This is a genomic window from Nitrosomonas sp. Nm84, assembly GCF_003201565.1.
GTDB lineage: Bacteria > Pseudomonadota > Gammaproteobacteria > Burkholderiales > Nitrosomonadaceae > Nitrosomonas.
Map to the genome: position 1 here is coordinate 1 of NZ_QJJP01000027.1, position 51,213 is coordinate 51,213.

Here is a 51,213-nt window from a genome sequence, read left to right on the forward strand (position 1 = left end):
GCACCATTGCACTGGGGCTTTGTGATTCTGGGCTGGGCAGGGTTATTCTCAGGTGGTATTGCAGCACAGATCATCACCCGTTACTCGAACCTGACCGACGTTATCTGGAATAACTCAAGCAAAGAAATTCTCAATAACCGGATTGTTCCTTAGTCTCATTAGATATTGATGCAATATTTCCCATGACCTGCCATGCGCACTTACAGGTTATGGGCTAACAGGCCGTTGAAAAGGAATAAAACAACTCAGTAAACTATTAATCAATAAGTGTAGGAGGTTCATATAATGAGGCAAAAAATAAAAATATGGGTTTCAGTCGCTATACTTTCCGCAGTATTTCATTCCGGCCTAGTCGCCGCTCATGGCAAAGTATCCTTGGAATCAGATGTTTGTGTGCGCAATGTATCAGGGAGCATGGTACATTTGAGTACCTATCAACCACAAAACGATCCGGAAGCTGAATACTGCACAGAAATCCCTAAAGAAGGTGAAACCCTGTGGGTTCTTGATTTGGTTGATCAAGCATTACGCGACATGCCTATAGTCATAAAAATAGTAAGAGGCAGTGGCAAGGCCTTAAGTGACACAGTGACGTCTTTGTATTCAACGAATCACTCAGATGGCGTCATTAAAGGGGAATTCAATCTCGATGAAGGTCAATATACGCTGCTCGTTACAGGAGAAGGCGTACCTCCTCTGCACTACGAGTATCCACTGCGGATACAAATGACTAATTATCAGGAAGCTTTTTTTACTGCTGCACCCTACATCATTACACTACTGTTACTTGCTTTGTTTACCGATAGGTTACTGAAACGCAGACGGATGCAACAATAATCATGCTCTTCTACTATTCACTATCCTGGTGTCTTCATTTTGAGGTCCGCTGAAAAACTATCTGCGTTCCCGTTACGGCGTCAAAAACAGGCTCAGAATGCTCATTTATTATACATAAACTGCACTTCTTCGCCTGTTTCCACCTGAGTTTCAATTGTCTCGAGAACGCTCTTCAACGGTCTGTTAGCGCTCAGATCAAATTCGGTGGATTGTTATATTTTGATAGCAGGTCACTGAATAGATTATCTTGGCGGTGGTGGCGGATTGCCAGGTGGCGGTGGTGGAGGAATAAAGCTTGCGGGTGGCGCTGAAATTCTTCTCGCTGCACCTCTATTATTCGATGAGCCGTTAGTAATCCTGCCATCGACCGGAACACGATTCCCCTTGGCATACATACACTGAATATAGCTAAAATCGTAGCGTTGCTGACTGACATACCCTGACGTTGATGCAGTGCTTGATCCAGCCAGCCCCCCCATTAACAGGCCTGTCCCAGCGCCAATAGCCGCCCCATGCCCGCCTCCAATAGCCGCACCTGCAGCAGCACCAAGCCCTGCTCCGATAACCGCACTTTCTACACCGCTCACCCGTGATGCTTGCCGAGGTGTATTACCCCCTATTTGTTCATTAGCATACTGCCGGCATTCATATTCGTCAGAACGAAATTGATCAAAATTTTTGCCAGAACCAGGCAAGGTCATAACACTTGGGCCTGATGGAATATGCACACATGCAGTCAACAGAACAGCAATCAGTAAAATCAAGAAATTTCTTATGGTTAACATGCTTTACCTCATTGAGTTATTGTGCAGGCGGTTGAGGAGCAACTTGTAACCAACCGCCCGGGCAGCTTTTAACATATGGGTAATAGCCCTCAGGATTCTGACAATAATGCCAATAATTGACTTGCGGTTGGGCCGGTCTAGGTTGCTCTTGTTGAATGTAAACTGGCGGCGTTACAGGCACGACAACTGTTTGTGGGTAACTATAATACGGTCTGTAAAAGAATGGATCATAGCCATAAGAACGGTAACCGTAAGAACCAGGGCCGTAGAAGCCAGAACCATAAAAACCAGGATAATAACCACCCACACTAATACCTAAGTTTATATGACTATGTCTGTGACCATGCCCACCGCGCGCCCAAGCAGCATTACTCAAGGCCAGTACAGATATAATAATCATTAGACACACACACTTAAGATTTATCATATCAACTCCATTTAGTGTTAGCCACATAATACAAGCGTAATGAGAATTGGAATTAGTGAGCCTCAATACACTCAATTAACATGATTTAAACTTCACCGACTTTAAGATTGTATTGTTTGAAAGCTGAATAAAAGCTGAACGCTAGACATTCTCGCTGCTACTTGCAATGTAGCTATGCCACCAATAATGACAAGAAGGAGTTTAGTAAGTACCATAGAAAGTAACATCACATTTTCTCAAGTCGAAAGTAGTAATAACCGTAAAATTATAATTTTTATCAATAAATTTCCATCACATATTGAATGAAATGATATTTGAACAACACTAAACCATTAGTACGACTATCTGAGAAAATAAATGGATACACAGGATAAGGATTACAGTGATGCAAGCAGCAGTAATGATAAGGCGACTCACAAAGAACAAAAGCCAGCCGTAGACAACTCATCTGCAGAGCTGTGGAAGACTTTAATCAAAAACATGCTTTCGTGGATTAGCCTGATTTTAATCTTTCTGGTGATCTTTAGTCATTACAAGCCCCTGCAACGTCCTCATGCTCAACTGACAAACAATGCACTGATTCCAATAGCCAAAACCAACAATTGCGGATCATTACCGCCCCACGGATCAGCTTATATGATTGACCCATCAGTAATGAGGCGTACTGATGTGCTTTACTCCGGATTGGAAATTCAAAATAACTACAGCTACCCGATGGTGATAATATTATCGGACCCTGCAAAAACCAGACGATTCCTGGCGGCATCCATCTCTTCTAGTAACACAACCCAGATCAGCATACCGGTAGGTCAATATGGCATGCAAGTTTTAGTGGGATCAGACTGGTGTAACCTGGAAACAGGATTTTCTGATGGCGCAAATATTTCAGTATCAGGCGGAATCTCAATCAACCCCGGTTCCACGACCCTGATGCAATTTAGCGGTTCAGGACTTGATCCCGTTCAATTAGCCCTTGCTTATAGCATCGTGCGGGCCGGTTCTGAAGAAATTAAGCAGTTATCTGAAGTCATAAGCTCTGGCAAACTTGAATTGCAACAAACACGCGACGGACATTACTTCAGCGCTGGAACTGTCAACGGCTCCCCCGTCGTGTTCATGATCGACACTGGAGCAACCATCGTATCAATCTCATCAGAAATTGCATCACAAGCAGGCATACAAAAATGTTCTCCTCGTCTTGTATCGACTGCAAATGGCAAAGTAAGTGCCTGTGCTGCAACTGTTGCAGAAATCACCTTTGGTTCATTCAAGCTCACCAACGTTGACGTGAATGTCATGCCCGATATGCCAGGAAGTGCTTTGCTGGGAATGAATGTGTTACGCAATTTCCATATTGAGCAAATTAACAAGGTCATGCGAATTTCTTCGCACTGATTTATATCATCGCTCTTTTATATTTCCCAATCTACTCTATTACTGGTTGCACCAATCACTTGCGGAATACAAATTCAGATCAATTGCGCAACCAGAATTTCTTCTCTTAATTCTCAGTGATACTGTATCAGTACATCTGGTTCGATCCAGAAACAAAAGTAGCCAAGACGAGAGTATGGCAACTCCATCAAATCCTGATGCTTAATGGCCTTTTTTGTTTTTCTGATTTTTTTCGTCTTCCAAATCTTCCAATACTGGATCAGTATCTTCGTCTTCGACATCAACTAATTCACCGTCTTTATCGACCGTTACCCAGATTTTCTTGCCATCAGTATTTTGGATTCTGGCTAAGTAAATAATAGTTTTTTTCTTCATCCCTTTATCTTTCATTAAGATTATATGCTCTTTCTTAATCTTTAAGATTTCCCCACCCTGTATGTGCTCAGTGATTATCTGTTGAGCTTTGTGTGGTACCTGAGGCCATTCAACTATTCCTTCTTCTTTAGATTTAGAACCAGCGTAACTTGCCGTTGAAAATGCCAACGCTACCAGTAAAAAAAATGCGAGTACTCTAATATTCATTATCATTCTCCTATTAATTTTTGTATCAAAATATTAAATTAACACTAATTTATCCAGTTGACCAGCAAACAATTTACGATCATTCTGACTCAATGTAGACAATCCGCCGGTATCTACTCCACTGGCACGTAGACTCTCCATAAAATCTCTCATACTCAGCCTCGCGCCAATATTTTCCTTGGTATATAACTCACCACGAGGACTCAGCACGCAACCTTGCTTTTTTATGACTTCTGCTGCCAGAGGAATGTCACTGGTGATGACAAGATCACCCTCATCCATCCTTCTGACAATTTCATTATCAACCACATCAAACCCGGATTCCACTTGATACATCCGGATAAACTGCGATGGCGGTATATAAATCGGATGATTGGCAATCAGTATCAAATGCCGCTTAGTTCTTTCGGCAACCCTGAACAGAATTTCCTTAATCACCACTGGACACGCATCCGCATCAACCCAGATTTTCATGATTTATCGCTTGCATTAAATATGTAATCATCAGGAACCCTTATTAGTTTCGTTCTTCAGCACTTGCGGCATGGCGGCTTTCAAATAATAGAACATAGACCAGAGCGTCAACACAGCAGCAATATAAATGAGCCATGTTCCGATTTCTTGTGTATTAAAATTCTCGCCGACATTTTCGTGATACAGCAATAAAGGGATTGCAATCATTTGTGAAGTGGTTTTGATTTTGCCCAGGAATGATACTGCGACACTTTTTGACTGACCGATTTGTGCCATCCATTCGCGCAATGCTGATACGGTAATCTCGCGCCCGATGATGATTAAAGCAATCGGTGCATCCAACCGTCCGAGATATACCAAAACGATCAATGCAGCAGAAACCATCAGTTTATCAGCTACCGGATCAAGAAATGCGCCAAATGCAGATGCTTGATTTAAAACCCGCGCCAGATAACCATCCAGCCAGTCTGTAACGGCTGCACCGGCAAAAATCAGGGTAGCAATTAAATTCTGATTGACGGGAGATAACCAGGAATGCGGAAAATAAAAAATACCGACAAATAATGGTATGGCAAGTATTCGCAACCATGTTAACAAATTAGGTAAATTGTAAGGCATATAATCGTAGCTAGAACTGAATGATTAAAAGGGTATCCATTTAGATGTATTTAGGATTCGAAAAAATACAGAATTGTATAATCGACAATACAATAATCGATATTTAATGTAATTCTTTATATATTTTCTCGGCTAGCTTCCGGCTTATTCCCTCTGTTTGTTGTAATTCTTCGATACTTGCGGTCAGAACTCCTTTCAATCCGCCAAACCGACCCAGCAGACGTTGCCTGCGTTTACTGCCGACACCGCTGATATCTTCCAGACTGGAACTGGTTCTGGCTTTACCTCGCCGGCTGCGATGCCCCTGAATGGCAAAACGATGTGCTTCATCACGGATCTGCTGTATCAGATGTAACGCAGCATGCTCACTCGGTAATTGTAACGGCTTTTCCAATGCGGGAGAAATCAATTGCTCCAGTCCGGGCTTACGTTCTTCGCCTTTGGCCACACCTAATAAATTGGCATCGGAAATACCAAGTTCCTGCAAGGCCTCCTGCGCTGCAGCAACTTGTCCTTTGCCGCCGTCGATCAGAATCAAATCCGGCAATTGCCCTTCGCCACTCATAATCTTTTGATAACGCCGGGAAAGCGCCGCTCGCATAGCGGCATAATCATCACCGGGTGTAATTCCTTCAATGTTATAGCGGCGGTATTCATTATTGCGCATGGAAAAATTATCATACACAACGCAAGATGCAACTGTCGCTTCACCCATGGTATGACTGATGTCGAAGCATTCGATGCGATTCAAACCAGGCATCTGTAATTCCTGCTGCAATGCCAGCAGTCGCTTTTCCTGACTGGCTTGCCGATTTATCATTTGCTTGAGCGCCAGTCGCGCATTCTCAGTCGCCATATCGAGCCATGCACGTTTCTCACCCACAGGGTGTAATTGGATAGTAATTTTATGGTCGCATTGCTCGGTTAATAATTGCTGCAGCGTTTCACCTTCGATTTTTTCGCCCAGAATAATCAACGGCGGCACACTTCGATTCAAATAATGTTGTGCTAAAAATGCTTCAACAATATTGGCTGGGGTGTAATCATCCGCATTTTGCGGAAAGAAACTCTTGTCCCCCAAATGCCGCCCTCCCCTAATCATTGCCAGATTAACACACACTTTTCCAGAACCATCCGGCATAAATGCACACGCAACGACATCGGCATCCAGCGCTTTCCCGCTATCGACAAATTGCTTCTCGCGAATTCTGCGCAACGCTTGCGTTTGATCCCGCAATACCGCAGCCTGCTCATATTTCATCTGCGCCGAAGCCTGCTGCATCTTAGTGGCAATAACTTCCATGACCTCGGTTTGTTTACCTTGCAAAAACAACTCAGCGTTTTTGACATCCGTCTGGTACGCCTGTTGGTTAATCTGATTAACGCAGGGACCACTACAGCGTTTGATCTGGAACAACAAGCACGGGCGGGTACGATTACTGAAAACGCTATCCTCGCAGGTACGCAGGCGGAATATTTTTTGTAGTAGCTGTATGCTCTCGCGCACAATGCCGGCATTCGGATAAGGGCCAAAGTACTGATGCGTTTTATCCAGCACGCCACGATAAAACCCTAAACGAGGAAAATCATGCCCACTCAGAATCACGTAAGGATAGGATTTATCGTCCCTGAAAATGATGTTGTAACGCGGCTTTAAACTCTTGATTAAATTATTCTCAAGTAACAGCGCTTCGGCTTCAGAGCGGGTAACCGTCGTTTCAATACCGGTTACTTGCGAAATCATCAGCTGTATTCTGGGACCCAAATTGCTTTTCTGAAAATAGGAAGAAACGCGTTTTTTGAGATTGATCGCCTTGCCGACATAGATCACTTCGCCTTTGGCGTTCATCATGCGATAAACGCCCGGCTGAAGCGGCAGATTGATACAAAATTCCTTAGCGTTAAAGCCGGCGCTCAACAAATTGCTTAATCCTCCTTGCCGAGTAATTTTCCCGCAATCGCCCAATTCTCGTCGGGAATCTCATCAAAACTGATATAGGTGTATGACCTCGGTTTTTTAGCAACGCGCTCCAACGTGTCGCACAATTCTGTCGCAATTTGTTGTTTTTGTTCGCGTGTTAACGTTCCAGCCACACGGATATTGACATAAGGCATATAAATTTTCTCCTTTATTTTTTAGTTACTGACTTGTCATTTGATAGCAGCGACAATGTTATCAAACACCTTCTCAAACATTTCCGCTGTGAGACGTTTGGTTTGTGTATTGTAGCGACTGCAATGGTAGCTGTCATAGAGTTTCAGCCCATTTCCCAGCGGCAAATGATGCATCGCACCGTGACCGAACGGATAATCTTTCAATTTAAGCTGTAAACTCATCAATGTCGCCTGATGCGCAACCGTTCCCAATGCGAGTATTGCCATGCCATCATGCTGTACAAACTCGTTTATCTCTGCTGTCAGATACTGATTACACTGCTTGATTTCTTGCGGCATGGGCTTATTTTCCGGTGGCAAACACTTGACCGCATTGGTAATGCGACATCCTAACAACTGCAATCCGTCATTCGCTGCAACAGACTCCGGTCGCGTGGCAAAACCAAATTGATGCAATGTCCGGTACAGTAGAATTCCTGCATAATCACCGGTAAATGGTCGACCTGTCCTATTAGCGCCGTGCATACCGGGTGCCAGACCGATAATCAGCAGCTTGGGATTGATATCGCCAAAAGCGCTGACTGGCCGGGCGTGATAATTTGGATGCTTGGTTTTCACCGATTGCAAAAAACCGGACAAGCGAGGACATTGTGTACAATCAAATGTACTCAAATTGTTGCATTGCTGCGTTAAAGCATTATGGAGCATTCGTAAAACTCGAGGTCATGGGTTAATATCGTAAGGTTATGCCAAGCATCTCATCAAAAATTGATTATTCTGATTCTGTTATTCGCTGCTGTTCAGTCATCCTGCTATTTATCGCCACCCTACCGGGCATCGCGCTAGCGCAAGAATCATCCAGTACCACAAACAATTCAACTATTATTGTATTGTCTGCGCCTGATGATATTAAAAAATTGTTGATCAAGCATTTTAAATTACCAACGGAGCCGTTTACAGATAGTACCGCTGAAAAAGCTTTTTTGTATCGCGCGCAAAATGAAATTCGCGATTTATTGGCAGTCGAGGGTTATTTCGCGCCATCCATTTCATTGTCACATCAGATTCAGGGAAAAGTTACAACACCTGAAATCAAAGTAGATCCCGGCGTACTGACACGCATTGGTGAAATTTCCATTACATTTCATGGCGACATCGCACAAGAAAATGAGCAATATAAAAAACGCATAGCGCAAATCCGGGCTGCATGGCCTTTGCAAACAAACTCACCGTTCCGCTCCGCTGAATGGGAACAAGCAAAAACATCGCTATTATCCAGCGTCTCACAAGAAGAATTCGCCGCAGCCAGTATCGTTACCAGTCAGGCAAGGATTGATCCGGATCATGCACGCGCCGATCTTTCCATCACCATTGATTCCGGACCCATTTTCCATTTTGGTGAAATACAAATCACCGGACTAAAACGTTATGACCAGACACTGATTACTAACCTCGCACCATTTAAAACAGGCGACGTTTATCGACGTGACTTGTTGCATCTTTATCAGATTGAACTGCAAAAAAAACCGCAATTTAACACGGTTTCGGTCAATATTTCGCCGGATACCACACAACACAAATCCATACCTGTTCAAATTGCTCTGACAGAAGCTCAGTCGCAGCAATTTGCATTTGGCGCAGGCTACAGCTCGAATAATGGTGCGCGCGGTGAAATCAATTATCGCAATCATAATTTGCTGGATCGCGCCTGGAATCTAACCAGTATGCTGCGCTTAGAGCAAAAGCGTCAAACCTTTTTTACCGGCGTTGATACCCAGCCAGACCAAAACAATATCAATTATTCACTGGGTGCCAGCCTGCAAACGACGGATATTGAGAATTTGAAAACAGTGGAGCAAAAAATCGGTGTTAGCCGCAATTATCAAACGCCGAAAACTCAAATGCAGCTTGGGTTGAATTGGCAAAGGGAACACAAAAAGCCCGAAGGTGCGATCAACCAAATCAATGAAGCACTAATGCTGGATTGGCGCTGGCGACGGCAAGTTGTCGATAATCCGCTGCATATCCGGCGTGGCGATGTAACAGAAATTCGTATCGGGGGCGGTAGCCAGCTGTTCTTTTCAGACCAGGATTTTATTCGCACTTATGTGCGACAACAAAGCTGGTGGCCAGTGGGCTCTCAAGATGTTATCTATTTGCGTGCAGAAGTAGGTTATACATTGGCTTCATCACGGTTTGGGATTCCTCAGGAATACCTGTTCCGTGCAGGCGGCATTCAATCGATTCGCGGCTATGACTTCAAGAGCATAGGCGTACACGAAGGCAACGCGATTGTGGGTGGCCGTACTATGGCCACAGCCACCGCCGAATATACCCGTTGGTTCACCCAACAATGGGGTGCGGCGGCTTTTGCAGACATTGGTAGCGCGGCCGACAATTGGCAAAGAATGCATGCTTTTCTAGGCTATGGCATCGGCGTTCGCTGGGGCAGCCCGGCGGGACCGATTGCGCTTGACTTAGCGCGGTCCAATGAAACCGGTACACTACGCTTTTATTTCTCCTTGGCGGTTGCATTCTGAGTTTTGATCATGACAAACCCATCGCATAGCAATCACAGTTCCCAAAATAGCCATAAACCATACAACCGGTTGGTGAGCTTACTACTTGTACTGATTTTGCTTGCTTCAAGTGCAGGATATTGGTTATTCAGCACCTCCTCCGGATTGCAATGGACTTTCTCTACCATCAACCGCTTAAGCGCCGGCGCAGTGCAATTTGAGGAAATACAAGGAACACTGCAAAACATGCGCATTGCAAATATTCGTATGGTCAGCGATGAATATCAGGTCTCGCTACAAAACGTCCATGTCTCCTGGCGCCCAGGCCAATTGCTCAGAAAATGGATCGAGATTGACCAAATAACGATTGAAGCGGTGGATATTCAACAACTGCTTGCCACCACCGCAACCCCACCGCCCACTTTACCCGAACACTTAACCATCCCACTCGCTGTGTCGATTCACTTGCTCAAAGTCAACACAATACAAGTAATCTCAGCAGAAAATCAACATTCCGCATTGACGCTTTCTAATCTTGCGCTGTCACTCGCCAGCAATGGCTATGATCATCGACTCAACCATCTGGATTTTCATACACACTGGGGCGCTGTCAGTGCTTTGGCGGCACTCAATGGAAATGCTCCATTTGAGCTATCTGGGCGGATTGATCTGGCGGATGCTGACCCATGGGGCGACACCGAGGCCGTGATTACCGGCAATCTGGAACAACTGAATATTCAAATCAACGCCAAGCAAAGCAATATCAAAAGAGATTTAAAACTACATCTGCAACCTTTTGCAGCCAATCCGGTAACACAGTTTCATGCTAACTTGGAAAGACTCAATCCGGCAGGTTTCCTTTCCGATGCACCGACTGCCGATCTTTCAGTATCCGCACATTTGACGCAAAATGAATCAGGACAGCTGGCAGGTGAAGTTCAGATTGAAAATCTTACAGCAACCCCACTGAATCACAGCGGCCTTCCGTTTACTAAAATTAGTACGCAAGTACTGATGACGGAGAATGTTATTCAGTTACAGAATATCCGTACTCGAATTGCCGCAAATGAAGTCATCAGGGGCAGCCTGATCTGGCATCGACAAGAAGCATCCGCATCAGCCGATTTTCTGGTTAACCAATTAAATCCACAACATATTGATAGTCGCATACAGATAACGCAAGTTTCCGGTCAGATCAATTTACAAGGCAATGCTCAGAAACAATCCGCCCGCATCAATCTCAAGGATAATTCAGCTGTTCTGAATGCCGCCATAACGCGGACAGACAACCACATTACGCTTGAGCAATTCAATCTTCAGCGCAACAAATCGCGATTAAGCGGACAAGGAAAACTCGATCTCAGCAACGAGCAATCGTTCGAGCTATCGAGCAATTTGGTTAATTTTAATATTGCCAATTTTGTCCAAGCGCCTGATTCCAATTTAAATGCGACTATAAAGCTAGCCGGCAAATTATCTCCGCACATTTCCGGTGTATTGGAATACGCGATCCAAAAAAGCCATCTGGCAAAATCCCCAATAACCGGAAGTGGTCAAGTTGCATTCAGCGGACGGGAGCAATTTAAGGGTAAAGCGGAATTAACTGTTGGATCCAATCATTTTCTGGCACAAGGCGATATGCGCGAATCCGATAATACGTTGCAATTAGAAATTAATGCGCCATCGTTACAACAACTTGGACTTGGCTTAACGGGTGATTTACAAGCCCGCCTCAAATTCAATGGAAACCTAAACTCTCCTGATTTTCAAGTAAACATACATAGCAAGCGGCTACATATGCCGGAAGAACAACATCTTTCGGGATTATCCGTCAATGGCCGTTTACACAATGACACAATCTCATTCAACGCAACCGTTGCAAACTATGCCACCAATCAAAAAACTGTGCTGCAGCACCTAGCCGTCGATACCCATGGAAAGGTTTCCGACCATACCGTATCGGTTAATGCGCAGATCAATGATGATATTCAAATTCGGATGAAAGCAACAGGAGCAATGGAAGGAAAAACTCCACTGCAATCCCTGCGTTGGAATGGGCAATTGGCAGAATTATCCTCGGTCGGAGAAATACCCATTCGCTTAAAGACACCCGCGACACTCTCAATCAATCCTGACTCGATTACGCTCGGCCACGCTACATTCTCAATTTCCGACGGTTTTTTAAGCATCGATCAACTGCAGTGGACTCCCAAGGAATGGAAAACTAGCGGCCATTTTTCCGGCGTTGCCGTATACCCCGGCAAACAACACACTGTACGCGAATCCGCTTTACATGTGGGCGGCCAGTGGGATTTTGCTTCCAGCGTTCAGCTCAAAGGTAATCTGCAAATCCGCCGGGAACATGGCGATTGGTATTTACCCGGCGACATATCTCAACCAATAGGTTTAGAAACCCTACAACTACAGGTAACCGCACACGATGAAACAATAACTGGCAAATTTGAATTGGTGAGCCAACAGTTAGGCAACGCCAAAGCGCATTTGACCGTACCGATCAAGCAATCAACCAACCGTTGGTCGATTGCTGGCGAAGCGCCTTTGCATGGCGAAGTAACTGCGCATATCAGCAATTTAAAGTGGGTTGATGCAATACTGGATAACAGCATAAGCATGAATGGGCAACTTCAAATTCAAGCGCATATCAAAGGGACACTGAATCAGCCGGATTTTACCGGCGCGGCTACCGGCAAAGCATTAAGCATACTGTTATTGGAGCATGGCATCGATTTACAGCAGGGCGATCTGGTCGCCAGTTTCCATCACTCAAACTTAAATATTGATCGACTTGACTTTATCACGCCGCATCGACCACCGCCGGATAATCGCCTACTAAAAGATCTCAAATTGGATGACACATCGGGTACGCTGAAGATCACTGGCAACATCGGGCTTGTCGGCAACGAAAGCCATCTAAATTTCAAAATGAGTCAATTACCGCTAGCGCACAAAACCGATTACTGGATTATTACATCCGGCTCCGGCCAAGCTAAGTTTCACAACAACAATCTGAGTGTGAAAGGCGATATATTGGCAGATGCTGGGATATTGCTACAACCACCTGACAACCGGCCTGAGTTATCTGAAGATATTGTTTTTGTGAACAGTCGGCCCAGTACTACCCAGCAAAATTTATCACTGCTTTTGGATATGAATCTCAATTTGGGAGAAAAATTCTTTATTCACGTATCCGGTTTAGAAGGTCGCCTGGCCGGACAACTGCAAATTCAAAGTGATCAAAAAAATGCATTAAAAGTCAGTGGCTCGATTTCGGCACAAGATACAACTTTCAAAGCATATGGTCAGGATCTCACGGTTAAACGCGGCATCGTCAGTTTTCAAGGCCCACTAGATGATCCCGGATTAAGTGTGTTAGCGATACGAGAAGGCTTGCAGGTTGAAGCCGGCGTTGAAATTCTGGGTTCAGTGCGACATCCCCAGGTTAAATTGGTGTCGACTCCGAATGTTCCCGATACCGAAAAGCTGTCATGGATTGTGTTAGGCAGAAAACCTGACGCAAGTGGACTGGATACTTCCGCGTTGCTGCTTGCAGCCGGATCGATATTAGGTGGGCAATCCGGTACCGGCATCACCGATCAAATTACTCGCACGTTGGGTGTTGATGAAATCACGGTGAAGCAGGCGGGTATTGGCAGTTCGTTAACCGGACAGGTCGGCGTAATCGGAAAGCGTATTTCGTCGCGCGTTTATTTAAGTTATGAACGCAGCCTAGCAACAACGACCATGGGAATCACCAAACTGACTTACAATCTGACGCCTAGAGTTACAGTTGTTACGCAGGCTGGTGAAGATAATGCAGCAAGCTTGTTCTATACCATCCAGTTTGATTAGCCTCATTTTTATTGCTGGTACAGTGAACAAATATGCTTTATCAAACGCCGCGCCTGTTCTATTTTTGGTGCTTTGGAAAGAACGTGCTTACCGCCATCGTCCAACAAAATCAATTCACAGTCATTGGAACCGATAGCAGTCTGGGCCAAATTAGCAACCAGCAAAGGCAAATTCTTCTTACGCCGTTTCATTTCTGCATTCCTTTCAAGATTTTCTGTCTCCGCCGCAAAACCAACACAGAAAGGTGGTTTGGGCAGACTAGATATCGTCTTCAGAATATCTGGATTAGGAATCAGCGCTATCGACAACTTGCTCTCAGATTTCTTTAATTTTTGCTGACTGACTTTTTCCACGCGATAATCAGCAACAGCAGCGACACTGATAAAAATGTCGATCTGCGCTATTTCTGCCTGCACAACATGCAACATATCATGCGCACTCACTACTCGAATGAGTTTTTCTACTGCTGGCGGTGTCAAACATGTGGGACCGGAAACAAGCGTCACCTTTGCACCCGCTTCCATCGCAGCCTGAGCAACAGCGTATCCCATTTTCCCGGAACTGTTGTTGGTTATACCGCGTACAGCGTCAATCGCTTCAAACGTAGGTCCAGCTGTCACCAGAACATTTTTACCTTGCAGTAAGTTGTCAGTTTGAAAAGCTGCGCTCACCGCTTGCAACAGCTCACACGCCTCCAGCATACGCCCCATCCCTATTTCGCCGCAAGCCTGCTCACCACTGGCGGGACCGATTATCTTTACGCCATCATGTTGCAACACCGACAAATTACGTTGTGTCGCTGGATTCTCCCACATTTGCCGATTCATGGCAGGGGCCACCATGAGCGGACAATCACGCGCCAAACATAATGTCGTAAGCAAATCATTCGCCATACCGCCCGCAAGCCTCGCAATAAAATCAGCACTCGCCGGTGCTACCAGAATCATATCGACATTGCGAGATAGGCTGATATGCGCCATGTTATGAGTAGCATTGGTCTCCCACAAATCCGTATAAACAGGATTACCCGTCAGTGCCTGGAAAGTTGCTGATCCGACAAATTGACAAGCCGCTTGAGTCATTACCGTGTGTACCTCAATCCCGTCCTGAGTTAGCAAGCGCGCCAATTCCGCAGCTTTGTAGGCAGCCACACCACCGGTTATACCCAACAGTAAGCGTTTTTTAGCTATAGGAAATGTACATGTCGTCATAACAAAATATTTTTATGAATAAACCTAGTCAATCAATGAATTGGGATTAGTATAGATACCTATTTGCTCATTTTACTCAATATGATCGCATCGCATGTCGCTATCAGTAAAATCTTCTGTCTTACTCAGCAATAGATCGTAATACACCTGTAACAAACCGTTTCATTTTACATGATCAAGCTATCTATATTATTTTATGGCGATTACAAATTGGCCAGTATCTGAACGACCACGCGAAAAACTCCTACAGAAAGGCGTTACTGCACTTTCGGATACCGAACTGTTGGCCATATTTCTACGTACGGGCATAACGGGAAAAAGTGCTGTGGATCTCGCAAGAGAATTACTTTCACATTTCGGTAGCTTAACCAAGGTCTTTGCAGCCAGTCAGGCTAGTTTCTGTCAAATACCGGGAATGGGTATCGCAAAGTACACGCAACTACAAGCCGTATTAGAAATGGCCCGGCGCGCACTAAGCGAGGAGCTCAAAAATGAAAATGCAATGAACTCGCCCGAACTGGTTCGAAATTTTCTACGTTTAACGCTAGCAAGCAAACAGCATGAAGTATTTATCGGTATTTTTCTCGATGCTAAAAATCATACAATTGCAACTGAAGAGTTATTCAGCGGCACACTGACACAAACCAGCGTATATCCACGGGAAGTCATCAAGCGCGTTTTGCATCACAATGCCGCTGCGATAATCTTTGCACACAATCATCCTTCCGGCGTAGCGGAACCCAGCCATGCCGATAAAATACTTACTCAATCTCTAAAGCAAGCATTAGCAATGATCGACGTTAAAGTACTCGATCATTTTATTGTTGGCAATGGTACCGCCATGTCCTTTGCTGAGCATGATTTAATTTGAATCGTCACATTTGAATAAGTGCTACAAATCAGGGTATAATAGCGGCTTTAAGAATTCTGGAGTGCACGAGTATGGCACGAGTATGTCAAGTAACTGGCAAAAAACCGATGGCAGGTAATAATGTTTCTCACGCAAATAATAAAACCAAAAGACGCTTCCTGCCCAACTTGCAGCATCGTAAGTTTTGGGTCGAAAGTGAAAATCGTTGGATTAGCTTACGTTTATCGAATGCTGCCTTACGCACGATAGATAAGAATGGTATTGATGCAGTATTAGCTAAAATGCGCTTACAAGGCAAAAGCATCTCTTAATATATTGAAAAAGCTAAGTTACTACGTTAGGGAGTCATCGCAATGCGTGAAAAGATAAAGCTCGAATCATCAGCAGGAACAGGTCATTTTTATACAACGACTAAAAACAAACGTGCAAAGCCAGAAAAATTGGAGTTAATGAAATTTGATCCTGTTGTGCGCAAGCACGTAATGTATAAAGAAACGAAATTGAAATAAAAGAAGCAGAATAAATAAAAAACCCGCTAAAAAGCGGGTTTTTTATTTCTAGCTTTATCTATCTATTCCTTATGCATAACAGCGCAATCTCTGCGAGAAGGCCCTTAACACCTCAATACCGCTCTCTTCCGCACGTCGACACCAATCCTCCAGTTGCTTAACCAGCTCTTCGGTTGATGCGGTAGAGCGTTGCCAAATTTCGGCCAATTCCTCACGCATGGTATAAACTTTATCAAGCGTTTTAGCATTACTTAGTACTTGACTTAACTTTTCACGCTCATGCTCTTGTAAAGTTTTTGAATCCGCCAAAATCCAACGTTTCAAGGTGGTTTTATCTACACCATATTGTACTGTTGCTTCTTTTAAATGAACCATTTCTTTTGCAAAAGTAACCTGTAGTGATTTAGTATACTTAGCAAGTACTTCATAACGATGTGAAATTACGGCCTGTAATGTATCCAGATCACATTGAGTCTTTTCTCTATCTATCCGTAACTTGGGTGCAATCTTCTTAACTTTTGCAAGCCCTAGCATCTCCAAAATACGAATATACATCCAGCCGATATCAAATTCATACCATTTATTGGATAAACGTGCTGATGTTGCATAAGCATGATGATTATTATGCAACTCTTCTCCACCGATTAAGATACCCCATGGCAGGATATTTCTACTTGCATCTTCTGCTTGGAAATTACGATACCCCCAAAAATGCCCGACACCATTAATAATACCTGCTGCAAAAATAGGCGCCCACATCATTTGAATAGCCCATATCGTAATACCAATCGGGCCGAACAAAATGACATTAATAATTAACATCAGAGCAACACCTTTTGCACTATGCTTACTATAAATATTGCGCTCCACCCAGTCATCGGGAGTGCCGTATCCATATCTTTCCAAAGTTTCCGGATTTTTTGCCTCCAGCCGATACAGCTCGGAGCCTTCGTATAAAACCTTCTTGATACCAACGACTACTGGACTATGCGGATCATCTTTGGTTTCGCATTTTGCATGATGCTTGCGATGAACTGCCGTCCATTGTTTTGTTACCATTCCAGTGGTCAACCATAGCCACAAGCGAAAGAAGTGGCTAGGTATCGCATGCAACTCCAGTGCTCTGTGCGCTGAATGCCGGTGAAGATAAATTGTAATCGCCGCAATTGTAATATGCGTAAATACTAAAGTAACGACAACGTACCCCCACCATGGCATATCGATTACGCCGGAGATTAAATTTAGAAAATCAGAAATCATATAGTCACTATCCTTTTAGAAACCCACCATCACATAGACTTACTTAAATAAGTAGACCAGCCGCTCGTTTTTAAATTCAACTAATTCAATATCATTTTTTAAAACTATTATTTGCTTACCCTACTGTACACACTATGCACTCAATTTCTACCATTCACTTTTACACCATCATATGATAACACTTTACAAAATGAAAAATATAATCTGCATCAAATCGTCACTAAAAGCCATCTGTGCGCTTATACACTGAATCTTAAAGCGTTATAGAGATATCACTCAATTATTGAAAGAAAATTATTCACTGTACTATACGCCATTCCCCAGGTGCAATTCCTTGTACAGTATACTGGCCGATTGCATACCGAATTAATCGCAAAGTAGGAAATAACACCGCCGCTGTCATCCGTCTTACCTGGCGATTCTTACCCTCATTGAGGACTAAGGACATCCAAGTAGTGGCAATATTCTTACGAAAACGAATGGGAGGTGTTCGCGGCCAAAGACAACTGGGCTCATCCATTAGGGATGCCTGCGCAGGTTGTGTTTTAAAATCATTAAGCACCACACCTTGACGTAGCTTAGCTAATGTAGGTTCATCAGGTTCACCTTCAACTTGGACCCAATAAGTTTTAGGTAGCTTAAACTTCGGATGACTGATTTTATTTTGTAATTTTCCATCATTCGTTAATAAAACTAAACCTTCACTATCCGCATCCAATCTGCCTGCCGGGTAGAAACTCGGAAATGGAATAAAATCTTTCAATGATTGATGACCGCTTTCGGGTGTAAATTGGCAAATTACACCATAGGGTTTATTGAATAGAATTAGCCGAGACATATCAATCAAAAATGTTGAAAAACAAATTCAATTCAAATTCAGTCCATTCATAACATCTCAGGGTAGATAACGGCATGAAGTACTGATTCAGTTGCATCTTCTCTCTGCTGACATCGAATCCACCACACGGAGCCTTTCTTGACACTTAATCCTGGAGGAATGACTGGAACTAAGTAACTAGCAACCTCACTCAGCGTCGGCTGATGACCGACAATTACCACAGCACCCTGTAAATTGGGCCAATTTACAGCAGCAAGAATATTTTTTACGCCAGCGCCGGGTCCTATTTCAGCATTAGTGACAAAATCGGATTCCAGCGCCGCCGCAGTTTGTTGAGCACGCTGTGCAGGACTAACGATCACCAATGTATTCTCCGGCAACCTTGATTTAAGCCATCCAGACATGCGCTTTGCCTGATCTAATCCTTTTTCAGTGAGTTTACGATCCATATCCGGAAAACCATCTTCTGCTTCCGCATGGCGCCACAAAATCAAATCCATCATATTTCCGATAAAAGAAGAATTTTCATTAATATATCAATCCTGCAGCTCATCAAACAACACATCCGGACCATAACCAGGGCATTGAATTACTACCACTTTACGCCGCGATTGCTCACCTTGCTTTAATATCACCTGACCTATAGGCACATCAAAATGCTTAGCAAGGAATCTCACGAGCGCCGCATTTGCCTTACCTTCCAGCGGAGCAGCCGCAAGTTTTATTTTAAGCGCATCACCATGCAACCCTGCAGTGATAGTATTTTTTGCACCCGGTTGAACGTGCAAATTCAAAATAAGATTATTTTCACTATCATACCGATACCAGCTCATATCAGTTCTTCAACACCTAGTGAAGCATTGCGGCAATTTGCATATGTACTCCGGCCACTATCATGAGCAGTAACTGAATGATGATCAACACGAACAACGGAGACAGATCAACATTGGCGATTGGCGGAATATATCTGCGAAAAACGCTTAAAAATGGACGTGTGAAATTATCCAGTAAGGGTGCTAATGGACTATGTGGATTAACCCATGACAGAACAGCCTGCATGATGATTGCTATCAACACAATATAGAGCGTCGTTTTAACAATCTCAACAATACCCAACAATCCCATAGTCCCGGATGCGGTGCCGATATTGGCGCCAAAATCATAGTCTTGTACCATATAAACACTGGTGATGATGATACATTCCAGCAACCAGGCTAATATGAGCGTAGATAGATCAAGCCCTCCCCAACCGGGAATAATGCGCCGTGCTGGACGCACAATAAAATCAGTGGCTGCAATCAGGAACTGAGATATTGAATTGTAGTAAGGAACTCGTAGTAACTGAAAATAAAAGCGCAACAATAATGCCAAGGAGAATAAGCCCAGGATGGTATCAAGAAGAAAAATTAGAATCTGATTAGACATAAGAATTTTCCAGAAAACTATAATCGATGATTAATAAATTGCTCACTGGCTTCATTAAGATTTACATTTTACCAAACTCATCACTCATTTCATGTGAACGCTGGCTGGCACGATGAATAGCAGCTATGATCTTACACTTAATATCATTTTTTTCCATCGCCTGAATTGCTTGCTCGGTTGTACCACCTTTTGAGGTTACCCGGGCTCGCAATAATGCGGGATCTTCATCACTCACACTGGCCAGCTTACACGCACCGGCAAATGTCTGTAAACTGAGTTGCTTAGCCTGGTCGGGTGTTAGACCCAATTCTATTCCCGCTTGCTGCATAGATTCAATAAAATAAAAAACATAGGCAGGTCCACTGCCCGAAATAGCCGTTACCGCATGCAATGTTTCTTCTTCCTCCACCCAAAGTGTAGCGCCTACCGCCATAAGAATCGACTCGGCATTTTTTTTATCCTGTTCGCTGACATTGGAACCGGCATACAACCCGGTCACTCCGGAGCGCACCAGCGAGGGTGTATTCGGCATAGCGCGCACAACTCGCTGATAACCACCCAGCCAGCGCATAATATCCAACGTACGAATACCTGCCGCAATCGATATGATCAATTGATCCTGCAGCAATGGCGCAAGCCTTTGAGTTAACTCAAATAGTTGCTGCGGCTTCACGGACAACAAAATAACATCGCTATCAATCACCTCGCTGGCAAGATCGGGTACCGCTGATACGCCAAACATCTGCTGTATCTTGTCACGACTTTCCGCATTAATCTCAACCACGTGCAGCTGCCCGGCTGTATAACCTTGCTGCAGCAACCCACCAATTAAAGCCGAGGCCATATTACCGCCACCAATGAATGTAATATTCATATTGATTGATCTTACCATTATGTTATTTAAGTATCGGAAAAAATTATGATTCTACAATTGTTACAACCCGCATAGAAGACACTTCAACACCAAGCCCATACCAATCAGTGCTGGCAATTCGGACAATAAAAACTTGAACGTTGATTCTGCTTGATTTGTTTAATGGTATGACCGCATCGCTTACAACATTGACCTGCGCGTCCATAAACCCCATAACACTGCTGAAAATATCCAGGGTTTCCGTCGCTATTCACGAAATCACGCAAACTGCTACCTCCCGCTTCGATTGCCTGTTGCAAGGTTTGCTTAACCGCCTGTACCAGTCTTTCATAACGAGTGATCGCGATTCTGCTCGCAGCTATCCTAGGATTAATGCCTGCGAGAAATAAAGCTTCATTGGCATAAATATTACCAATACCAACAACCATATGACTATTCATCAGCGTTTGTTTAATACTGACATGACTTTCTCTGGTTTTTTCAAATAATTGCTTCGCATTAAAATCTGTAGTTAATGGCTCGGGCCCCAGATTTACCAAAAGCGGGTGTTGCAAAATATCTCCTTCATGCCACAGCACCGCACCAAAACGGCGCGGATCTCGTAGCCTCAGAATGGTTCGACCGCCTAAAACCAGATCGAAGTGATCATGTTTCTCTGGCGCTGCAATCGAACACCCCAGTTTCACCGACAGTATACGTAGACTCCCTGACATTCCCAAATGGAAAATCAGCGTTCCAGAACCGCAATCAAGCAGCAAGTACTTAGCCCGCCTGGTCACGGCCTGAATCTTCAAGCCCGCCAATATCACTGACAAATCGCTCAATATAGGCCATCGCAGGCTAGGATTACGAATAATCGCATGTGCAATTTCTTGACCCATTAGATGAGGCGCGATACCCCGTCGTGTTGTTTCCACTTCCGGTAGTTCCGGCATCAGCTTTTAGTAGACCATTGAGAAACTGCCTGGCTTAGTTTAATCGCGTACGGATCGAGTAACTGCCGTCCCGCGTCAACAGGAAAGTGATAACCAATACCGCCATCAGCCCTTAAAAACACGACTTCGGTTTCACTTTGCAAAATTCTCAGAACGATTTTTTGTTCGTTCTTTAAACTGATTTTTATATCGCCCACTTCAACCAGATCATCACTCAGCTGCTGTTCGAATGTCAGTTCTCGCGCATAAGCGGTTTGCCACAAGTGAACCCAGTGCTCTATCGTCTTTGTATCCAATGTTTGGCCAGAATCCTGGATAATACTATTCCAATTTCCATTTTTAAATTCTACGGATAAGTGACTCAATTCCAAGCGCATTGGTATTTCATTCGATGCCAGCAATCGCGGATTGATCAGATCACTGGCACTGAGCGGCAACGCCAGCACATAGCGCGGCGCAACTAAGTAAACAAGGTCATTCGTCATGACATATTGCTGCTGGGTAACGGGTGCAAAACCGCCAAAGCCGACATATTCATCATCAAAATATAATTGCACACCAGGTCGATCCAGACCAAAACGCCCCAGATCTGTCGCTGGGAAACGTTGATCACTAGTGGCTGTCAGAATTTTCAGAATTTCTTTGATCTTTTCTTCATCCGCCTGGGCTTGTACCGGTTTTATCAGATACCAGCGATGATCCAGTCGTTTGAGTATCATCTCTTTTTGCTGTCGAATGATACGTACAGTCTGCACGTCTTCCATCACTGCAGACGAAATTGGATACTCCTGAACACCCTGAATTTGTGGTTTAGAATACAAAAACACCATCAAACCAACAATTGTGGCAAACATGATCAGGTTAAGGCGTGCAGGGTGAGTCATTTTTTATATTTTTCTTCTGCGACGCCACCAAATGGCGAATCCACTGACCAAAAAGAATGCCGGCAACATAACAAGAAAACCAACGACAATCAAAGTAAGCCCAGATTCGCTAAATATCAGGCTATTATCAAGTGTTGCGCGCGGTTGAATCAGAATCAGCTCTTCGTCACCCGTCAACCAATTGATCAAATTAATACCAAAATCCAGATTACTACCATTCCCTAGATAAGCATTCGCAAGAAAATGCCCGCTGCCAACAACGACTATTCGCTGCTCACGATCTTGAATATTGCGGGTCAACGCTGCGGCAATGCTAATCGGGCCAGCCACATCCACAGCCTGATCATAAGTAATTTCTCCATCCAGATTCCCAGTTTCCACCCAGCCTTGGTGTGCCGCTTCAACCAGCGCGACACTGCTCCACTCCGCATTTTCATCAATCAATATCTGCCGCGCAAACGGAAACACCGTGATATAGTCGAAATCATCGGTTATCACATGTTGTCCGTAACTGGCGCCCAAAGCAAAAGTATGCGGTGCTTTCAGTTGCTTTGCTTGAGGATCGATCACAACGCCCGGCGTCAATATCAAACGCAATTTCTCTGTCAAAGGCAATAAGCCGCGCAATGACTCCTGATCAACCAGCCATAACAAATTACCGCCACGATCAATATAATTCAATAACTTATCAACTTCTCCAGGCAACAAGTCCGCCTGTGGAGAAGCAATGATGAGCACACTCGCATTTGCAGGCACTTCCCGTTCAATAGCAAGATTCAGCGATTGACTGACAAAACCATTCTTGCGCAGTTGCTTGCCAAACTCCCCTAAATCATAATTCGCATTGCCATCCAGCTTGCGTTCTCCATGCCCACTCAATACAACTATCCTTTTATCTTCAGCACGTATAAGCCGCATCAAGATATTGGAAAACGCCTGTTCATTAATTACCGTGAGATGTTCCCGTCTATCATTAAATGACACCACCATTTCACCATTCATATGCACACCGGCCTCCTGCGTCAGCTTAGGCTGCTCGGTCGGGTCAATGAACGTCAACGACAGATCGTGCTTAGTATGTTGATACAACGCAACAAAATCAGCGATAATCTTGCGTATATCGCCAAATTCTGCATGTTGCTCAGTAGCATACGCGGTTACTTGCACGGGTCCTTGCAGCTTCTGCAATATCTCTATGCTGGCTTCGCTCAAACTGTTACGTGCATTCTGACTGACGTCCCACTGCCATCGGCTTTGTGTTGTCAGATAACCAAGCAAAGTAACTAATAACAATAACAAAATGACGAACGCAGCATGCTGCATTCGATAATACCATCGTAATTTTTTATTGAGCGCGGTCATTGATGTAATTTTTCACTTACCCATGTAGGCGCTCGCCATCCAGGCGGTGAATCGTCAGTATCAGGAATGTCGTCATAAACAAAATAAAATAGGCGATACTGGATGTATCAATCAATCCTTGATTAAAATTCTCAAAATGCTTCAGCAACGAAATAAAGTGCAACCAGTGATTTGTTTCACCAGCCGCCAAATCAATTATCCACAATCCCAATAGCACGCCTAACGCGCCAATCGCAGCAATTACCGGTTGTGCCGTCAAGCTGGAGATATACAGACCTAATGCAGAAAAACATGCAGCAACCAATAATAAACCCATGGTATTGCTCAGTAACAAACCAAAGTCGATGGCACCGCCCAGCAACAATGACATACATAATGCAACAATCAAGGCAATGACCATCGCAAAGAAAATCATTAGTCCGAGAAATTTTCCAACGATAATATCCGTCATGGAAATAGGCGCTGACATCAATAGCGTTAGCGTATGATTTCGACGTTCTTCAGCCAGCAAGCGCATGGATAATAATGGCGTGATCATTAGAAACACAATGGCCGCCATTGCAAACACAGGTGAAATAATGGTCTCCGTTACTCCTGGCGGATTTTCGATCTGTAACAATTGCGCTTGTATCTCTAGAAATGCATCCAATCGCCCCAGAAAAGCCCAAGTTAGTATTAATTGTATCAAAGCCAATAATATCCAGGCTAAAGGAGAAGTAAACAGCATATTTAATTCTTTACGGACAATTGTAACAATCATCTCAAGGATTCCGGTTCATTGATCACTGTGTCAGTTGTGTAAATACCATCTCCAGACTGGTACCCTGCTGTTGCAATTCCGCCATCGTTTGATCAAACACCACGCTGCCTTTATGCATAATTTGCACTCTGTCACAAATGTTCTCAACTTCGGATAGTATGTGTGTTGATAAAATTACGCTACTGGAAACGCCCAGCTCCCGCACCAGTTTACGAATTTCGCGCATCTGATTTGGATCGAGTCCCACTGTCGGTTCATCCAAAATAATAACATCCGGATTATGAATAATGGCCTGTGCAATACCGACACGCTGTTGGAAGCCTTTTGATAAGGTACTAATCAAGTGCCTGCCGCGATCCTCCAAACCGCAACGCTGTTTCGCATCGCCTAATGCTGTGTGAATTTTCGGTTTGCTTAGGCGGTGCAATCGTGCAGCAAACAGTAAAAATTCATCGACAGTCATGTCTTGATACAGCGGCGGAATCTCCGGCAAAAAACCGAGATGGGCTTTGGCTTCTTGGGGCTTATTCAATAAATCGATACCACAAATCTCAATACTGCCAGCACTCGGCGCAAGATTACCCGTAAGCATCCGCATGGTTGTTGTTTTACCCGCTCCATTCGGCCCCAATAATCCCAATACCTCGCCTCGCTGCAATTGAAGATTAATGTCACGTACTGCGATATGGGAACCATAATTACGACACAGGTTTTGTGTTGATAGAGTTGTCGCTGTCATGTTATTCGAGATATAAGGTTGCTTAAATTCATTGACTTACAGAAAATCTATCGAGAGAGATCTTAACCATGATCTCAAAATAACTCATAGACATGAAAATATGCTTAAAAGACTAGTCTTCATTAATTTCTGTTTGATTTCAACCACAACAATCTGTTGTCATTTGTTTATCGCCACATTCCTGCTCAAATACCCTACAGCTCAATCGTGTTAAATCGTTAATTTTAATCGATTCGGATTTATGATTTATACCACAAATCTGTTGCAATTAAGCAACACACTGATTTATTAAACTAAGCAAACAAACTGATAATCGAACACTAACAGTCTTGAAGTAGTAGAATATACCAAGAAGAGTATTTAAAACATAAATGGCAGTGTGACTTTTTACACATGTGACCTGTAACAGAAATTTTAGAACCGCAGTTTTCGTTTTCATTAAAAGGACAACAGCATGAAGAAACTATCAACCAAAAATACCCTGATTGGAATGATCCTTATACCAGCAATGTTTTCTGGTGCTGTCTTAGCACAAGTAGGCGGTATTGATCAGGATCGTACTGTAAAAAAACCTGAAGCTTATGGTGTTGATGATCGTGGTGTGGTCGTAAGGAATACTACCGGATTATGTTGGCATACTGGCTACTGGACTCCAGCAATGGCGATTCCGGAATGTGAACCCGATCTGGCCAAGAAGGTAGTAGCTGAAGCGCCACCAGCGCCAGCGCCCGTACCGGTCGCACCTAAAAAGGTGACATTCTCAGCTGATGCATTGTTTGATTTTGATAGTGCAAAATTAAAACCAAGTGGTGGACACGGCATCCTGGCATTGAACGACTTTGCGGCGAGCCTGAAAGATGTTAAATATGATCGCATAGAGGTTGTAGGCCATGCAGACCGAATTGGCTCCGATAGCTATAATCACAAACTCTCTCATAGACGTGCGGAAGCAGTTAAAGCACATTTGGTTTCAAGAGGCATTGATCCCAATCTTATCCACGCTATTGGCAAAGGTGAAGCCCATCCGGTAACAGGCAATTCTTGCCACGGACATGGTAAGGAATTGAAAGCATGCCTCGCACCTGATCGCCGCGTTGACATTGAAGTGACTGGCATAAAATAAACAATTCGTTGATATTTTCCAGAAAAGCCCTGCTAAAATGCAGGGCTTTTTTATTTTTGCATATAGATACATGAATGATTGGATAAAAATAGACACCTTGATAGAAGCAAGATGGATCATTCCTGTTGATCCAGGTGAGATCGTATTGAATCAACATGCCGTCGCAATCGATAAAGGCATTATCAAAGACATTCTACCGATATCCAAAGCCAATCTTCGCTACAACCCGCAACAAACAATTACAATCAACGATCATGCACTAATTCCAGGACTGATAAACCTGCATACTCACGCCGCCATGACGCTCATGCGCGGATTTGCTGATGACGTGCCTTTGATGGAATGGCTTAATAATCACATTTGGCCGATTGAGCATCAATACGTTGATGCTCAATTTGTATTGGATGGCACCCAGCTTGCCTGTGCCGAGATGATTAGAGGCGGCATAACTTGTTTTAATGATATGTATTTCTTTCCGGAATCTTGCATTGAAGCTGCAATCAGTTCAGGAATGCGCGCTGCCATTGGGATGATCGTCATTGATTTTCCGACCGCCTATGCCAGTGACGCTGATGATTACCTGGCCAAGGGATTGGATTTACGCGATCGATACCACCAGCATCCGCTATTATCCTTCTGTTTTGCACCGCACGCACCTTATACCGTCAGCGATAAAGCGTTTAACCGTATTCTGACCTATGCAGAACAACTGGGCACACCTATTCATACCCATCTACACGAAACCCAAGATGAAATCCGCATCAGTTTGGAATCCACTGGCATGCGACCGATTGAACGCTTGCATCAACTCGGACTGCTCGGTCCAAATCTAATCGCCGTACACATGGTACACCTGACAGACTATGAAATTAAACTCATGCATCAATATGGTTGTAGCATTGCACACTGCCCTTCATCCAACATGAAACTTGCCAGCGGCTTCGCACCGATTCCGTCATTATTGAATCAAGGCGTTAATGTTGGCCTCGGCACAGATGGCGCAGCCAGTAACAATCGCCTGGATATGTTTGAAGAAATGCGCCAAGCGGCGCTGCTGGCAAAAGCAATCAGTGGCAGGGCCGATTCCCTGCCCGCCCACCAAGCGCTGCGGATGGCTACCCTGAATAGCGCCAATGCGTTGGGATTGGGAGAAAGGATTGGTTCATTAACCATCGGAAAAGCAGCTGACATCACAGCAGTAAATTTCTCTGATCTTAATCTCACACCTTGCTATGACCCAGTCTCACATTTGGTTTACACGGCAAGCCGAGAACACGTGAGCCATGTATGGGTAAATGGTAGAATGCTGCTACAGGATAAAGAATTAACTACGCTAAGCCAACTTGAACTACAGCATCGTTCAGCATTCTGGCACGAGCGTATCGCGACAACATCGAAACAATAAGCACAAAGGAACGCATATGGAAAATGACGGCATTAACGCTGATCCGTTGGAACTTGAAAAATTCAGCCAACTCGCGCACCGCTGGTGGGATCCAAACAGCGAATTCAAGCCATTGCATGAGATTAACCCATTGCGCCTTAACTACATTAATGAGCTGGCAAACGGATTGGCAGGAAAAACAATCCTGGATGTCGGCTGTGGCGGCGGCATTTTATCCGAAGGCATGGCATCCATGGGCGCCTATGTCACCGGCATTGACCTCAGCGATAGAGCATTAAAAGTTGCCAAACTGCATTTACTGGAAAGTGGCCAACAAGTGGATTATCGAAAAATCACCATAGAATCTTTGGCTAAAGAACAGCCACATCACTATGATGTAGTCACTTGTATGGAAATGCTGGAACATGTACCCGATCCGATGAGCGTTATCCGCTCATGCGCTCAATTAGCAAAACCCAATGGATGGGTTTTCTTTTCGACCATCAACCGCAATCCGAAAGCCTATCTGTTCGCCATTATTGGCGCGGAATACATATTAAATCTATTACCGCGCGGCACGCACGAATACGCTAAATTCATCAAACCATCCGAACTTGCGCGCATGGCACGCAACGCAGGCCTTACCGATGAAAAACTGATCGGCATGACGTACAATCCGCTCACCAAAATCTATGCACTGGAAAATGATACTGATGTTAACTACATCATGGCGTATCGCAGCTAAATCCAAATTAACCACCGTGAAAATTTGATCAATGATCAAAGCAGTACTTTTCGACTTTGATGGAACACTGGCCGATACCGCACCCGATCTCGGCCACGCTCTGAATCGGCAACGTATCGCGCGCGGTCTGCCTGAACTGCCCATTGCGCAGATTCGTCCACAGGCATCGGCCGGTTCACGCGGATTGCTTGGCCTAGGCTTCAACATCAAGCCGGGAGATGATGACTACGAATCCATGCGCAATGAATTTCTTGATTTCTACACCCAGCGTCTATGCCATGATACCTGTTTATTTCCAGGCGTTGACGAACTGCTGGATCAACTGGAACTAATGGATCTACCCTGGGGCATCGTAACCAACAAACCCTCACGCTTCGCACACCCATTGATTGAAATGCTCGGCTTGGCGCAACGAGTCGCCTGTGTCATTTGCGGCGACGAAACCACCAACACCAAGCCACACCCGGAACCTCTTTTAACCGCCAGTAACAAAATCGCCATCGCTCCTGCCAACTGTATTTATCTGGGAGACGACATACGCGATGTTCAGGCCAGTCTGGCTGCCAGTATGCAACCCATCGTCGCCCGCTATGGCTATCTGGGTGATGGCCAACCGCCTGAAACCTGGGGAGCCAAATATTTGATTGACCATCCCGAAGAATTACTGGCTTATCTATAAAGAAATACCGGTTAATTCTGTTAAAATACACAGCGCATAGGACTTGAACTTTTAGACGCTAACACTATCCTATGCACAACCATTACGAATACCGGGGACGATCTGGTTTCGACGTGGGTTGCAAAGCAGCGCAGGGCATACCGAGGATCAGATTACCTCGTAAATCCATCTGAAAACAATAGTCGCAAACGACGAAAACTACGCTTTAGCCGCTTAATACGGCTAGCCTCTGCACCGGTGGGCCTCAACGCCGGGTCTGGCAACAGACAGCAGAGTCACTAACGAGGATCGCGTTCTGCAGGGTCGCTTTGCAGAACGTTAAACGCAAGGTGACTCGCCTGTCATCAGCCCGCCAGTTGGCGGTTGCCAGGTCAAATTAAATAGCATGGCTAAGTATGTAGAACTGTCTGTAGAGGGCTTGCGGACGCGGGTTCGATTCCCGCCGTCTCCACCAATAAACGGTCTCACCCAGACCACTCAAGACCAACTAAGACCCATATAAAACAGGGTCTTAGTTCCAGTCTCACAAATCCCCAATTAGTCTCGGTAGGTCTCCAAAAGCCTCGGTTGTGGCACAAAAATGACACAAATTTGCCACAAGTCGTTTTTGCGGACGAGCGCACGAAGCCATACGGCACAGAAAAATGCCGCCGCATGCGGCAGCATATTTTCACCGAACTTCTCCCCCTAGCCGGAGACCTGGCCGCCCGCTACGTCAAAACCGCCGAACGCTCCAACTTCGAGCAAGCAAACCTAGAACTGCAGGACATCTACAATCAGCTACGCATTGAAGATTTGAATCTATGCGCTGATAAAGAAGAGTTGCTCAGTGCTGCCAAGCGTTTCGCTGAAAAATGCTATTGGGCACGACATCGCGCAGAAACTCCATCCGATGGCTATCAAGCCTGTCTGCGTATCGTCGATCACTACCAAGTCAAACGGCCATCCATCAAAGGCGACAACCTGGAACCGGCATTAAACCGGATGTGCTGTCATCGCTGGTGGTATCGCCGCATCCAGATATTAAGACTGCGAAAGATTGAAACCATCTCCAGAAATATCGAGTTGGTCAGCCGCCTGCGTGGCACCTATGCGAGCGATTACACCATTCATGTTAAGCGCAAGCAAAAGGAGCGAAATCGGCTGTATCTAGCCTCGAACTTCGTAAGCAACCAGAACGGCGAGATTTTTTCCCTGCAGAACCTAGCTGATCGTTCGGTATCCAATCCAGTCGTTCGCCGTGCCGAATTGATGGTGCGTGCCCGAGGGTTTGAAATGGTGGCCGATCATCTGGGGCACGTCGGCGAGTTCTACACACTCACCACGCCTTCCCGCATGCATGCCTGTCTGCACACGGGAGCAAACAACCCGCGCCATGACGGCACTACAACCCTGGAAGCGCACCAGTATCTTACCCACCTTTGGGGATTGATTCGCGCAGAACTAGACCGGAAGGACATCCGTCACTATGGCTTCCGCGTGGTCGAACCGCACCACGATGGCACCCCGCATTGGCATTTTCTGCTGTTCATGCCCGAGAAAAACCGCGAAACCGTGCGAAGAATCATGCGCCATTACGCGTTGATGGATAGCGGTAATGAACCGGGTGCGCAAGAGCGCCGCTTTAAAGCGGTATCCATTGATCCAACCAAAGGCACCGCTGCCGGTTACATTGCCAAATACATCGCCAAGAATATCGACGGCTACGCGCTTGATTGCGATTCCTACGGTAACGATGCAATCCAGGCAGCGGAGCGCATTACCGCTTGGGCGAATACCTGGGGTATCCGGCAATTCCAGCAAATCGGCGGCCCTAGTGTGACCGTTTGGCGTCAACTGAGAAAACTCGACAAAACCGATGACCTTGAACTGGAGGCTATCCGCCAATCGGCAACCGCCAGTGATTGGGCAGTCTTCATGCTGGCGATGGGCGATCCGGAAGCCCCTCATCGCTCGCACGCAATCAAACCGTTTTACGATCAAAGCAAGCAACTTAACCCTTTGACTGGAGAAGCTTACTCACCGGCTCTCGGCCGTTATGGTGACACTGCTCCTTTGCGGGTTTCCGGTATCGTCTGGAAAGGATTAAGTTATAGCACCAAAAAACATATATGGATGCTGTTAAAAGTCGACAGCGAGGACGTGACATTAAGGAGCGAGGCGCAAGCCGAGCGCACGCAATGTCACGACGCAGCTGTTTCCCTTGGACTTGTATCAATAACTGTACCAACCCCTTTTTATCATCCGGAGGTTATCCATGAGAACCCAACTCAACACTAAAAATGATCCATTAAAAGACATTATGAATCCATTTACTTTAGATGAAGCCGTGTCCTTGATCTACCGCTTGGCTGTTCTCAAAAAGGACGCGCTGCAACCAGGAAAGAAATACAGCATCACGCAAATCGGCCATATCTGCGGCGTGTTGACGCTAAACGACCAGATCGAGATTGTTATCAAGTTTCACGACGAAATGCGGCAATTCACTAAAGAGGAGTTCTATGCGCAAGTGAAGCTTCTCGACGAATAGGACAAGCATCTTATTGACTGCCATGACCAGTAGTGTACTATCAAGACATATATTAACTAACAGGAACACTACTGATTATGGAAACTAATCAAAGAAAACTGTTCGATCTAAACTTAAGTGAAGAACAAGAGCAAATTCTTTTACAGAATATCAAAGAATTCAGGGGTGTTGGCACTACGCTCGAAAGCGCATTAGGTGCTTTGATCATGGGTCAATACTTTGGCTGGCGCGTTCTTAAAATACTCCACAATCCGCTGACCTATCGCCGCTATGAAAAAATCCTAGGCATTAAGTTCCAGGATGTTTGCCCGGAATCAACCCACTATAGCGAAACAAAGAGTGTGGGTTATGCCATCACCCAAAAGCTTGGCAGTTTCTGGGCGGTGGTAATGGGTAAGCGCAAAGTGGCGGATAAGGGTTTGATCGAGGATCAAGCGGAAGTTGAAAAGCATGTAGCCAAGCATATTGCCGGTAATGACGGGGAGGAAAAGAAATGAACCACTCCGATCGACAACTGGTAACTGTCAAGAAATGTGCGGAATTAACCGGATTATCTGAAAACGCCATCCGGCAGTATTTGAAAAAAGGACAATGGAGATTCGGAATTCATTGGTTCAAGTCCGAGAATAAAAAAGTATTTATAAGCATGACTGCAGCTAATCTATGGATGCAAGGCAAAGAGGCATAACGATTCGTGGCGATAGCGTCCAGCTATCGTTCACTTTTCAAGGCGTACGCTGCCGGGAAACTATCCCCATGCCGCCGACCAAAACCGCACTGAAAGAACTAGCCCTTAAGCTGCAAGCCATCAAGCACGAAATCAGAATCGGCACCTTCGATTATTTCCGGCATTTTCCGTACAGCAAGAAAGCCAAGGAATTCAGGAAAACCCGCCCCGATCTCTACACGATCAAGGAAGCGCTTATTAACTGGCTGCGGCGCAACCAAGCCAAACTGCAAAAAAGCACGCTGCAAGACTATAACAGCGCCATCTATTATCATCTGATTCCAATCTTTGGTGATCTAACCATTGCCGAACTGACCGCCGGCAAAGTCAAGGAATGGCTGTCGGAGCTTCCCTGCTCCAACAAGCGCAAAGGTAATATCCTGATCCCGCTACGCCAAGCGTTCGAGGAACTGTTTCACGATGAAGTCATCGACAAAAACCCATTAACAAGGGTTAAGAACCTTCCCAACAAAACCCGCGAACCCGAACCGTTCACACAAGATGAAATCGCCAGAATTATGAACGAACTGACTGGCCAAGCTAAAAACCTGATTCAGTTTGCGTTTTATTCAGGGCTTAGAACTTCCGAATTGATCGCGTTGCGTTGGCATGATGTCGACTTTGAAAATAACCGGGTATTTGTAAGAAGCGCTTATGTCAGAGGACAATTGAAAGACACCAAAACCAAATCTGGAAAACGGGAAGTCACGTTACAACCACAAGCTAAAGAAGCCTTGCTCAATCAACATGCCTTCACCGGAAAACAGAACGAAGTCGTTTTCCACGATCCAGACACCAATCAACCGTGGAGAAACGATCAACCGATTCGCAAGAAAATATGGATTCCAGCGCTGAAAAAAACCAACATAAAATATCGTAATCCCTATCAAACCCGCCACACCTTCGCATCGATGATGCTATCCAGAGGTGAGCACTATATGTGGGTTGCAAGCCAAATGGGACATAAAGACTGGGGAATGATCATCAAGGTTTATGGGCGGTGGATTCCGCAATTGAAATAGTTGCCAAAGTCCCATTATGGGACTATTATTCTGTTCCATGAGAATAATTGCTCTGTCGACCTTGAAAGCATTTTGGGAACATGATCCGTCTTACAATGATGCAATTCAACCAACGCTTGCATGGTACAGACACGCACTAAGAACGAACTGGACAACGCCAGCGGAAGTAAAAGCGGATTTTAAAAATGCCAGTATCCTGAAAGACGGCAGGGTAGTATTCAATATTGCCGGTAATAAATATCGATTAGTGGTATGGATCAACTACGCTTACAGCATCGTTTATATTCGTTTCATCGGCACACATGCCCAATATGACCAGATCGATGCACAAACGATTTAGCACCAGGAACACCAAAAATGGACATCAAACCAATCAAAACCGATGCTGATTACCGCACAGCGCTGAAAGAAGTGGAATCACTCATGATGGCAGAGCCAAACACGCCAGAAGGTGAAAAACTGGATATTTTGGTAACGCTGATCGAAGCCTATGAGCGCAAAAACTTCCCGCTCGATCTGCCTGACCCTGTCGAAGCCATTAAATTTGAAATGGAACAAAAAGGCCTAACCGTAAAAGACCTAGAGCCGATGATTGGAAAGAGCAATCGCGTATACGAGGTTTTAAACCGGAAGCGCTCTCTGACACTCAAAATGATCTGGAAACTACATCAAGAGCTTGGTATTCCTGCGGAATCTCTAATAAAACAACCTGCCCAAACGCATATCGCTTAAGTTACCGCACACTAATTCCAAATAAGAGCTAAATAAGCATCTCTCCTTGAGATAAAATTTGTAAAACTTTACCCCATTAGAATAATGAATTAAATATTATGTGAATACAATAAGTAGTTGATTAATTAATCAAATGAATTAAGCTATGGAGCTTAGATGGAATCAATAAATGAGCAGTATATTCGAGCCTTATGTACCTTGCACGAAGATATATTTACTAGGGATATATTAAAACCATTATTCGAATCCATGGGCTATGAAAGAGTTGACTTCAATGGCGGCCCATATGAAAGAGGTAGAGACTTAATCGCTCAAAGGAGAATTCCACCAAATAAAGAGATGTATGTCGTATATGTACAATCCAAAAAATTGGGAATGAACCAAAATACTAAAAATTCGGCAAAATTATCACAGTTACTACATCAATTAAGGCAGTGTTGTACAGGAGAACTAACTAACGCAGAAGGCCACAAAGTAACTCCAAGTCAAGTTTATCTGGCTTGTCCAGAACAAATATCCAATAGATTATTAGAAGAGATAGGCACACAACTTCATAACATACCTCTTAAAGTCCATATATATGATGGCCCACATATTATTTCGGACATAAAAGAATATAAACCAGAACTTCTCAGCCTATTAGCAAATTTTGAAGATAAACTTACTTCAAATTGTGATTTGCATCCAATCAATAAAGAATTGCTATCCGCATTAAAAAGCAGGAGTGTTCCCCATCCTGATGACTTTTATAGTGACTTAAGTTTTTTTGTTGGCTCATTTGACAGCAACTTACTGTTACATATAGATATTACTATAAAAGATGAGAATCTAGATATAAACGAAGAAAACTGGATTTCTTCAAAGAGAGAGTTGGAAGAAATATCAGATAAACACGATATTTTTTTGATTAATGGATCCATCAGCGAGATAGAAAAAACATTCCAAGACAATAAGAAGAGTTATGAATCAATACATAACCAAGATAATAAGAAAGAATGTCGTCAATTGGAAGAAAAAAACATTGAGTTGACAGAACATATAAATTCCTATTTGAAAGTACTAACTGCAAGTTTAGATGCTAGCAATAATCCTTTGGGAAAGAAATTAACAGAAGACGAGCTATCCAACAGAGAAGATGCTGTTGCCTATATAAGAAAAATGGAATCAAATCAAACAAAGGAAGCATTAAAGAAATTCAATATAGAAGGGAGCTCTTTTTATGCAGAAGCCAATAGAATACTAACATTAATAAATGAAAGAAATAAATTACAGTCCAAGTTATTAAAAAAGAATTCAAGAATAATAGAGAAACCATACTACAAGATTAAGATTAATTCTCAAGAGCTAATTAAAAAACTTGAGCACTTGAAAAAACAATACATTGAAGGCATTGATCTAATAAATAGAAGGGGACTTAAGTTTGCTGCACTAAAGAATTTTTTATATGAAACACAAAAAAATTTAGCGCTTGTATCAAGATTGAGAAATGATAATTGCTTCCTATCAAAAAATTTCTTATTCAATGTAGACGAAAATTATCAAGATAGAGTTTCAATATCACCTCACGATATCTTCTCGACTGGTCATGATATAGCTGTATATGGTGGTGCAGGTGTAGGTAAAACTACAACGCTAAAAGCATATGCAGACCTAATGTCAGTGAATGGAAAAAGTAACCTAATTTATATAGCTCTTAATCGATTAGTAGATGAGTTTAAAGAAATAACCAGTCAAATCAGGGAACAAGAATTGTTAAGAAAAGATCTTTTGATTAGGATAATACTTCTAAGCAAAGGGATAAGTTCTACAAATGAAAATATTGAAAATGCACGAACAGTTATTTCTAATAATTTAACACTAATTCTTGATGGCCTTGACGAAGTATACAATACGATCCCAAATATTATTACAGCTATCTCTCAGTTCAAAATTAATTATCCAAGCGCACAACTTATTGTATCTAGTAGAGACTGTGTTAGTTTCTTAGATGATATAGATTTCTTAGGGATAACACTTCTTCCTTTTACTGAAGAACAACTTAATAGATTTATTCGAGGTTGGCTTAAAGACAGTGAAAAAGCAGAATCTTTGATTGAATCAATTAAAAACCGTGAGTTATTTGAACATGTCAAAACTCCATTGCTTGCGACAATAACTTGCTCACTTGTGGAAAAAGGTATTAATGCTCCATCCACAGAAAGGGAAATATATTCTGAACGACTTCATTTATTAACAGGCGAGTATGATTTGTATAAGAATATTGAGCGACAAAAACACAAAGGCGAATTGCTTAGGAAATGCGCCATGAAGATTGCATTCCATATGCATACTAGAGGACTCAGATCCTTGCCAAATTATAAAATGTTAGAGGCACTTCATTTAAGCCTTTCTGGAAACTATACCAAAGAGTTGTTAGCTGAGTGTTTGGAGGAATTAATAAATCCATGTAATGTTATTATTCTTGATCCAGTAACGTCTAATTACTCCTTTGGACATTTTCGATTTCAGGAACATTTGGTTTCGGAAGAACTTAATTCAAATAGAAATATTGATCTATCCGAGCTAGTAAGTAATGATTGGTGGAACGGTGCTCTAGGGTTATATTCACAGGAAAATGATATTTCCTATCTTCTTGAGGATATTTACCTAAAATATGGTAGTGTAGAAAAAGCAATAATCACCTTGGAAGTCATGATTGCTAATAGCCCTCAACAAAAAAGAAATGGGTTAAAAAGTCTTTTAAGCAAATATATAAAATGTGATCAAATGGATCATGCATACATGAATGAGGGCGATGATTATCATTATGATAATAACGGACACTATAGATCCTAAGGTGAGTCTTATGTGGATGATGGGAAAGTGAATATATTTAGCAATACTTATTTTTGTAAGACTCCAGATAATTAATTAAAATGACACGAAAATAGCAGAGGTGAACAATAAATGATTGATATATCAAATATAGACCAAGGTTCGATTCCCGCCGCCCCAATAAGCAGTCTGAGAAGATCCGAGAAAGGCTATAAAAACTAATGAACGACCCTGCTGCCCCAAGGGGTGAGGTATCAGGGCTGTGAAATGTGGGAAGTTAGAAAAGTGCAAGCTGCCTATCCTCGTGTAGTTTTTGATACTCTTTCCTTGTTCCTTCAATAGTTCCTTATCGTGTGTTCATCGCCATGACGACCAACAGTATTTGCAAAATAGCCATCACTCCAAAACTCACCACCCCAGAGTTGTTTTTTGACATGAGGACACAAGCGAAATATCTCACTTGCTGTGATACTCTTAATCAGTGTTACCAGTTTTGTTACACTATATGAAGGAACACTTTGCACTAAAAAATGAACATGATCTTCATCTGTTCCAAGCTCCAGAAATTTCAACTGGTAACGCTTCTCCAGCTCAAGACACACATCTCGCAGTGTCTATCTACAGCCTCATCGAACACAGCACGACGATATCTCGCTGGAAGTACCAGGTGATAAAGTAATGTCGTTACGTTATGTCGCTTATGTATATATTCGCTCACGCGAATATTTTACGCCCCAAGGGGCGAGGAGTTTAACCCGGTAGAGATTAAATTTCACTATCAGTGAGGTATCAAAATGAAATTTCATTACCCCGTGTTGTCTTTATTGTTGCTAACTATTGCTACCAATGGCACGGAAATTAATGCCGATTCAACACTCTCAGGAAATTTAGCGGCTTCCACCATAGGTCAACAGCTGGATGATCCGATTCCAGCGCCGATTCAAAAAGGCCCAGTACGATTGCGCTTGAAACAGATAGCCAGCGGCCTGACTGCACCCAATTGGGCGATTTCTGCTCCTGGTGATTCTGAGCACTTATACACTGTTGATCAGAGCGGAAAATTGTGGCGTATCGACTTGGCTAGTGGTGATAAACTTTTCATGAATTTCTCCAACCTGCTCGTACCATTGGGAATTTCCGGGAGTGATTCTTATGACGAACGCGGCTTTCTCGGCTTTGCTTTCCACCCGCAGTATGCCGTGAATGATCTATGGTATACCTATACTTCAGAACCAGCCGGAGATAGCAGTGATTTTTCCACCATACCTGCTGGTACCAGCCCCAACCACCGCTCAGTCATTCGAGAATGGAAATTAAACTTTTCCAGTATCACGCCGGAACCGGCTCCGCAAGAAACACGCGTGTTACTGACCGTGGATCAACCCCAATTCAATCACAATGGCGGAGCGCTTAATTTTGGTCCGGATAATCTGTTGTATATTGCATTCGGAGATGGCGGTGGTTCAGATGATGAAGGTACTGGTCATGGCATCGAAGGCAATGGCCAGAATCCCGGCAATCCTCTTGGTAGCTTACTAAGGATTGATCCAACTGGAAACAATTCCAGCAACGGGAAATATGGTATTCCGAGCGACAATCCTTTTGTCAGTTCAAGTACAGCACTTCCTGAGACGTATGCTTACGGTTTCCGCAACCCATTTCGTTTCTCCTTCGATTCCAAGACGGGCGCACTCGTGCTTGCTGATGTCGGGCAAAACAATATCGAGGAAGTGAATCTGGTGCAGTCTGGCGGTAATTATGGTTGGAGATTGAAAGAAGGCAGTTTTCGCTTTGAGCCCAATGGCAACGATCCGGGATTTGTCACCGATGGCGCGGTTGCAGGAAATTTCATTGATCCGGTCGTGCAATATGATCACGATGAAGGCACCGCGATCATCGGTGGCTTCGTTTATCGCGGCAATGCCATCCCTGCCCTGCAGGAAAAATATCTATTTGGAGATGTCGCCAAGACTGGTAATGGTGACGGACGGTTATTTTATTCCGATGGCAGCAGCATTCTGGAATTGGATCTGACCAATGAGGATCAGCCTGGCTTCTGGGTATTAGGTTTCGGACAGGATGGCGATGGCGAGCTTTATATACTCGGCAACACAACAGGCACTCCTTTCGGCACAACCGGTGCGGTGTACAAACTGGTTCCCAATGCCAGTTTTGATTCTACTATTCTCGAAATACCCGCAGTCAATGTTGTATTCGATAACGGCGATAGCAGTATTTATCGCGCCCGTCTGCAGGTCGTTCCAGATAGTGAACCACTACGGCTTGAAGTAATCCAGGCAGAAGCGCTGGCTGATCGTTTCCGGGATGACAATGCCACCTTCGATCAAATAAGTGGCAAACTCAACCTCCAGTTTACCAATATTGTGGATACCAATGGCCAAGTATCCACCTATGCCGCTGAACTTCAGCAGGTACCCGATTTGCCAACGCTAACCTTCGAATTAAAACAAACAGCGCTGGTGAAATAAAATTACCTATCAAAATCTCAATGCAACTGCACTGATGTAACAGTTATTAATCTGCTCGCTTCTGGTGTTTTCTTGCCAGAAGCGGCGAATAGTATACTGCTTCCCTAAAATCTGAAGATCTCAGCAAGCGATCAATTTCTTGACACAATCGCTCAATGTCATGTAAGTTTCGTCCTCACTTTTCAGGTGCTTTCAAGTTTCTTCTTGAAAGTTAAACGGGAAGCTGGTGCGTTCTGATTGGATTCAGACAATGCCAGCACTGCCCCCGCAACGGTAAATGAGTAAACAATCTGCATCATGCCACTGTGTAACAACACGGGAAGGCGCAGATTTGGAATTTATTCCCCTCATGAGTCCGGAGACCGGCCTGAAGTGAATACTACTACGGTATTGCGGAGGGCAATCGGTGGCATTTTGATCGACTTTATTTTCCAGGCCGATCCGTTTGTCCATTCCTGAATCCCCTTTCATATTCCGTAACTTCCAAAATTAAAAACGCGCGGGTGTGCGCGAAGGAATCAGATCATGCAAAAATGCCGTTCATCGGCACTGGCTGTGCTATGGCTTGGCGCCATTACAACCGTCTCCGCAGCCAATGCGGAGCAACTAGAAAAACCCGTTATTATTACAGCAACGCGCACGCCACAAACTGTCGATGCAACGCTTGCTTCAGTAACGGTGATTACACGCGAGGATATCGAGCGCCAGCAAGCTCGCTCCGTTCAAGATCTGCTGCGCGGCGTATCGGGAGTGAGCATCGCCAACAGTGGCGGAGCAGGCAAAAATACCGCGGTTTTCATGCGCGGTACCGAATCTTCCCATGTTCTGGTAATGATCGACAACATCAAGGTCGGTTCAGCCACGTCGGGTACGACGGCGTTTGAAAACATCCCGGTTGATCAGATCGACCGTATCGAAATCGTACGCGGCCCCCGCTCCAGTTTGTATGGATCCGAAGCAATTGGCGGTGTCATTCATATTTTTACGCGCAAAGGCAACACCAGCGGAGGATTCAAGCCCAGTTTCAATTTTGGCGGTGGCAGCTTCGGCACGCTGGAAGGTTCCGTGGGTCTGTCACGTGGATGGAAGCAAGGCTGGCTTAATATGACGGCCAGCGGTATTGGTACGAGAGGATTCAATGCCTGCACCGGTTCCAGCAATGCCGGCTGCTTTGTAGATGCATCCGACCCCACGCTGTACGATCGAGATGGTTACCGAAACGTAGCGGGGAGCATGCGTGCGGGCTACCGGTTTCAGAATGGATTGGAAGTCGATGGCAGTTTTATGCAATCCTCTGGAAAAACCGAGTTTGATGGCAGCTTTGTCAACAAAGGCACCTTGATGCAACAGGTTTTTGGCGGCACAGCACGATACTCTCCCACGGATTTTTGGCGCATCAATCTGATCGGCGGCCGCAGCCAGGAAGACACGGACAATTTTCTCGGTAAGGTTTTCTTCAGCCGGTTCAATACCACCCGCGACACCATTTCCCTATTGAATGACTTCACTATAAAACCCAATCATTTATTGACCATTGGTACGGATTTTCAGAAAGATCACGTCAAAACGACCGAAGCTTTTGAAGTAACTTCGCGCCACAACTGGGGTGTTTTTGCCCAGCATCAGGCAACGCTCGCTAAACATGATATCCAATTATCCGTACGGCATGATGACAATCAGCAATTTGGCAGCCGGGTAACAGGCGGTACTGGCTGGGGTTATCCGATTACTGAGAATATCCGCTTGCTGGCCAATTTCGGCACTGCCTTTAAAGCCCCGACATTTAATGATCTTTATTTTCCCTTATTTGGCAACCCCAATCTACGCCCGGAAGACTCACTCAGTTATGAGTTCGGTACACGTGGCAAGGCCGGTTGGGGAAGCTGGTCGTTGAATGTTTATGAAACCTACATTGATAACCTGATTGCCTTTGATGCATCGACCTTCGCACCTGGCAATATCGATAAGGCGCGCATCCGCGGATTTGAAGGTATTCTCAGTACAGAGATCAAAGGTTGGCAACTCAACGGCAATTTGACACTTCTTGACCCTGAAAATCGTTCATCTGGACCAAATCGAGGTAATATACTGGCACGGCGCGCTGAACAATCGTTTCGGCTGGATGCCAATCGTCAATTCGGTCAGCATTATATGCTCGGCGCCATGCTGCTAGTTGAAGGAGAGCGCTATGACGATCTAGCCAATACGCGCAAGCTGAACAGTTACGTCAAATTCGATCTGCGTGCTGAGTATATTTTTAACAAGCATTGGCGCCTGCAGGGACGCATTGAAAATTTATTTAATGAACGCTATGAAACAGCTGCATTCTTCAATCAACCAGGGCGGAATTTCATTGCCATGGTACGTTATCAACCCTAACAAGGAGTTCAATATGTTGACTTTATCCACTCGCAATCAGATGGCGATTGCGTTGCTGCTGGTATTACTGATGGTTCTTACCCGCAGTCATCACTTTGCATCCGTGCATAATCTGGCGGATGCTTCCTGGGCAATTTTCTTTCTGGCTGGTATCTATTTGCGTTCCGCATGGCCATTGTTAGGTTTCTTTGCATTGAGCTGGTGGCTGGATTTTGCCGCCTACACTTGGGGTGGCGTCAGTGATTTTTGTATCACACCGGCTTATGTGTTCTTGTTACCGGCTTATGCTTCCTTATGGCTGGCCGGCCGCTGGTATGCCAAGCAATACCAATTCACCTGGCGCACTGCAGTCCCGCTTTCTCTCAGCATCATGGCAGGCTTAACACTGTGCGAATTATTCTCCGGTGGCGGATTCTACTTCTTCTCCGGTCGTATTGCAGAAACAACCTTGAGCGAATTCGGAGAACAACTGATCAAATACTTCCCGATGTATATCGAGACATTCGTATTCTATATCGGTATTGCCATCGTGATCCATGCGCTACTTGCATTGATTGTTCAGCAGGTCAATCCACGCAATACCACAACGGGATAACAGCATGGTTGATTCCGAGCGCGCACAGCGCCACCGCACTCGCATGCAGCGCAAAAAAGAGGTGGTAGATGCTGCTATTGCGCGAGCTGATCGTGAACAGGGCTTATTATTGGTTCACACTGGTAATGGCAAAGGCAAATCCAGCTCGGCATTCGGCATGATTGCACGAGCACTGGGTCACGGCATGCACGTAGGCGTCGCACAATTTATCAAAGGCCGTTCGGATACCGGCGAAGAAGCTTTTTTCCGTAAGCAGGAGAATGTAATCTGGCACGTCCTCGGTGAAGGCTTCACCTGGGACACCCAGAATCTGGAACGCGACACGGAAACAGCCCAACGCGGCTGGGCGATTGTGCAGGAAATGTTGCGCGACCCGTCACTCAATCTGATTGTACTCGATGAACTGACTTATCCGCTCAAGTTCGGCTGGCTAGATTTAACCACAGTATTGAGTGATCTCAAAAACCGCCCGCCCATGCAGCATGTCGTCATTACCGGGCGCGGCGCACCCGATGCGCTGTGCGAGGCCGCAGATACCTTCACTGAAATGGTCGACATCAAGCATGCCTTCCGCGCCGGTATCCAGGCACAGAAAGGCATTGACCTGTAACACCATGAGCAATCACCATCGTTTCAGTGATACAGAACGCGCTGCCGTCTACCGTGTCATCGCCGAGCGCCGTGACATGCGCCACTTTCTTCCTGATCCGATTGATCCCATTGTGCTAAAGCGCTTGCTTGCCGCCGCACACCAGGCTCCCAGCGTCGGTTTGATGCAACCGTGGCGATTCATCCGCATCACCGATACCCAGTTGCGTAACGCCATCGCATCCTTGGTGGAAGCAGAACGGCACCGCACTGCCGCTGCACTGGCAGAGCGAGCGGATGAATTCCTGCGCCTGAAAGTCGATGGCATCCTGGAATGCGGAGAACTGTTGGTGGCCGCATTAACCGATCAGCGCGAACAACACATCTTTGGCCGGCGCACGCTGCCGGAAATGGATCTGGCCTCGGTCGCTTGTTCCATTCAGAACCTCTGGCTGGCTGCGCGTGCTGAAGGACTGGGCATGGGCTGGGTGTCATTGTTTGATCCTGCGCAACTGGCGCAATTGCTCAATATGCCCATCGGCAGCAAACCCGTTGCTATTTTGTGTTTGGGCCATGTCGAAGCCTTTTATCCTGTGCCGTTGCTAAAACTACAAGGCTGGACGGAAGAACACCCCCTACAGGAATTAATATTTCACAATCACTGGAACAACACAATTTCTCCGGAATGAGCATTACCCTGACTCGCACATTGGTACAAATCCAACGTAAATCTTCCAGCGGTTGACGGAACTTATGCGATGAACATTCAGACACTGATGATTCAGGGCACCACTTCGGATGCTGGCAAAAGTATGCTGGTAACCGCATTATGCCGCTGGTTGGCACGTCAGGGTATTCATGTGGCACCATTCAAGCCGCAAAATATGGCATTAAACAGCGTCGTAAGTAGCGATGGCAGAGAAATCGGCCGTGCACAAGCGGTGCAAGCATTGGCTGCCGGGCTGGCACCTCACACGGATATGAATCCGGTATTACTCAAACCGAACACCGATAAGAATGCGCAAGTCATCATCCATGGACACGCGATCGCTAATATGGATGCCCGCGATTTTCACGATTATAAGTCCGTGGCACTCAAGGCGGTGCTTGAGTCATATGCACGGCTCACTGGAAAGTACGACCGGATTATCGTTGAAGGTGCCGGTTCGCCAGCAGAAATCAATCTGCGCGCCAACGATATTGCCAATATGGGTTTCGCGGAAACAGTCGATTGTCCGGTCATCCTGATTGCGGATATTGATCGTGGCGGTGTTTTTGCCCATCTGGTGGGCACGCTGGCATTATTAAGCGAAAGTGAACGAGCGCGTATCCAGGGTTTCGTCATCAACCGGTTTCGTGGTGATATGGCATTGCTCCAGCCCGGGCTGGATTGGCTGGAACAATATACCGGTAAGCCAGTACTGGGTGTCTTACCTTACCTGCCAGGCTTGCACCTCGAAGCGGAAGATGCCTTGCCTGCTCCGGCTGATTTTGTACCGGCAGAACAGAAATATCTTCGGGTTATCGTCCCCGCACTCCCACGCATCAGCAATCACACCGATTTTGACCCGCTACGCCTGCATCCACAAGTCCATTTACAATTTATCGGTCCCGGCAACACCATCCCATCCGCCGATTTGATCATTTTACCGGGATCGAAAAGCGTACGTGCTGATCTGAATTGGTTACGCGAACAAGATTGGGAGCTGGCGATCCATCGACATTTACGCTACGGCGGAAAACTGATGGGTATCTGTGGCGGTTTCCAAATGCTAGGCAAGCTTATTCACGATCCCCACGGCCTGGAAGGCGATACCGGTAGTGCGCCAGGATTCGCTTTCTTTGATATGGAAACGACGCTGCAACCAGACAAGCTGCTGCGTAACACGCAAGGAACACTGGCCTTTAATGATGCAATCGTAACTGGCTACGAGATCCATGCGGGTATCACAACCTACCATACGTCCTATCCGCCGGCCATTTATCTGGCGCAGAGCGATGATGGGGCAATCAGTGAGGATAGATTGATATTGGGTACCTATCTGCATGGTATTTTTGCGTCCTCTACCGCATGCGATGAATTACTCACTTGGGCCGGATTGGATGGCGAAAACGCAACACCGGATTATCATGCCCTATGTGATGCTGCGATCAATCGGTTAGCGGATTGCGTTGACCAATATTTGGATACCGCGCATCTGTATCGATTACTCAACTTGAAATCCGGCACCTCATGACAAACACCCAAATATTGATTCTCGGCGGCGTGCGTTCAGGCAAAAGCCGTCTGGCTGAACGCCTGGCCACGGAAAGCCGGCTTCCGGTCACCTATATTGCAACGGCAACCATCGAGGACGAAGAAATGCGCGAACGGATTGCTGCGCATCGGGTGCGGCGCCCTGGTCATTGGCAAGTCATTGAAGAACCTTTGGAACTAGCCTCTGTTCTGAGTCAGCATGCGAATAATGAGCATTGCCTATTGGTTGATTGCCTGACACTCTGGCTGACCAATTTATTGACTCACCCGGATACCTCAAGATTTGATACTGAGCGATTGGCGTTTCTAAAAATGCTGCCGCGCTTGACGGGAAAACTCATTTTGGTCAGCAATGAAACCAATATGGGAGTAACTCCCACGGGTGAACTGAGCCGCCGTTATTGCGATGAAGCCGGCAAATTGCACCAGGAAATCGCGCACCACTGCGACCAGGTCATTTTAACCGTTGCCGGATTGCCATTGATGCTGAAAGGAGAGCGCGTGTGACCAGACCTGTTGCTCTCGATTGGCTGGATATGCCGTTAGCTATTCCTAATCCGGAAATGGGTCAGTTGGCACAAATGCGCCAGACACAACTTACCAAACCGCCTGGATCTCTCGGTCGCCTTGAAGAAATTGCCATTCAACTGGCCACTTTGCAAAATACGCCACAGCCCTGTGTTGAGCGGGCACACATCGCAATATTTGCCGGTGATCATGGCATTGCAGCAGAAAATGTCTCAGCATTTCCGCAATCGGTAACCAGCGAAATGATCCGAAATTTTGCACACGGCGGTGGCGCCATCAATGTGCTGGCCCGCGCGCTGGATGCTTCACTGGAAATCATTAATCTGGGAACGATACACGATACGCAGTCGCTGGCGAATGTAAGGCACTATCACCTGGGACCAGGGACGGCCAACTTTATCCATGAACCCGCAATGACATGGAATCAATTGCATCAGGCATTGCATGCTGGCTACGAAGCCATCGAGCGCGCTCAACAAAATAACAAACATTTGTTTATTGGCGGTGAGATGGGCATCGGCAATACTACCAGTGCAGCTGCGTTGGCTTGTCTCTTATTGAATGAGCAGCCCAATCTGCTCACAGGCTCCGGTACTGGCCTTGATAATCATGGCATTGCTCATAAAATAAATGTAATTTCACAGGCTTTGTTGTTCCACAGCTCGCACGTCCATTCTCCTTTAGATGCACTTTGCCGTGTCGGCGGCTTTGAAATCGCTGCTTTAGCAGGCGCCTATATCCACGGCGCTCAAGCAGGGTTACCCATGCTGATCGACGGCTTTATCAGTACAGTTGCTGCGTTGACTGCTGAATATATTTCTCCAGGGTGTAAGCGCTGGTTTATTTATTCCCATAGGTCGACAGAATTTGGTCACAGTAGGGTTCTCAAAGCGCTCGATGCGGAACCGCTGATTGCTTTGGATATGCGACTGGGCGAAGGTAGTGGTGCCGCCATCGCGCTCAATCTGTTACGCATGGCCTGTCAATTGCATAATGAAATGGCAACTTTTTCAGAAGCACAAGTTGCACAAAAAAATTCAATTGCCTAAGCCATGACAACCTTTATCGATCTGCTCAGACATGGCGAAACTGAAAACAGCCATCGCTATTGCGGCAGTACGGATTATCCATTGACACCGCTCGGCTGGACACAAATGTGGAATACCATTGAAAAAAATCCACCCCACTGGCAACAGATCATCACCTCTCCTTTAACTCGCTGCGCAAATTTTGCACAAGCATTGGGGCAACGTTACTCCATTCCCGTCACACAAGATACACGTCTCCAGGAAATTCATTTCGGTGAATGGGAAGATCGATCAGCCGCTGAATTGATGCAAACCCATGCTGATGCTTTATTTCAATTTTGGCAGAATCCCTTAACTTATCCACCTCCCAAAGCTGAACATTTGCTTGATTTCGAAGCACGTGTACTATCAGCCTGGTATGAGATCCAACAACAATTTGTTGATAAAAAGAATTTACTCATTACGCATAGTGGCGTCATACGAGTAATCATTTGCCATATTCAGCAACACCCGGTTGAACGCTTGCTGGAATTTGAAATTAACCATGCCGACATGAAACATGCTTGTATAGAACAGGCAGAGCACCCTCAAGCAATGCTTATCCCTGATCCTTACGCATGATCAAACCATTGCTCATTGCGGTGCAATTCCTGACCCGATTACCCGTGCGACTGACGACCCGGCCCAGCGAAAAAGACTTGGGATATTCCTTACTCTTCTATCCGCTTGTCGGCTTAATTATAGGATTGATACTCATAGGATTAGGCTGGGTATTGCACAACACTCCCCCCCTTGTGACTGCAGCATTATTGGTTACTACTTGGATATTGTTGACGGGTGGATTACATCTGGATGGTCTGGCGGATAGTGCAGATGCTTGGGTTGGTGGGATGGGTAGCCGGGAAAAAACACTGGCAATCATGAAAGATCCCAATTGCGGCCCGGCCGGCGTGATAGCAATTGTATTAACCATACTACTCAAGTTCGCAGCACTTTATAACCTGATCTCCGCCGATGAATGGATCGCTTTGTTATTAGCTATCATCCTCGCGAGGACTCTATTGCCACTGCTGTTTTTAACCACACCATATGTTAGAAACAATGGATTAGGTACATCATTAGCAGCTCATCAGCCGCGTCGTTTAAGTATTTTTATCATTGCTGCAACATTCGCATTGATGTTCCTGCTTACCGATATCCATTATTCCTTGTTATCACTGGCTACAATGATTACTTTCCTGTTTCTACGATATTTGATGCTTCGCCGCATTGGTGGAACAACGGGTGATACAGCTGGCGCACTAGTGGAAATTGCGGAAACGACTGCGTTGCTGACTGCGGTAATAACCTAAACAATTTTCTTTAGCAGATCGTCGAAAACGTTTTAGAGGAAGCAATCGATAGTTTTCAGCGGCCTATTAGCAATTGAGAAAGAAATGGTCTAACGAACATAGTCTTCTGGAAACGGTATTTTGTTTTTTTCACGATTCAGTAAGCTTATCTGCTGACTCAGCCTATCAATATCTGACCATCCCGATTGATCTATCGATGGAATCCAGCGTGCACGCAGATATCCATATCGATCAATCAGGAATTCCATATGATCAGGAATTGTTCCGCGACCAATGATGTCCGGGTGACTCAATGTTCGGCGCGATAGCGAGTAGCTACTTACAATTTCAGCGGCACTTTGAGTTATGACAGGAAAAGGCAATTCTTGCGCAATTTGTGCCAATTCATCGGGACTCAAATCTTTAGTAGGAACGGCTAACACGGCAGTATTCTGCTCATTGAATCGACTATATGCCGCTTTTAACTGTTCTATCCGGTCCTTGGATTGCGGCCATGAAAAGATAATTAGCAAAACCGCTTCATGTTCACGGAAATCCTGCAATGCACCACTGCTCCCATCATGCCCGATGTAGGAAAAAACAGGGGGCTTTACATATGCTTTGTTCGGAATAATTTCTGGCGATAAAATTCGCGCTTGATAGCCTCGCGATAGCGCATGAATAAAATTGACTAAATCCCATCGATCTTCATCCGACAATTTTTCTGCATACCCCGGCATATCCGTATTAACCATGCCGTACGTAAGCCAGTTATAGAAATCCCCTGGGGTATGTTCTGTGGTATGTGGCTCGGTCAGCAAATCCGGCAATTTGGTTGATAATGTTCGTGATTTAATACCATTGCCTTTGCCTTGAGGGCCATGACATTCCACACAATGCTCTGCGTACAGAGTTGCACCATTAGCGACTGAAATAGCATCAAATGGCACCAGTGGCCTACGATAAGTTTCTGGATATGCTTGAATGGTTAGCGGGGGCAATGCAATCGCCAAACCTGATACAAAAAGGATTACCGGAATACCGACCAGACGTTTCAATCCCCACTTAAGAGATTGACCTAGCTTCAGAATACCTACAGCAAGTACCAGGATTGCTAACCCTATCCATACCTGCGCTGCCACATAGGGTTGATTCCAGGTTGCAGCAATCGAGAATCGAAATGAAAACGGCCAGTTATCAATCAGTGCATGTTTAACGGGCGTCGTATTGGTAATTAATGTTGCGAGCATTACCAGGATCAATGCCAGGAAAAATTCAACACGTACCCATTTCCTCATGCTTAGCCGGTTACGATTACCTTCTGCAATTTGTTGATTATTTGCCAGTAAAGGTAGGTATGAACGTACACGTATTGCAATCAGCAGGATAATGCCCAATAAAAATATTTTGGCACACAACATCCAGCCATAGGGCGTAGCAACTAGTGCGGCATAGTAGTCAGCAAAGATATGATCGCCTACAATGATACCTGTCAGAATAATCAATAACATGACAGGTAAAGCGATTGATGAAAAACGTTTTAATGTTTCAAATTCCAGGTCATTTCCCTGTTTATTCTTATCGTACTTATGATTCTCATATATCAACAGCAGAAAAGCCGGCAAAGCTCCAAACCATACGCCGGCAAAAACAAGATGCAACGCGTAAAGCATGATTGCTGTCACCGATAATTCTTCTGCTGCTGTGTGACTGGCTAACGAGCTGGCAATGAGCGGTAAAGTCGCACTAGCCGCACACAAAATATACCGCCAACGTGCTTTGGGTGTCTTACGAAGATAAATAACTGCGGCTAATAACAACATGGCTGCTGCAACTCGCCATACCCATATTTGACCTACCTGCGTATCGCTTACGATACCTAGCCAAACTTCTTGCTGCCATAGACTGTTGATATTGCCGGTAATCTGTACTATGGTTGTTGTTAGAATGATGAACAATCCCAACGGAATACTCGCTGCCAACCAAGGGAAGAAACGCTCTAATTTTTCAATCCATGCAGCTGTGTATATGCGTTTTCCAGTATTCGTAATCGCTAGAAAAACGCAGCTACCTAACAGAACCAAATTTGCCACAAGCTGAAACCAGCGTGCAATCGCCGCAATGACTTCTATCATATTGCTACATTTTATTTTTTACACTAAAGTCAAAACTTGATTCGATGACATGCCCGTCCACGGACATCACACGATATTGCACTGTATAACGCCCTGACTCAATCTCCGGTATGTTTAAAACAACGGATTTTGGATCATCCGAAACAACTTCCGGGCTATTATCAGTGATTGATTTTTTATTCGAATCAAGAACTGCAACGGATGCATATGATCCTTCTATTTTCTCATTAAACCACAACTGAATCTGCTTAGGCGGTATGGAAAGTGAAGCCCTGCGAGGCGGGTCGGATTTGACTAAGGTTGCATGCGCCATTACTGAATTAGCCTGAAATAATAATGACAGCATAGCTAATACTGTAGCAAAAGCAGTTATTCTCTTAATTACAAACACTAATGATCGCTTATTTTGCACAATTTCTCTCTCTTCTTAACTTAAGCTTTCCTTTATATATCCAAAATTTGGATTATTTTTATAAGGGTGAGTTCAATAAAATCTTACTCACCTCTTATCTTCATCATAGAGCCACCACATTAAACTGCGGACGGATTATTTTTATTTTTGCGGCGCATCAAGAAGAAAGCACCAGCCGAAATCACCAGCACAACAGGAGCAATGATGGCTGCCTTAGGAGTCGGGCGCCCTTCTCCTACTGAGAACGGAAAGCGCGATACATAATCTTGCGCTCCCCCCGTTACCGTCACCAATCCAACAAACTTGCCCTTCTCCGGGAAAGTGTGATCCACACTGATCGAGGCCGACGGATATACCTTAGGCGGCAAATGATATACCGTGATCGCATCCAAGTTCTCTTCTGATCCGGTGTCACGAATAATCCT

52 protein-coding genes, 1 other RNA gene, 2 pseudogenes and 1 riboswitch are annotated in these 51,213 nt (G+C 44.9%); of the genes and pseudogenes, 31 read left to right on the forward strand and 24 right to left on the reverse strand.

What is annotated here, in order from left to right; translation table 11 throughout:
- Both C8R34_RS12600 and C8R34_RS12605 read left to right on the forward strand, forming a co-directional pair.
- Positions 1-153 (forward strand): methane monooxygenase/ammonia monooxygenase subunit C (locus tag C8R34_RS12600; protein WP_219999590.1); only part of this gene is annotated, 153 nt, incomplete at its 5' end.
- A gap of 132 nt (positions 154-285) precedes the next feature.
- Positions 286-837, forward strand: a complete 552-nt coding sequence (locus tag C8R34_RS12605; protein WP_110341149.1) for a hypothetical protein — start codon at positions 286-288, stop codon at positions 835-837.
- 242 nt (positions 838-1,079) lie between these two features.
- On the opposite strand, the gene C8R34_RS12610 is transcribed toward C8R34_RS12605, so the two are convergent.
- Positions 1,080-1,622 carry a YMGG-like glycine zipper-containing protein gene (locus C8R34_RS12610; protein ID WP_110341151.1) on the reverse strand — a complete coding sequence of 181 codons (543 nt, stop codon included), beginning with the start codon at positions 1,620-1,622 and terminating at the stop codon, positions 1,080-1,082.
- A 16-nt stretch (positions 1,623-1,638) separates the two neighbouring features.
- Positions 1,639-2,049, reverse strand: a complete 411-nt coding sequence (locus C8R34_RS12615; protein WP_110341153.1) for a hypothetical protein — start codon at positions 2,047-2,049, stop codon at positions 1,639-1,641.
- A 357-nt stretch (positions 2,050-2,406) separates the two neighbouring features.
- Here C8R34_RS12615 and C8R34_RS12620 point away from each other — a divergent pair, with 357 nt between their 5' ends.
- Positions 2,407-3,444: a TIGR02281 family clan AA aspartic protease gene (locus C8R34_RS12620; protein WP_110341155.1), complete on the forward strand. Its 1,038-nt coding sequence runs from the start codon at positions 2,407-2,409 to the stop codon at positions 3,442-3,444.
- A 201-nt stretch (positions 3,445-3,645) separates the two neighbouring features.
- Here C8R34_RS12620 and C8R34_RS12625 read toward each other — a convergent pair whose 3' ends face one another.
- The 6 genes from C8R34_RS12625 to C8R34_RS12650 form a co-directional block, all read right to left on the reverse strand.
- Complete coding sequence (locus C8R34_RS12625; RefSeq protein WP_110341157.1) at positions 3,646-4,026, reverse strand: hypothetical protein; 381 nt, start codon at positions 4,024-4,026, stop codon at positions 3,646-3,648.
- Between the two features lie 33 nt (positions 4,027-4,059).
- Complete coding sequence (locus tag C8R34_RS12630) at positions 4,060-4,500, reverse strand: YaiI/YqxD family protein (RefSeq protein WP_110341159.1); 441 nt, start codon at positions 4,498-4,500, stop codon at positions 4,060-4,062.
- Positions 4,501-4,530: 30 nt separating this feature from the next.
- Complete coding sequence (pgsA, locus tag C8R34_RS12635) at positions 4,531-5,118, reverse strand: CDP-diacylglycerol--glycerol-3-phosphate 3-phosphatidyltransferase (protein WP_110341161.1); 588 nt, start codon at positions 5,116-5,118, stop codon at positions 4,531-4,533.
- Between the two features lie 103 nt (positions 5,119-5,221).
- Positions 5,222-7,039, reverse strand: coding sequence for an excinuclease ABC subunit UvrC (uvrC, locus tag C8R34_RS12640; protein ID WP_110341163.1), 1,818 nt, complete (start codon positions 7,037-7,039; stop codon positions 5,222-5,224).
- A 5-nt stretch (positions 7,040-7,044) separates the two neighbouring features.
- Positions 7,045-7,233 carry a 4-oxalocrotonate tautomerase family protein gene (locus C8R34_RS12645; protein WP_110341165.1) on the reverse strand — a complete coding sequence of 63 codons (189 nt, stop codon included), beginning with the start codon at positions 7,231-7,233 and terminating at the stop codon, positions 7,045-7,047.
- A gap of 36 nt (positions 7,234-7,269) precedes the next feature.
- Positions 7,270-7,941, reverse strand: coding sequence for a uracil-DNA glycosylase (locus C8R34_RS12650; protein WP_110341167.1), 672 nt, complete (start codon positions 7,939-7,941; stop codon positions 7,270-7,272).
- A 38-nt stretch (positions 7,942-7,979) separates the two neighbouring features.
- On the opposite strand from C8R34_RS12650, the gene C8R34_RS12655 reads away from it, so the two are divergent.
- Both C8R34_RS12655 and C8R34_RS12660 read left to right on the forward strand, forming a co-directional pair.
- Complete coding sequence (locus C8R34_RS12655) at positions 7,980-9,773, forward strand: autotransporter assembly complex family protein (RefSeq protein WP_110341169.1); 1,794 nt, start codon at positions 7,980-7,982, stop codon at positions 9,771-9,773.
- 9 nt (positions 9,774-9,782) lie between these two features.
- Positions 9,783-13,622 (forward strand): translocation/assembly module TamB domain-containing protein, encoded by a 3,840-nt coding sequence (locus tag C8R34_RS12660; RefSeq protein WP_110341171.1) that lies wholly within the window; start codon positions 9,783-9,785, stop codon positions 13,620-13,622.
- Between the two features lie 8 nt (positions 13,623-13,630).
- On the opposite strand, the gene coaBC is transcribed toward C8R34_RS12660, so the two are convergent.
- A complete protein-coding gene (coaBC, locus tag C8R34_RS12665; protein ID WP_110341173.1) occupies positions 13,631-14,833 on the reverse strand; it encodes a bifunctional phosphopantothenoylcysteine decarboxylase/phosphopantothenate--cysteine ligase CoaBC in 1,203 nt (400 codons plus the stop codon).
- 196 nt (positions 14,834-15,029) lie between these two features.
- On the opposite strand from coaBC, the gene radC reads away from it, so the two are divergent.
- The 3 genes from radC (at position 15,030) to rpmG (ending at position 16,213) form a co-directional block, all read left to right on the forward strand.
- Positions 15,030-15,704 (forward strand): DNA repair protein RadC, encoded by a 675-nt coding sequence (gene radC / locus C8R34_RS12670; RefSeq protein WP_110341175.1) that lies wholly within the window; start codon positions 15,030-15,032, stop codon positions 15,702-15,704.
- Positions 15,705-15,775: 71 nt separating this feature from the next.
- The gene (rpmB, locus tag C8R34_RS12675; protein WP_110341177.1) at positions 15,776-16,015 is read left to right on the forward strand and encodes a 50S ribosomal protein L28; all 240 of its coding nucleotides are present in this window, start codon (positions 15,776-15,778) and stop codon (positions 16,013-16,015) included.
- 42 nt (positions 16,016-16,057) lie between these two features.
- Positions 16,058-16,213, forward strand: coding sequence for a 50S ribosomal protein L33 (rpmG, locus tag C8R34_RS12680; protein WP_110341179.1), 156 nt, complete (start codon positions 16,058-16,060; stop codon positions 16,211-16,213).
- Positions 16,214-16,282: 69 nt separating this feature from the next.
- Here the strand turns inward: rpmG and C8R34_RS12685 are convergent, their stop codons facing one another.
- From C8R34_RS12685 to C8R34_RS12735, 11 genes are all read right to left on the reverse strand, one after another.
- Positions 16,283-17,473, reverse strand: coding sequence for a fatty acid desaturase (locus tag C8R34_RS12685; protein ID WP_110341181.1), 1,191 nt, complete (start codon positions 17,471-17,473; stop codon positions 16,283-16,285).
- A 298-nt stretch (positions 17,474-17,771) separates the two neighbouring features.
- Positions 17,772-18,311, reverse strand: a complete 540-nt coding sequence (locus tag C8R34_RS12690; protein ID WP_110341183.1) for a pseudouridine synthase — start codon at positions 18,309-18,311, stop codon at positions 17,772-17,774.
- 47 nt (positions 18,312-18,358) lie between these two features.
- Positions 18,359-18,811, reverse strand: a complete 453-nt coding sequence (gene sixA, locus C8R34_RS12695) for a phosphohistidine phosphatase SixA (RefSeq protein ID WP_110341185.1) — start codon at positions 18,809-18,811, stop codon at positions 18,359-18,361.
- A gap of 36 nt (positions 18,812-18,847) precedes the next feature.
- Positions 18,848-19,144, reverse strand: a complete 297-nt coding sequence (locus C8R34_RS12700) for a DUF167 family protein (protein WP_110341187.1) — start codon at positions 19,142-19,144, stop codon at positions 18,848-18,850.
- A gap of 16 nt (positions 19,145-19,160) precedes the next feature.
- Positions 19,161-19,736 carry a YggT family protein gene (locus C8R34_RS12705; RefSeq protein WP_110341189.1) on the reverse strand — a complete coding sequence of 192 codons (576 nt, stop codon included), beginning with the start codon at positions 19,734-19,736 and terminating at the stop codon, positions 19,161-19,163.
- Between the two features lie 61 nt (positions 19,737-19,797).
- Positions 19,798-20,610: a pyrroline-5-carboxylate reductase gene (proC, locus tag C8R34_RS12710; RefSeq protein ID WP_110341191.1), complete on the reverse strand. Its 813-nt coding sequence runs from the start codon at positions 20,608-20,610 to the stop codon at positions 19,798-19,800.
- A gap of 104 nt (positions 20,611-20,714) precedes the next feature.
- On the reverse strand, positions 20,715-21,545 hold the full coding sequence (gene mutM, locus C8R34_RS12715; protein WP_110341193.1) for a bifunctional DNA-formamidopyrimidine glycosylase/DNA-(apurinic or apyrimidinic site) lyase: 831 nt from the start codon (positions 21,543-21,545) through the stop codon (positions 20,715-20,717).
- Entirely contained in the window at positions 21,545-22,429 is an 885-nt protein-coding gene (locus C8R34_RS12720) for a DUF4340 domain-containing protein (protein WP_110341195.1), read from the reverse strand. The genes mutM and C8R34_RS12720 overlap by 1 nt, the downstream gene beginning before the upstream one ends.
- Before the next feature lie 3 nt (positions 22,430-22,432).
- Entirely contained in the window at positions 22,433-23,752 is a 1,320-nt protein-coding gene (locus tag C8R34_RS12725; protein ID WP_258364496.1) for a GldG family protein, read from the reverse strand.
- Between the two features lie 55 nt (positions 23,753-23,807).
- Positions 23,808-24,551, reverse strand: a complete 744-nt coding sequence (locus C8R34_RS12730) for an ABC transporter permease subunit (RefSeq protein WP_110341199.1) — start codon at positions 24,549-24,551, stop codon at positions 23,808-23,810.
- 22 nt (positions 24,552-24,573) lie between these two features.
- Positions 24,574-25,290 carry an ABC transporter ATP-binding protein gene (locus C8R34_RS12735; RefSeq protein ID WP_110341201.1) on the reverse strand — a complete coding sequence of 239 codons (717 nt, stop codon included), beginning with the start codon at positions 25,288-25,290 and terminating at the stop codon, positions 24,574-24,576.
- Between the two features lie 454 nt (positions 25,291-25,744).
- On the opposite strand from C8R34_RS12735, the gene C8R34_RS12740 reads away from it, so the two are divergent.
- From C8R34_RS12740 to C8R34_RS12800, 13 genes are all read left to right on the forward strand, one after another.
- On the forward strand, positions 25,745-26,413 hold the full coding sequence (locus C8R34_RS12740; protein WP_110341203.1) for an OmpA family protein: 669 nt from the start codon (positions 25,745-25,747) through the stop codon (positions 26,411-26,413).
- Positions 26,414-26,483: 70 nt separating this feature from the next.
- The gene (locus C8R34_RS12745; RefSeq protein ID WP_110341205.1) at positions 26,484-27,818 is read left to right on the forward strand and encodes a TRZ/ATZ family hydrolase; all 1,335 of its coding nucleotides are present in this window, start codon (positions 26,484-26,486) and stop codon (positions 27,816-27,818) included.
- A gap of 16 nt (positions 27,819-27,834) precedes the next feature.
- Positions 27,835-28,542 (forward strand): bifunctional 2-polyprenyl-6-hydroxyphenol methylase/3-demethylubiquinol 3-O-methyltransferase UbiG, encoded by a 708-nt coding sequence (gene ubiG, locus C8R34_RS12750; protein ID WP_110341207.1) that lies wholly within the window; start codon positions 27,835-27,837, stop codon positions 28,540-28,542.
- 31 nt (positions 28,543-28,573) lie between these two features.
- Positions 28,574-29,221 carry an HAD family hydrolase gene (locus C8R34_RS12755; protein ID WP_110341209.1) on the forward strand — a complete coding sequence of 216 codons (648 nt, stop codon included), beginning with the start codon at positions 28,574-28,576 and terminating at the stop codon, positions 29,219-29,221.
- A 93-nt stretch (positions 29,222-29,314) separates the two neighbouring features.
- Positions 29,315-29,675: a transfer-messenger RNA gene (gene ssrA / locus C8R34_RS12760) on the forward strand.
- A gap of 341 nt (positions 29,676-30,016) precedes the next feature.
- Positions 30,017-31,501, forward strand: coding sequence for a replication endonuclease (locus C8R34_RS12765; RefSeq protein WP_258364497.1), 1,485 nt, complete (start codon positions 30,017-30,019; stop codon positions 31,499-31,501).
- Positions 31,479-31,751, forward strand: coding sequence for a hypothetical protein (locus C8R34_RS12770; RefSeq protein WP_110341213.1), 273 nt, complete (start codon positions 31,479-31,481; stop codon positions 31,749-31,751). Before C8R34_RS12765 ends, C8R34_RS12770 begins: the two co-directional genes overlap by 23 nt.
- A gap of 77 nt (positions 31,752-31,828) precedes the next feature.
- Positions 31,829-32,248 carry a hypothetical protein gene (locus tag C8R34_RS12775; RefSeq protein ID WP_110341215.1) on the forward strand — a complete coding sequence of 140 codons (420 nt, stop codon included), beginning with the start codon at positions 31,829-31,831 and terminating at the stop codon, positions 32,246-32,248.
- Entirely contained in the window at positions 32,245-32,439 is a 195-nt protein-coding gene (locus C8R34_RS12780) for a MerR family transcriptional regulator (RefSeq protein WP_110341217.1), read from the forward strand. Before C8R34_RS12775 ends, C8R34_RS12780 begins: the two co-directional genes overlap by 4 nt.
- Positions 32,415-33,500, forward strand: a complete 1,086-nt coding sequence (locus C8R34_RS12785; protein ID WP_110341219.1) for a tyrosine-type recombinase/integrase — start codon at positions 32,415-32,417, stop codon at positions 33,498-33,500. The genes C8R34_RS12780 and C8R34_RS12785 overlap by 25 nt, the downstream gene beginning before the upstream one ends.
- A 37-nt stretch (positions 33,501-33,537) precedes the next feature.
- Positions 33,538-33,840 (forward strand): type II toxin-antitoxin system HigB family toxin, encoded by a 303-nt coding sequence (locus C8R34_RS12790; RefSeq protein WP_110341247.1) that lies wholly within the window; start codon positions 33,538-33,540, stop codon positions 33,838-33,840.
- Between the two features lie 17 nt (positions 33,841-33,857).
- Entirely contained in the window at positions 33,858-34,232 is a 375-nt protein-coding gene (locus C8R34_RS12795; RefSeq protein ID WP_110341221.1) for a type II toxin-antitoxin system HigA family antitoxin, read from the forward strand.
- A gap of 156 nt (positions 34,233-34,388) precedes the next feature.
- Positions 34,389-37,067, forward strand: a complete 2,679-nt coding sequence (locus C8R34_RS12800) for an NACHT domain-containing NTPase (RefSeq protein WP_110341223.1) — start codon at positions 34,389-34,391, stop codon at positions 37,065-37,067.
- Positions 37,068-37,323: 256 nt separating this feature from the next.
- Here C8R34_RS12800 and tnpA read toward each other — a convergent pair.
- Positions 37,324-37,764: pseudogene (gene tnpA, locus C8R34_RS12805) on the reverse strand (IS200/IS605 family transposase).
- Positions 37,765-37,840: 76 nt separating this feature from the next.
- On the opposite strand from tnpA, the gene C8R34_RS12810 reads away from it, so the two are divergent.
- The 10 genes from C8R34_RS12810 (at position 37,841) to C8R34_RS12855 (ending at position 48,262) form a co-directional block, all read left to right on the forward strand.
- Positions 37,841-39,535 carry a sorbosone dehydrogenase family protein gene (locus C8R34_RS12810; protein WP_110341225.1) on the forward strand — a complete coding sequence of 565 codons (1,695 nt, stop codon included), beginning with the start codon at positions 37,841-37,843 and terminating at the stop codon, positions 39,533-39,535.
- Positions 39,536-39,702: 167 nt separating this feature from the next.
- Positions 39,703-39,921: riboswitch (cobalamin riboswitch) on the forward strand.
- Between the two features lie 139 nt (positions 39,922-40,060).
- Positions 40,061-41,914 (forward strand): TonB-dependent vitamin B12 receptor, encoded by a 1,854-nt coding sequence (gene btuB / locus C8R34_RS12815; RefSeq protein WP_110341227.1) that lies wholly within the window; start codon positions 40,061-40,063, stop codon positions 41,912-41,914.
- 13 nt (positions 41,915-41,927) lie between these two features.
- A complete protein-coding gene (locus C8R34_RS12820; RefSeq protein ID WP_110341229.1) occupies positions 41,928-42,509 on the forward strand; it encodes a hypothetical protein in 582 nt (193 codons plus the stop codon).
- A 4-nt stretch (positions 42,510-42,513) separates the two neighbouring features.
- Positions 42,514-43,119 carry a cob(I)yrinic acid a,c-diamide adenosyltransferase gene (cobO, locus tag C8R34_RS12825; protein WP_110341231.1) on the forward strand — a complete coding sequence of 202 codons (606 nt, stop codon included), beginning with the start codon at positions 42,514-42,516 and terminating at the stop codon, positions 43,117-43,119.
- A 4-nt stretch (positions 43,120-43,123) separates the two neighbouring features.
- On the forward strand, positions 43,124-43,786 hold the full coding sequence (gene bluB, locus C8R34_RS12830; RefSeq protein ID WP_110341233.1) for a 5,6-dimethylbenzimidazole synthase: 663 nt from the start codon (positions 43,124-43,126) through the stop codon (positions 43,784-43,786).
- Positions 43,787-43,855: 69 nt separating this feature from the next.
- Complete coding sequence (locus C8R34_RS12835; RefSeq protein ID WP_110341235.1) at positions 43,856-45,334, forward strand: cobyric acid synthase; 1,479 nt, start codon at positions 43,856-43,858, stop codon at positions 45,332-45,334.
- A complete protein-coding gene (gene cobU, locus C8R34_RS12840) occupies positions 45,331-45,861 on the forward strand; it encodes a bifunctional adenosylcobinamide kinase/adenosylcobinamide-phosphate guanylyltransferase (protein WP_110341237.1) in 531 nt (176 codons plus the stop codon). Before C8R34_RS12835 ends, cobU begins: the two co-directional genes overlap by 4 nt.
- Entirely contained in the window at positions 45,858-46,931 is a 1,074-nt protein-coding gene (gene cobT, locus C8R34_RS12845; RefSeq protein ID WP_258364498.1) for a nicotinate-nucleotide--dimethylbenzimidazole phosphoribosyltransferase, read from the forward strand. The genes cobU and cobT overlap by 4 nt, the downstream gene beginning before the upstream one ends.
- Before the next feature lie 3 nt (positions 46,932-46,934).
- On the forward strand, positions 46,935-47,531 hold the full coding sequence (gene cobC, locus C8R34_RS12850) for an alpha-ribazole phosphatase family protein (RefSeq protein ID WP_110341239.1): 597 nt from the start codon (positions 46,935-46,937) through the stop codon (positions 47,529-47,531).
- Positions 47,528-48,262 (forward strand): adenosylcobinamide-GDP ribazoletransferase, encoded by a 735-nt coding sequence (locus C8R34_RS12855; RefSeq protein WP_110341241.1) that lies wholly within the window; start codon positions 47,528-47,530, stop codon positions 48,260-48,262. The genes cobC and C8R34_RS12855 overlap by 4 nt, the downstream gene beginning before the upstream one ends.
- A gap of 89 nt (positions 48,263-48,351) precedes the next feature.
- On the opposite strand, the gene C8R34_RS12860 is transcribed toward C8R34_RS12855, so the two are convergent.
- The 3 genes and pseudogenes from C8R34_RS12860 to C8R34_RS12870 all read right to left on the reverse strand — a co-directional run.
- Entirely contained in the window at positions 48,352-50,376 is a 2,025-nt protein-coding gene (locus C8R34_RS12860) for a CopD family protein (RefSeq protein ID WP_110341243.1), read from the reverse strand.
- Between the two features lie 4 nt (positions 50,377-50,380).
- Entirely contained in the window at positions 50,381-50,722 is a 342-nt protein-coding gene (locus tag C8R34_RS12865; RefSeq protein WP_258364499.1) for a copper resistance CopC family protein, read from the reverse strand.
- 185 nt (positions 50,723-50,907) lie between these two features.
- A pseudogene (locus C8R34_RS12870) lies at positions 50,908-51,213 on the reverse strand (hypothetical protein); the annotation flags it as partial.

What these genes read in the sequence shown, in the direction of transcription:
- C8R34_RS12605 (WP_110341149.1), top strand. Translation starts at nt 286, where the DNA reads ATGAGGCAAAAAATAAAAATATGGGTTTCAGTCGCTATACTTTCCGCA.
- C8R34_RS12610 (WP_110341151.1), bottom strand. Translation starts at nt 1,622, where the DNA reads ATGTTAACCATAAGAAATTTCTTGATTTTACTGATTGCTGTTCTGTTG.
- C8R34_RS12615 (WP_110341153.1), bottom strand. Translation starts at nt 2,049, where the DNA reads ATGATAAATCTTAAGTGTGTGTGTCTAATGATTATTATATCTGTACTG.
- C8R34_RS12620 (WP_110341155.1), top strand. Translation starts at nt 2,407, where the DNA reads ATGGATACACAGGATAAGGATTACAGTGATGCAAGCAGCAGTAATGAT.
- C8R34_RS12625 (WP_110341157.1), bottom strand. Translation starts at nt 4,026, where the DNA reads ATGAATATTAGAGTACTCGCATTTTTTTTACTGGTAGCGTTGGCATTT.
- C8R34_RS12630 (WP_110341159.1), bottom strand. Translation starts at nt 4,500, where the DNA reads ATGAAAATCTGGGTTGATGCGGATGCGTGTCCAGTGGTGATTAAGGAA.
- pgsA (WP_110341161.1), bottom strand. Translation starts at nt 5,118, where the DNA reads ATGCCTTACAATTTACCTAATTTGTTAACATGGTTGCGAATACTTGCC.
- C8R34_RS12645 (WP_110341165.1), bottom strand. Translation starts at nt 7,233, where the DNA reads ATGCCTTATGTCAATATCCGTGTGGCTGGAACGTTAACACGCGAACAA.
- C8R34_RS12650 (WP_110341167.1), bottom strand. Translation starts at nt 7,941, where the DNA reads ATGCTCCATAATGCTTTAACGCAGCAATGCAACAATTTGAGTACATTT.
- C8R34_RS12655 (WP_110341169.1), top strand. Translation starts at nt 7,980, where the DNA reads ATGCCAAGCATCTCATCAAAAATTGATTATTCTGATTCTGTTATTCGC.
- C8R34_RS12660 (WP_110341171.1), top strand. Translation starts at nt 9,783, where the DNA reads ATGACAAACCCATCGCATAGCAATCACAGTTCCCAAAATAGCCATAAA.
- coaBC (WP_110341173.1), bottom strand. Translation starts at nt 14,833, where the DNA reads ATGACGACATGTACATTTCCTATAGCTAAAAAACGCTTACTGTTGGGT.
- radC (WP_110341175.1), top strand. Translation starts at nt 15,030, where the DNA reads ATGGCGATTACAAATTGGCCAGTATCTGAACGACCACGCGAAAAACTC.
- rpmB (WP_110341177.1), top strand. Translation starts at nt 15,776, where the DNA reads ATGGCACGAGTATGTCAAGTAACTGGCAAAAAACCGATGGCAGGTAAT.
- rpmG (WP_110341179.1), top strand. Translation starts at nt 16,058, where the DNA reads ATGCGTGAAAAGATAAAGCTCGAATCATCAGCAGGAACAGGTCATTTT.
- C8R34_RS12685 (WP_110341181.1), bottom strand. Translation starts at nt 17,473, where the DNA reads ATGATTTCTGATTTTCTAAATTTAATCTCCGGCGTAATCGATATGCCA.
- C8R34_RS12690 (WP_110341183.1), bottom strand. Translation starts at nt 18,311, where the DNA reads ATGTCTCGGCTAATTCTATTCAATAAACCCTATGGTGTAATTTGCCAA.
- sixA (WP_110341185.1), bottom strand. Translation starts at nt 18,811, where the DNA reads ATGGATTTGATTTTGTGGCGCCATGCGGAAGCAGAAGATGGTTTTCCG.
- C8R34_RS12700 (WP_110341187.1), bottom strand. Translation starts at nt 19,144, where the DNA reads ATGAGCTGGTATCGGTATGATAGTGAAAATAATCTTATTTTGAATTTG.
- C8R34_RS12705 (WP_110341189.1), bottom strand. Translation starts at nt 19,736, where the DNA reads ATGTCTAATCAGATTCTAATTTTTCTTCTTGATACCATCCTGGGCTTA.
- proC (WP_110341191.1), bottom strand. Translation starts at nt 20,610, where the DNA reads ATGAATATTACATTCATTGGTGGCGGTAATATGGCCTCGGCTTTAATT.
- mutM (WP_110341193.1), bottom strand. Translation starts at nt 21,545, where the DNA reads ATGCCGGAACTACCGGAAGTGGAAACAACACGACGGGGTATCGCGCCT.
- C8R34_RS12720 (WP_110341195.1), bottom strand. Translation starts at nt 22,429, where the DNA reads ATGACTCACCCTGCACGCCTTAACCTGATCATGTTTGCCACAATTGTT.
- C8R34_RS12725 (WP_258364496.1), bottom strand. Translation starts at nt 23,752, where the DNA reads ATGCAGCATGCTGCGTTCGTCATTTTGTTATTGTTATTAGTTACTTTG.
- C8R34_RS12730 (WP_110341199.1), bottom strand. Translation starts at nt 24,551, where the DNA reads ATGATTGTTACAATTGTCCGTAAAGAATTAAATATGCTGTTTACTTCT.
- C8R34_RS12735 (WP_110341201.1), bottom strand. Translation starts at nt 25,290, where the DNA reads ATGACAGCGACAACTCTATCAACACAAAACCTGTGTCGTAATTATGGT.
- C8R34_RS12740 (WP_110341203.1), top strand. Translation starts at nt 25,745, where the DNA reads ATGAAGAAACTATCAACCAAAAATACCCTGATTGGAATGATCCTTATA.
- C8R34_RS12745 (WP_110341205.1), top strand. Translation starts at nt 26,484, where the DNA reads ATGAATGATTGGATAAAAATAGACACCTTGATAGAAGCAAGATGGATC.
- ubiG (WP_110341207.1), top strand. Translation starts at nt 27,835, where the DNA reads ATGGAAAATGACGGCATTAACGCTGATCCGTTGGAACTTGAAAAATTC.
- C8R34_RS12755 (WP_110341209.1), top strand. Translation starts at nt 28,574, where the DNA reads ATGATCAAAGCAGTACTTTTCGACTTTGATGGAACACTGGCCGATACC.
- C8R34_RS12770 (WP_110341213.1), top strand. Translation starts at nt 31,479, where the DNA reads ATGAGAACCCAACTCAACACTAAAAATGATCCATTAAAAGACATTATG.
- C8R34_RS12775 (WP_110341215.1), top strand. Translation starts at nt 31,829, where the DNA reads ATGGAAACTAATCAAAGAAAACTGTTCGATCTAAACTTAAGTGAAGAA.
- C8R34_RS12780 (WP_110341217.1), top strand. Translation starts at nt 32,245, where the DNA reads ATGAACCACTCCGATCGACAACTGGTAACTGTCAAGAAATGTGCGGAA.
- C8R34_RS12785 (WP_110341219.1), top strand. Translation starts at nt 32,415, where the DNA reads ATGGATGCAAGGCAAAGAGGCATAACGATTCGTGGCGATAGCGTCCAG.
- C8R34_RS12790 (WP_110341247.1), top strand. Translation starts at nt 33,538, where the DNA reads ATGAGAATAATTGCTCTGTCGACCTTGAAAGCATTTTGGGAACATGAT.
- C8R34_RS12795 (WP_110341221.1), top strand. Translation starts at nt 33,858, where the DNA reads ATGGACATCAAACCAATCAAAACCGATGCTGATTACCGCACAGCGCTG.
- C8R34_RS12800 (WP_110341223.1), top strand. Translation starts at nt 34,389, where the DNA reads ATGGAATCAATAAATGAGCAGTATATTCGAGCCTTATGTACCTTGCAC.
- C8R34_RS12810 (WP_110341225.1), top strand. Translation starts at nt 37,841, where the DNA reads ATGAAATTTCATTACCCCGTGTTGTCTTTATTGTTGCTAACTATTGCT.
- btuB (WP_110341227.1), top strand. Translation starts at nt 40,061, where the DNA reads ATGCAAAAATGCCGTTCATCGGCACTGGCTGTGCTATGGCTTGGCGCC.
- C8R34_RS12820 (WP_110341229.1), top strand. Translation starts at nt 41,928, where the DNA reads ATGTTGACTTTATCCACTCGCAATCAGATGGCGATTGCGTTGCTGCTG.
- cobO (WP_110341231.1), top strand. Translation starts at nt 42,514, where the DNA reads ATGGTTGATTCCGAGCGCGCACAGCGCCACCGCACTCGCATGCAGCGC.
- bluB (WP_110341233.1), top strand. Translation starts at nt 43,124, where the DNA reads ATGAGCAATCACCATCGTTTCAGTGATACAGAACGCGCTGCCGTCTAC.
- C8R34_RS12835 (WP_110341235.1), top strand. Translation starts at nt 43,856, where the DNA reads ATGAACATTCAGACACTGATGATTCAGGGCACCACTTCGGATGCTGGC.
- cobU (WP_110341237.1), top strand. Translation starts at nt 45,331, where the DNA reads ATGACAAACACCCAAATATTGATTCTCGGCGGCGTGCGTTCAGGCAAA.
- cobC (WP_110341239.1), top strand. Translation starts at nt 46,935, where the DNA reads ATGACAACCTTTATCGATCTGCTCAGACATGGCGAAACTGAAAACAGC.
- C8R34_RS12855 (WP_110341241.1), top strand. Translation starts at nt 47,528, where the DNA reads ATGATCAAACCATTGCTCATTGCGGTGCAATTCCTGACCCGATTACCC.
- C8R34_RS12860 (WP_110341243.1), bottom strand. Translation starts at nt 50,376, where the DNA reads ATGATAGAAGTCATTGCGGCGATTGCACGCTGGTTTCAGCTTGTGGCA.
- C8R34_RS12865 (WP_258364499.1), bottom strand. Translation starts at nt 50,722, where the DNA reads ATGCTGTCATTATTATTTCAGGCTAATTCAGTAATGGCGCATGCAACC.